The sequence below is a fragment of the Burkholderia sp. CpTa8-5 genome, assembly GCF_017815045.1.
GTDB classification, from domain to species: Bacteria; Pseudomonadota; Gammaproteobacteria; order Burkholderiales; family Burkholderiaceae; genus Burkholderia; species Burkholderia sola.
The window spans coordinates 57672-114743 of sequence record NZ_JAGIQD010000016.1; the positions used below are offsets into that span (position 1 = coordinate 57672).

Genomic DNA, 57072 nt, shown 5'->3' on the forward strand with positions numbered 1-57072 from the left:
CACGCTGTCGTACAAGCAGATCGTGACGGCCGACCCGCACGTGATGCACAGCCTGCGCAACGAATACCGCGCGCTGGGGCTGCGCGTGACGGTCAAGCATCACACGACCTATCTGGCCGAACTGGCCGACAGCGGCAAGATCGCGCCGAAGGCGGTCGAGGCGCTGCAGGAGAAGCGCACGACCTATCACGATCCGTGCTACCTCGGCCGCTACAACGGCGAGATCGAAGCACCGCGCAAGCTGTTGAAGACGATCGGCATCCAGGTCGTCGAGATGGAGCGCAACGGCATGCGCGGCCGCTGCTGCGGCGGTGGCGGCGGTGCGCCGCTGACCGACATCCCCGGCAAGCAGCGCATCCCGGACATCCGCATTGCCGACGCGCGCACGATCGGTGCGGACGTGGTCGCGGTTGCGTGCCCGAACTGCACGGCCATGCTCGAAGGCGTCGTGGGCCCGCGCCCCGACGTGCTCGACGTCGCCGAACTCGTCGCCGCCTCGCTGGAGTGAGTCGATGAATACGATCAAACGAATCGATCCGCGCCGGCCGTTCATCATCACGGCCGCCGGCCTGAAGCGCATCACGCTCGGCGAGGAAGGCAGCGCCGATGCGAACGCCGCGCAGTGGTCCGCCCACGGCCATGGCGCTGCGACCGCGAAGCCGCGCCGTGCGCTGCAGGACCCGAAGCACGTGATGCTGGTGGTCGCTCACAGCGAACGCGGCGCGCTCGACGACCATTCGCGTCAGGCGATCGCCGCCGCCGCGGTGCTCGCCGATGCGCAGACGGAAGTCGCGCTGCTCGCGTTCGGCGAATTGAAGGACGACGTGGCCGAACTCGGCGTCGACAAGCTGCTCGAGCTGACCGGCTTCGACCGCCGTGCGTTCGATCCCGAAAGCGAGCTGCAAGCATTGCAGGCGTGTGTTGCCGCGCTCGCCCCGAAACACGTGTTCGTGCCCGACAACGCGACGGGCGACGGCGATCTCGGCCGGCGTTACGCGGCGGCCGCCGGCGCGAGCGTCGCGACGCACGTCGTCGAAATCGACGCGAAGCACGTGGGGACGTATGCGCAGGCCGGGCGGGCGTTCGCGACCCGCGCGCTGCCCGACGTGATCCTGCTCGCGCAGAACGCGGTGGACGCGAAGCTGCCGTTCGTCGGCGCGGGCGAGCGCGTGGCGTCCGATTTCATCCGCCCGGCGCATGACGCCGCGCAGCCGTACCGCGATCTCGGTCTCGACGAAATCGACGCGGCCCAGGTCGCGCTCGAGGAAGCCGATTTCATCGTGTCGGCCGGCAACGGCGTGTCCGACATCGGCGCGTTCGAGCGGCTGGCCGGCGTATTCGGCGCGGCGATCGGCGCGAGCCGCGTCGCGGTCGACAACGGCCACTTCACGCGCGACAAGCAGGTCGGCGCGACCGGCAAGACGGTCGAGGCGAGCGTGTACATCGCGTTCGGCATCTCGGGCGCGGTGCAGCATTTGCAGGGGATCAAGGACTGCCGCCACGTGATCGCGGTGAACCTCGACGGCAGCGCGCCGATCGCGAAGCGCGCGAATCTGACGGTGGTCGGCGACGCGCAGGCGACGATCGCCGCGCTGATCGAACAGGTCCAGGCCGCGCGGGCCGCGCGCGGCGAATCGCCGGCCGCGGTCGGCACCCGTGAACCCGAAGGAGTCGCCGCATGAATGCCCCCCGCCCCTTGCAACGCATCGCGGTGCTCGTGTCCGTCGGCCGGCATCCGGTCAGCGGCATCGCGCGCTACAGCCGCAACGATGCGGCCGCGCTCGAAACCGGCCGCCAGCTCGCCGAGAAGCATCGCGCGACGCTCGACGTGATCCACGCGGGCGACCCCGCGAATGCGGCGCTGGCCGAGTATCTCGCGCTCGGCGCGCGGGAGGTCGAGGTGCTGGCCTGCCGCGACGGCGACGATGCCGTGCACGCGCTCGCCGCGCGTGTCGAAGGCTACGACCTCGTGCTGACCGGCACGCGCGCCGAGGGCGCGTACGACACCGGGATGCTGCCGTACCGCGTCGCCGCGGCGCTCGGCTATCCGCTCGTCGGCTCGGCCGTCGACGTGACGGTCGAAGGCGGCCGCGCGGCGGTCCGGCAATTTTTGCCGAAAGGGCTGCGACGGCGGGTCGACGCGGCGCTGCCCGCCGTCGTCGCCGTCCACCCGCTCGCCGGTGTCGAGCCGCGCTACGCGTATGCGCGGCTGCGCGCGGGCGCGATCCGTCCGGCGCTCGCGGCGAGCGGCGCGGACGCCGATGCGGCCGCGTGGACGGTCGGCCCGATCGAGCGTAAACCCGTAAAACTGGTCGCCGCCGAGAAGCGCTCCGGGCATGCTCGGATGCTGTCCGCGACGACGACCGAAAGCCGTGGCGGCAACGTCGTAAATGAAGGGAGTTCGGTCGAAAAAGCACAAGTGATCCTCGCGTATTTGCGCGAGCATCAGCTCATCGACTACTGATTTTGATGCCTGTCGGCAAGCAACCCAGGGATGCAAGGAATCCGGAGCAAACGATGAAAGTATCGGCAGACATTCGTGCACTGATCGAACGCCGCAAGGAAGGCCACAGCCTCGAAGCGCCGTTCTACACGAGCGAGGACATCTTCGCGCTCGACATGGAGGCGATTTTCCGCCAGCACTGGATCCAGGTGGCGATCGAACCGGACATTCCCGAGCCGGGCGATTACGTGACCGTGGAGCTGGGCAGCGATTCGATCCTGATCGTGCGCGACGACGACATGGCGATCCGCGCGTTCCACAACGTGTGCCGTCACCGCGGCGCGCGCCTGTGCAACGAAGACAAGGGCTCGGTCGGCAACATCGTGTGCCCGTACCACAGCTGGACGTACAACCTGACGGGCCAACTGATGTTCGCCGAGCACATGGGCGAGAAGTTCGACCGTTGCAAGCACAGCCTGAAGTCGGTGCACGTCGAGAACCTCGCGGGCCTGATCTTCATCTGCCTCGCCGACGAGCCGCCGGTCGATTTCGCGCAGATGCGCGCGGAGATGGAGCCGTACCTGCTGCCGCACGATCTGCCGAGCACGAAGATCGCCGCGCAGATCGACATCATCGAGGAAGGCAACTGGAAGCTCACGATGGAGAACAACCGCGAGTGCTATCACTGCGTCGCGAACCATCCGGAGCTGACGATCTCGCTGTACGAATACGGCTTCGGCTACCAGCGCTCCGACGCGAACGCCGAAGGCATGGACGCATTCGCTGAAACGTGCGTGCGGCGCGGCAAGGAGTGGGCCGAGATGGGCCTGCCGTCCGCCGAAATCGAAAAGCTGCTCGATGTGACGGGTTTCCGCACGCAGCGCCTGCCGCTCGACCGTCACGGCGAATCGCAGACGCTCGATGCGAAGATCGCGTCGAAGAAGCTGCTCGGCGGCTTCGACAAGGCCGACCTCGGCGGGCTGTCGTTCTGGACCCAGCCGAACTCGTGGCACCACTTCATGAGCGATCACATCGTGACGTTCTCGGTGATCCCGCTGTCGGCCGGCAAGACGCTCGTGCGTACGAAGTGGCTCGTGCACAAGGACGCGAAGGAAGGCATCGACTACGACGTGAAGAACCTGACGGCCGTGTGGAACGCGACCAACGACCAGGATCGCGCGCTCGTCGAATTCTCGCAGCGCGGCGCGACCAGCAGCGCGTACGAGCCGGGCCCGTATTCGCCGTACACGGAAGGGCTCGTCGAAAAATTCTCGGCCTGGTACATCGGCCGGCTCGCCGAAAAAACCGGCGCGTAGCACCCAGCAGCGTATAAGCGGAGCAAGACATGATGCGAGATGCGGCCAATTTCGAGCCGGCGGACAGCCGGGTGACGCACCCGGCCTTCTGGAACGCGCTGCCCGAGCGCTGGACGAGCGACGTCGAGGAAACGCTGGTGTGCTGCCACGTGCGGCAGGAAACCCATGACGTGAAGAGCTTCTTCTTCCGTTCACCGCAGGGCCGCACGTTCTCGTTCGAGCCCGGGCAGTTCATCACGCTCGAGCTCGACATCGACGGCGAGACGATCAACCGCTGCTACACGATTTCGTCGTCGCCGGCGCGGCCGCACACGATCTCGATCACGGTGAAGCGCGTGCCGGGCGGCAAGGTGTCGAACTGGCTGCACGACAACCTGCAGCCGGGCGCATCGGTGCGCGTGCTCGGCCCGGCCGGCGAATTCACGTGCGCGCGGCATCCGGCACGCAAGTACCTGTTCCTGTCGGCCGGCTCGGGCATCACGCCGCTGATGTCGATGAGCCGCGCGCATCATGATCTCGCGGAAGATCGCGACATCCTGTTCGTGCACAGCGCACGCACGCCGGACGACATCATCTTCGCGCGCGAGCTCGACCTGATCGCGTCGAACCACACGAATTTCCGCACGTCGTTCGTCGTCGAGCGCGTCGGCGCACGCACCAACTGGCCGGGCGTCACGGGCTTCCTGACGCTGCCGCTGCTGAAGCTGATTGCGCCGGATTTCATGGAACGCGAGATCTTCACGTGCGGCCCCGCGCCGTACATGAAGGCCGTGCGCGACCTGCTCGACGAAGCCGGTTTCGATCGCAAGCAGTATCACGAGGAAAGCTTCTCGTTCGAAACGCTCGCGCAGACCGCGAGCGATGAAGTGCTCGCCGAACTCGTGCCGCCGGCGGAAGGCGGCGACGCCGCGACGAAGCAGTACACGGTCAGCTTCGCGAAGAGCAACCGCGAGATTTCGTGCGGCTCGGAGCAGCACGTGCTCGACGCGGCGCGCCAGTCGGGCGTGCGGCTGCCCGCATCGTGCACGCAGGGCATGTGCGGCACCTGCAAGGTGAAGCTCGTGTCGGGGCAGGTCGAGATGAAACACAACGGCGGTATCCGCCAGCGCGAAATCGATCAGGGAATGGTGCTGCTGTGCTGCAGCAAGCCGCTGTCGGATCTCGTGATCGACAAGTAGTCGAAACGCGTCATCGGCTGTCCGGGCGCGTCGCGTCCGGACAAGCATCTGTCGGAAAACAACGATACCGCGGATTTGTGGTTGAAGAACCTAGAGAGACAACGCGCACGGTGCGCAGACCAAGGAGATCGACCATGAAATTGTTCGGAAAACTGTTTTGGACCGGCACCCTGTCGGCGATGGTGGCATTGAGCGCATCGGCGCTCGCCGATACGAAGCCGACGCTGAAAATCGGCTACGTCGAAGGCTGGGACGACAGCGTCGCGACGTCGAACGTCGCGGCCCGCGTGATCGAGAAGAAGCTCGGCTACGAGGTGAAGCTCGTGCCGGTCGCTGCCGGGATCATGTGGCAGGGCGTCGCGCGCGGCGACCTCGATGCGACGCTGTCCGCGTGGCTGCCGGTCACGCACGGTTCGTACTGGAGCGAATACAAGAGCAAGGTCGTCGACGTCGGCGCGAACTTCCCCGACGCGAAGATCGGCCTGATCGTCCCGGATTACGTGAAGGCGAAGAGCATCGACGACCTGAATGCGGAGAAGGCCAGCTTCGGCGGTCGCATCGTCGGCATCGATGCGGGTGCGGGCGTGATGCGCAAGACCGACGAAGCGATCAAGAACTACGGGCTGAGCTACACGCTGATGCCGAGCTCGGGCAGCGCGATGACGGCCGAGTTGTCGCGTTCGGTCGGCGCGAACAAGCCGGTGATCGTGACCGGCTGGGCGCCGCACTGGATGTTCGCGAAGTGGAAGCTGCGCTTCCTCGAGGATCCGAAGAAGGTGTTCGGCGGCGCCGAGCATGTCGACAGCGTCGTGAATCCGGGGCTCGAAACCAAGGCGAAGCCGGTCGTCGCGTTCCTGAAGAAATTCCAGTGGAAGCCCGGTGAAATCGACAGCGTGATGCTGGCGATCCAGAACGGCTCGAAGCCGGAAGCCGCTGCGGATGCGTGGATTGCAGCGCATGCCGACCGCGTGAATGCGTGGACGGAAGGCGCGCAGTAAGCATCGCGACATACGTCGTACGAGTCATTATAAAAACACGCCGGGAATGGCACGCAGGAATCCGAAATAATCAGGATGCAATGCGGCCATATCCCGGTTTTATTTTGCTGATTCTGCAAAAAAGCCCGTAAATTGTTACACTACGGCCCTTGTGCGGAATCATCTGCTTTGCATCGGACCAGAGTAAGCGCTGAAGCGCCAACTCTGATCGAGAGGAGGAATTGGATGAGTCAAGCAGGACTGCGTGCGAATCGCACCAGTGATGTCGAGGCAACGATCTCACATGATTCGACGGGCCACACGCTGCATCGTGGCCTGACCTGGAAAGACGCTTTTTGGGTGACGAGCGGCGTGCCGGCAGGCGTGCTGTTCACGATCGGCGGCGTATGCGCGACGATCGGCCAGCCCGCGTGGGCGATCTGGATCGCCGCGATCACGATGGGGCTGATTCAAAGCGCGACTTATGCGGAAATATCGGGGCTATTTCCCCATAAATCGGGCGGCGCGTCGGTGTACGGCGCGATTGGCTGGGTCCGTTACAGCAAGCTGATTGCCCCGGTTTCCGTGTGGTGCAACTGGCTCGCGTGGTCGCCGATGCTTGCGCTCGGCTGCGGCCTCGCGGCGAGCTATGCGCTCACGAGTCTCTTTCCCGCCAATGCGGCGGTGCTGCACTGGCAGCTCAAGGTGGCGGATCTCGGGTTCATCAAGCCCGGTCTCTCCCTGCGAATCAACGCGACGTTCATCATCGCGACGATTCTGCTTCTCATCACGTTCAAGCTTCAGCACAGCGGTGCGTCGAAGGCTGCACGTACGCAGCGCATTCTCGGCATTGCGTCGCTCACGCCGCTCTTGATCGTCGGCATCGTGCCGTTCGTCACCGGCGACGTGCCGATGTCGAACCTGCTGCCGCTCTTGCCGCTCGGTCACGACGCGCAGGGCAACCTCACGGCCGCGACGTTCGGCTCGTGGAACGGGCAGGGCGTGACGATGGCGCTCGGCGCAATGTTCATGGCCGGCTGGGCGTCGTACGGTTTCGAGACGGCCGTCTGCTACACGCGTGAATTCCGCGATCCGCGGCGCGATACGGCCAAGGCGATCTTCTGGTCGGGTGCGCTGTGTCTGGTCGTGATGACGCTCGTCCCGCTCGCGTTCCAGGGCGCGCTCGGCACGCAGGCGATGCTCGATCCGGCGATCGGCGACGGCACCGGCGTCGCGGCCGCGATGGCGAAGATCGTCGGCGGCGGCGCGTGGGTCGCGAATGCGGTCGTCGTGATGCTGATGCTGTCGATCCTGCTGATCGTGATGACGTCGATGATGGGCTCGTCGCGCACGCTGTACCAGGCATCGGTCGACGGCTGGCTGCCGAAGTACCTGTCGCACGTGAACGAGCACGGCTCGCCCACGCGCGCGATGTGGACCGACCTCGGCTTCAACCTCGTGTTGCTGATGATGTCGGACTACATGACGGTGCTGTCGATTTCGAACGTCTGCTACATGCTGTTCGTATTCCTGAATCTTCAGTCCGGCTGGATCCACCGGATGGATCGCGGCAACTGGGATCGGCCGTTCCGTTGTCCGACCTGGCTGCTCGTCGGCGGCGCGATTTGCGGGTACGCGAACCTCGTCTACGTCGGCGCGGGTGCGAACCTGCAAGGCGAAGGCACGCTGCGCAACGGGCTGATCGCGATGCTGCTGATCGTGCCGGTGTTCCTCTATCGCCACTACTGGCAGGATCGCGGCCGCTTCCCCGCGCAGATGCAGCGCGACATGGAGCTGGAAGTGCCGAAGCGCGCGCCGTGGCTGAGCCTGATGCCGTATGCGGCGCTGATCGGCGCGGGGTTGACGATCGGGTTGTCGTATTACTTCGCGTGGGTGAAGTGACGCGGTAATGCGTGCTGTCGGGGCACGCGTTGGCTTCGGAAACCGCACACGGGGCCATCGCGCGAAGCGCCGGCGCAGCACGACGACAAAAAAGGCCCGACCGGTTACACGCCGGTCGGGCCTTGTTCGTTGACGCCGCGTTCGAGCGCAGCTGCGATCCGCTTACGGAAATACCACCGTCCGGTCGCCATTCAAAAACACCCGCCGCTCGATGAACGCCTTCACCGCGCGCGCGAGCGTGAGGCTTTCGACGTCGCGCCCCACCGCGAGCAGTTGCTCCGGTCGCAGCGCATGATCGACGCGCTCGACGACCTGCTCGATGATCGGGCCTTCGTCGAGATCGTCGGTGACGAAGTGCGCGGTCGCGCCGATCAGCTTCACGCCGCGCGCATGGGCCTGGTGATACGGCTTCGCGCCCTTGAAGCCGGGCAGGAACGAGTGATGGATGTTGATCGCGCGGTTCGCGAGCTTCGCGCTCGTCTCCTGCGACAGCACCTGCATGTAGCGTGCGAGGATCACGAGCTCGGCGCCGCTCGATTCGAAGAAGTCGAGCCATTGCGCTTCCTGCTGCGCCTTGGTGTCGGCCGTGATCGGGAAGTGCCGGAACGGCAGCCCGTGCTGCACGGCGAGCGGCTCGAAGTCGGGGTGGTTCGACACGATGCCGACGATGTCCATCTTCAGCTCGCCCATCCGCCAGCGGAACAGCAGATCCGCGAGGCAGTGCTCGAGCTTCGACACCATGATCAGCACCTTCGGCCGCGCATTGACGTCGTGGATCGCCCATTGGATGTCGCCGTCGCGGCCGCCGAGTCCGGCCGCGATCGGCCCGAATTCCTGACGCAGCGCGTCGATCTGCAACGTCTCATCCGTCGGATGAAAGACGCAGCGCACGAAGAAGCGGTTGCTGAGATCGTCGTCGAACACGTTCAGCGCATCGACGTAGCAGCGATGGCGATCGAGAAAGCCGACGACGGCGGCGACCTGACCGGCCGCGCTCGGGCACGACAGTGTCAGGACGAATTGATCGGGGCGGTGCTCGGCGGTCATGAGACTCCTCGGATGGCGTGGGGCGCACGGCCGCGCGACGGCGCACGACAGCGCCGCGCCGCGCGGGTAGCGGGAGGCTCAAGTAAATCAGGACGATTCCGGGGCGGATAGAACCAACGCGCCGTGTGGCTGGTATCGGCGCGCCAGCGGGCGCGGGCCCGGGAGCGGGGAAGGGGGAACGGAAACGGGGCGGGCGCGCCGCGTCAGGCCGCCGCGCACGCGTCGAGCAGCCAGCGCCGGAACACGTGGGTCGCGTCCGGCTCGGGCCGCTGCGGCGGGCGCACCAGGAAGTAGCCGCGCGACGTGACGACGGGCGCGTCGACCAGCTTCACGAGCTGGCCGGACGCGACGAGTTCGTCGACGAGCGGCGCCCAGCCGAGCGCGACGCCTTCGCCGAGCAGTGCCGCATGGATCACGAGCGCATAGCTGTTGAAGGTCACGCCGCGCGCGGCGGCCGGCGGTTCGAGCCCGTGCGCGTCGAACCAGCCCGACCACGACAGCCAGCGCTCGGGGCGCGTCGGCTGCACGTGCAGCAGCGGCAGTGCGAGCAGATGGTCGGCCCGCACGACGTCCGGGTGCGCGTCGCGGAACGCGGGCGAGCAGACCGGCGTGACGGATTCCGGAAACAGCCGCGCGGCCGTGCACGACGGCCAGTGGCCGTCGCCGAACAGGATCGCGATGTCGCCATGGTCGCGCTGTGCGTCGTAATCCTGTGACGTGACGACGCGCACGTCGACGTCCGGCATCACGTGCTTCAGCCCGGCCAGGCGCGGCATCAGCCAGTAGGTCGCGAAACCGAAATCGGTGACGATCGTGAGCGCGCCGTGCTCGCGGCGCGCACGCAGCGTCGCGGTCGCGCCGCGCAGCGTGTCGAGGCTCAGCCGCACGGCTTCGTACAGGCACTGGCCGTCGGCCGTCAGCGTGACGCCGCGCGGGCTGCGTTCGAACAGCGGCACGCCGAGTTCGGCTTCGAGCTGGAACACCTGCTGGCTCACGGCCGGCTGCGTCGAGCCGAGCTCGCGCGCGGCGGCCGTGAAGCTCGCGAGCCGGGCGGCCGATTCGAACGCGCGCAGCGCCTGCATCGACGGTAACGGTTCGGATTTCGACATAAGTCCCTCTAATGGCCCCATAAGGGCCGGACGCCTACCCGCGCGAATTCGGGCGGGCGATAGTGCAGCGGACGGTGCGGCAGATGCGCTTCATGCGCCAGCGCGCCACGCATTCCGCGATTCTAGCCAGCGCGGCCCCCGCGCGCGGCGGTTTCTGCGGATCGCCTCCGTCATGCCGGACGTCTCGCTGCCAAAGCGGCGCGCCGTTCCATTCGAACACCGCTTTCCCCACGATCGCCGATGACGAACCCGACACCCAACATCCTGATCCTGATGGCCGACCAGCTCACGCCGTTCGCGCTGCCCGCGTACGGCAACCGCGTCGCCCGCACGCCGACGCTCGACCGGCTCGCCGCCGAAGGCGTGGTGTTCGACGCCGCGTACTGCGCGAGCCCGCTATGCGCGCCGTCGCGCTTCTCGCTGCTGACCGGCAAGCTGCCGTCGGGCATCGGCGCCTACGATAACGCCGCCGAATTGCCGGCGCAAACGCTGACGTTCGCGCATTACCTGCGCGCGGGCGGCTACCGGACGATGCTGTCCGGCAAGATGCATTTCTGCGGGCCCGATCAGTTGCACGGCTTCGAGGAGCGACTCACGACCGACATCTATCCGGCCGATTTCGGCTGGGTGCCGAACTGGGACAGCCCGACGGAGCGGCCGAGCTGGTATCACAACATGAGCTCGGTGCTTGATGCGGGCCCCTGCGTGCGCACGAATCAGCTCGACTTCGACGACGAAGTGACGTTCGCCGCGAAGCAGAAGCTGTACGACGTCGCGCGCGAACGCGCGGCCGGGCACGATGCGCGGCCGTTCTGCATGGTCGTGTCGTTGACCCATCCGCACGACCCGTATGCGATCACGCGCGAATACTGGGATCTGTACGGCGACGAAGAAATCGACATGCCGGCCGTGCGGCTCGATGCGGCCGAAAGCGATCCGCATTCGCAGCGGCTACGCTTCGTCTGCGAAAACGACCGCACGCCGCCGACCGACGCGCAGATCCGCGCCGCGCGTCGCGCGTATTACGGCGCGACGTCGTACGTGGACACGCAGTTCGGCAGCGTGCTGGCCGCGCTCGAGCAATGCGGGTTCGCCGACGATACGATCGTGATCGTCACGTCCGACCACGGCGACATGCTCGGCGAGCGCGGGCTCTGGTACAAGATGACGTTTTTCGAGGGCGGCTGCCGCGTGCCGCTGATCGTGCATGCGCCGGGCCGCTTCGATGCCGCGCGCGTGCGCGGGCCCGTGTCGCACGTCGACCTGCTGCCGACGCTCGTCGATCTGGCCGGCGCGGCGCCAGCCGGCGGCTGGCCGGACCCGGTCGATGGCGCGAGCCTCGTGCCGCACCTGCAGGGCACGCCCGCGCACGACGTCGCGCTCGGCGAATACCTCGCGGAAGGCGCGCTCGCGCCGGTGGTGATGATTCGGCGCGGCGACTGGAAATACGTGCATTGCCCGGCCGATCCCGACCAGCTCTACCACCTGTCGGACGACCCGCGCGAGCTGACGAACCTGGCCGGGCAGCCGGAAGCCGCCGACGTGCTCGCCGCATTCCGCGCGGAGGCCGCGCAGCGCTGGAACCTGCCCGAACTCGACCGGCAGGTGCGCGCGAGCCAGCGACGCCGGCGCTTCCATTACGCGGCGACGACGCAGGGCCGCATCCACGCGTGGGACTGGCAGCCGTTCACCGACGCGAGCCAGCGCTACATGCGCAATCACATCGAACTCGATACGCTCGAAGCGATGGCGCGTTTTCCGCGCGTCGGGCGTTGAACGTCCCGCAGCGATCATTGAAGAACGACGGAGGAAGCGAACCATGAAACGGCAACGCAATGCAGCATTCCGAAGGATCGGCGCGGTGTTCGCCGCCGCCGCGTGCGTGGCGGCGACGCAGCCTGCGTCCGCCGCCGATCCGCAGACCTGCGGCGACGTGAAGATGGCGGCGCCCGGCTGGACCGACATCGACGCGACGAACGCGATGGCGGGCGTCGTGCTGAAGGCGCTCGGCTACCGGCAGGACGTCGCGAACCTGTCGGTGCCGATCACGTACCAGGGGTTGAAGAAAGGGCAGGTCGACGTGTTCCTCGGCAACTGGATGCCCGCGCAGGCGCCGCTCGTGAAGCCGTTCGTCGACGAGAAATCGATCGACGTGCTGCACGCGAACCTGAGCGGCGCGAAGTTCACGCTCGCGGTGCCCGACTATGTGGCCGCGGCCGGCGTGCACACGTTCGCCGATCTCGCGCGCTACGCGGACCGCTTCGGCGGCAAGATCTACGGGATCGAGCCCGGCGCGCCCGCGAACCAGAACATCAAGCGGATGCTGTCCGACCACGCGCTGGGGTCCGCGAACTGGTCGCTCGTCGAATCGAGCGAGACGGGCATGCTCACGCAGGTCGAGCGCGCGGTGCGCGACAAGCGCTGGATCGTGTTTCTCGCGTGGGAACCGCATCTGATGAACACGAAGTTTCATCTGACGTATCTGTCGGGCGGCGATGCGTACTTTGGACCGAACTACGGCGGTGCGACGGTCAACACGGTCACGCGTGCCGGGTTCGCCGGCCAGTGCACGAACCTCGCGCGGCTGTTCCGGCAGATGACGTTCTCCGTCGACGTCGAGAACCGGATGATCGCCGACATGCTCGACCACAAGACGTCGCCCGCGCTCGCGGCGCAGCATGCGCTGAAGGCCGAGCCCGCGCTGCTCGCCGGCTGGCTCGACGGCGTGACGACGGCGACCGGCGCACCGGGCCTGCCGGCCGTGCGCGCGGCCCTCGACGGCCGCTGATTGCCTTCCTCCTGGCGGCCGGTTTTTGCCGTGCCGCCCGTCTACGTGTTTTCCCGACCCGTCGCATCGTGACCATTTAGTGTCGCCTTCAGACGGGTGACCGGAAATATGGGTTTGTATTTTTCGCCAATGGCTGCGTTATTGCGGAAAACGAAATAGCGGAGCCAGCAGACGTACCGAATTCGAATCAGCCGGCGTATTGCGGCACGCGCCAGGCCACGGTTCTTTCCATCGAACGGTTCAGGGAGGGTGGTCGACAATGAAGCAAAAGAAAGTCGCCGTAGCCGCCGCGCTTGCATGCGCGGCCTGTATTCCCGCCATCGGGCATGCGCAGAGCAGCGTGACGCTGTACGGGATTCTCGACGCGGGCATCACGTACGTGAACAACACGGGCGGCTCGCACGTGGTCAAGTTCGACGACGGCATCGCCTACGGAAACCGTTTCGGCCTCAAGGGCACCGAAGACCTGGGCGGCGGCCTGAAGGCCGTGTTCACCCTCGAGAGCGGCTTCCACCTCGGCAACGGGCAACTCGGCTTCGGCGGCGCGGAATTCGGCCGGCAGGCGTATGTCGGCCTGCAGAACGACTGGGGCACGCTGTCGTTCGGCAACCAGCTCGACATCACGAACGAACTCGTGTCGATCTACAACATCTCGGCGTGGGGCAGCGGCTATGCGATCCACCAGGGCGACTTCGACCGCTTCAACGGCGACCGTCTGCCGAATTCGGTGAAGTTCCTGTCGAACGACCTGAGCGGCTTCAAGTTCGGCGCGATGTATTCGTTCGGCAACGTCGCGGGCAACTTCCATCGCAACAGCGCCTGGAGCGCGGGCGCGAGCTTCACGAAGGGCGACTTCTCGATCGGCGCCGCGTACACGCGCCTGAACAACCCGAACGGCATCTACGCGTTCGACCCGTACGCGATGATCGGCACGCATACGTTCCTCGGCCAGCAGACCGTCACCGTCGATCCGGCGACCGGCGCCCGCACCGACCTGTTCTCGAACACCGCGATGGACGTCGACAGCCAGGGCACGTTCGGCATCGGCACCAGCTACACGATCGGCAAGCTGACGCTCGACGCGAACTACTCGTACACGACGATCAAGGGCTTCGGCCAGTCGTCGCACATGCAGGTGTACGAAGGCGGCGGCCTGTACCAGTTCACGCCGGCACTCAGCTTCATCGCGGGCTACCAGCACACGCGCTTCGAAGGCCATCACTGGAACCAGGGCACGGCCGGCCTGCACTACCTGCTGTCGAAGCGCACCGACATCTACATCTCCGGCGATTACCTGCGTGCGTCGCAGGGCGTCGATGCGGTGATCGGCTACAGCTTCACGCCGTCGACGACGCAGACGCAGGCCGACGTGCGGATCGGGATGCGGCATTCGTTCTAAGCGGCGTGGCAGGATGATGTGACGTCTTCAGCGAGGTCTCTCTTTGGCGCGAACCACGGTTCGCGCTTTTTTTTGTTCGACGGGGGGTAGCGGGCACGAGATCCGTCCGGTCAATGCCGGCTACCCGGTCACTGCCTCGGGATCGTCACCGGAATCGTCGGCACCCGCGCCCGCATGCGTGAAAACCGACATTCCGATTCGCATGATTGTTCACCCGAGAGCGCGTGCGTCGCTTACCACTGGTAGGCTGCGCCAGCACCGTACGTATTGCCGCCCGCACCGTTGATCGCCACCCCTCCCTTGACCTTCAGGTTGTTCGTGATTCGAGCGGTAAAACCAAGGGCCACTGCCTGATATCCCTGGTAGCCGGCCGTACCTATGCCGAACGAGAGCGTCTTCCCGGGATCAACTTCAGGAATCATCGTCAGCGCGGCGGCACTGGCAATTCCGGAATAGGCCATCCTTGCCACTTGATTCACGTTCGACTGCACGGCTCCCAATTGCGACATGTTGACCGCGTCCGTCGGGTTCATACCAGGCGCCAGATTCGTGATCCTGCGCTCGTTGCCTGGCGAGCCCACGGACACCGTGTTCGATTCGGTCGCGATTGAGCCCGCGCCGAGCGCGACCGAATTCGCCGCTGTTGCTATCGCTCCCGCGCCGAGCGCGACCGAATTGTTTCCCGAGGCGAGCGCGTTGGCGCCCGCTGCCGTGGCGGAACTGTCGGCGACCTGTGCTGCCGCGCCTGTCGCGACCGGCTCTGGCGACATGCCCTGAACTGCTTGCGCGGCAGAGACTGCCCTTGTGCCGGTCGAGAGCGAAGTCGAACTGGTAGACAGCGAAGTCGTCCCTGTCGATGTGGTGCTTTGCGCGGTACTGGTACTTGTCGAGGTCGATGTCGAGAGCGCGGTAGCAGGAGACGTACTCGTGTTTTGCGACCCGCCTTTGCCGAACCCCGGGGAGTTCAACTGCGTGGACAGGGAGGCCAATCCCGTCGACAGCGATGTCACCGCGGTATTCAACGTCGCCACCTTGCCGTTTGTCGTACTCAAGCCGGTCGAGAGAGACGCAACGCCGGTGAAGAGCTGAACCACGCTGGTCGATGTGGAAGTGCTCAACGTCGAAAGGTTGCTGTTGACCGTGCTCAGGCTGTTCAGCCAGGTGGCAATCGAGCCGGCATACGAAGTCGACAACGACGCCAGATTGCTGTTCGTCGTGTTCAGGCTCGTGGAGAGTGAAGTCACGCCGCTCGCCGCCGCGCTGATTCCTGTCGATACCGATGTCGACAGGCTTGATACGTTGTTGTTGGTCGTGTTCAGACTCGTCGATAGTGAATTGACCCTGCCGGTCGTCGTGTTCAAGCTCGTGGAAAGCGAGCCGACCGTGCTGTTCGTCGTATTCAGCCCTGTGGACAGCAAGCTAACGTTGCTGTTCGTCGTGTTCAGGTTTGTCGACAGTGAGCTGACGTTGCTGTTGATCGTATTCAAGCTGGTCGACAACGATCCCACGTCGGTCGATTCCCGCATCGACAGCGCCCCAAGGTTGCTGTTCGTGGTGGTCAGACCCGTCGACAGGGAGCTCACGCCGCTTTGTGCCGTGCTGATGCCGGCTGCGGCCGACGTCGACAGGCTCGTCACGTTGCTGTTGGTCGTGGCCAAGCCCGTCGACAGCGAGCTCACGCCGCTTTGCGCCGTGCTGATGCCGGCCGCGGCTGACGTCGACAGGCTCGTCACGTTGCTGTTGGTCGTGTTCAGGCTGGTCGACAGCGATCCGACGTCGGTCGATTCCTGCGTCGACAGCGCACCAACGGCGTTGTTCGTGGCGTTCAGGCCCGTCGACAACGAGCTGACGTTGCCGTTGGTCGTATTCAGGCTGGTCGACAGCGATCCGACGTCGGTCGATTCCTGGGTCGATAGCGCACCAACGGCGTTGTTCGTGGTGCTCAGCCCTGTCGACAACGAGCTGACATTGCCGTTGGTCGTATTCAGGCTGGTCGACAACGATCCGACGTCGGTCGATTCCTGCGTCGATAGCGCACCGACGGCGTTGTTCGTGGTGCTCAGCCCCGTCGACAACGAGCTGACATTGCCGTTGGTCGTATTCAGGCTGGTCGACAACGAGCCCACATCAGTCGATTCCTGGGTCGATAGCGCACCGACGGCGTTGTTCGTGGTGCTCAGCCCCGTCGACAACGAGCTGACATTGCCGTTGGTCGTATTCAGGCTGGTCGACAACGAGCCCACATCAGTCGATTCCTGGGTCGACAGCGCACCGACGGCGTTGTTCGTGGCGTTCAGGCCTGTCGACAACGAGCTGACGTTGCCGTTGGTCGTATTCAAGCTGGTCGACAACGAGCCCACATCAGTCGATTCCTGGGTCGACAGTGCACCGACGGCGTTGTTGGTCGTGGTCAGGCTCGTCGACAGGGAGGCCACGCCGCTTTGTGCCGTGCTGATGCCGGTCGCAGCCGAGGTCGACAGGCTCGTCACGTTGCCGTTGGTCGTATTCAGGCTGGTCGACAGCGATCCGACGTCGGTCGATTCCTGTGTCGACAGTGCACCGACGGCGTTGTTTGTGGCGTTCAGGCCCGTCGACAACGAGCTGACGTTGCCGTTGGTCGTGTTCACGCTGGTCGACAACGAGCCCACATCAGTCGACTCCTGGGTCGACAGTGCACCGAGGGCGCTATTGGTCGTGTTCAGACCTGTCGATAGCGAGCTCACGCCGCTTTGTGCCGTGCTGATGCCGGCCGCAGCCGAAGTCGACAGACTCGCCACGTTGCTGTTTGTGGTGCTCAGACCTGTCGACAGCGAGCTGACGTTGCCGTTGGTCGTATTCAAGCTGGTCGACAGCGATCCGACGTCGGTCGACTCTTGGGTCGATAGCGCACCGACGGCGTTGTTCGTGGCGTTCAGGCCCGTCGACAACGAGCTGACGTTGCCGTTGACCGTATTCAAGCCGGTCGACAGTGAACCCACGTCGGTCGATTCCTGCGTCGACAGCGCACCGACGGCGCTGTTCGTTGCGTTCAGCCCTGTCGATAATGAACTCACACCACTTTGTGCCGTGCTGATGCCCACCGCAGTGGAGGTCGACAGGCTCGCCACGTTGCTGTTCGTGGTGTTCAGGCCTGTCGACAACGAACTGACATTACCGTTGGTCGTATTCAGGCTGGTCGACAACGATCCGACGTCGGTCGATTCCTGCGTCGATAGCGCACCGACGGCGTTGTTCGTGGCGTTCAGGCCCGTCGACAGGGAGGTCACGCCGCTTTGCGCCGTGCTGATGCCGGCCGCAGCCGAAGTCGACAGACTCGCCACGTTGCTATCGGTCGTGTTCAGACCTGTCGATAGCGAACTCACGCCGCTTTGTGCCGTGCTGATGCCGGCCGCGACCGAGGTCGACAGACTCGTCACGTTGCTGTTGGCGGTGCTCAGACCCGTCGACAGCGAGTTCACGCCGCTCTGAGCCGTGCTGATCCCGGTCGAGGCCGAGGTCGACAGACTCGTCACGTTGCTGTTGGTGGTGCTTATCCCCGTCGACAACGAGCTCACACCGCTCTGAGCCGTGCTGATCCCCGTCGAGGTCGAAGTCGACAGGCTCGTCACCTTCCCGTTCGTCGTACTCAGGCCCGTCGACAGCGAGTTCACACCGCTTTGCGCCGTGCTGATCCCCGTCGAAGTCGAAGTCGACAGGCTCGTGACGTTACTGTTCGTCGTACTCAAGCTGGTAGAGAGCGAAAAGAGCTGCCCGCCGTTAACCGCATCCGTCGAACCGGACGCCACGTTCCCGCTCGACACATTGATGATCTTGCGCTGCAGCGAGTTGCTGCCCACGCTCACCACGTTGGCCGCGCCCCCGTCGGTGCTGCTGGAACCCAGCGCAACGGAGTTTGTCCCCGTAGCCGTCGCGCTGTAGCCGATCGCCGTGGTGTTGGTGATATTGAGCGGGCTGCCACTGGTTCCCGATCCAGCAGATGCACCCAACGCCACGTTCCCGTTACCGTTCACGTACTGACCGGCGCTCGCACCGACTGCCGTATTGTTGCTGCCCGTCACGGCATAGCTGGAGTTGGCTCCGCTTCCCGTGTTGTTGCTGCCCGTAACGCTGTAGCTCGAATTAGCGCCGTTACCCGTATTCGAGTCGCCCGTGACGTTGTAGCTCGAAAAGGCACCGTTACCCGTGTCGGAGTTGCCGGTCACGCCGGTCCCGCTCACATACCCGTAGAACGTGTTATTGGTCCCGCTTCCCGTATACGTCGCGGAGGTGCTCCCACAAGTGTCGTTGCTGGGACCATGGTTATAGCAGACACCGTCCGCCCATCCCAGTTGCGGAAGAGACATGCACGTGCCAGCCGCCAACGCGGCAGCAGCAACGGCCCGCACTCGCCGTATCGCACGGGACCGGCCCCCTGACTTCCCCTGTCCCGTCGCGCTCTCCGCAACGACAACCATTTGATTCAGTTGCTTGCTGAAAATGCACTTGTAGATCTTGTTCATGTTTTCCCCCAATTCTCATCAGCGCCAGTTCGCGGAGAGCGCTTGCAAACAGGTTCCCCAGTCCGCGCGCGCTACTTGCCTGTATGTCACGACATCGGGATACCAGGCGGTGTCCCCAAACCACCGCCAATCGGCATGCTTTTGCAAAAGCACATGTGTCTTCAGCCCAAGCGCACCCGCAAGGTTGGCGCTCGACGTACACACCGATACGATTTCATCCAGGCACTGCATTGCCGCTGCAGTCCGGCTGAAGTCGGTCAAAAAATGAGAAAGATCGGTAACAGGCAAATCAGGCACGCCGGCGAGAACCGCGCGATGTTCAGTGGGCATCAGCGAATAGAAGTGCACACTGCCAATGTCTTTCAGATATGCGTTCAGCAGCTCCGACGGCACACTGCGCGCAAGCCGGTTCGACGCGGTCGAGACGGGATTGGCCGACCACACGATGCCGATATGCCGGCAGCCATCGCCCGAGCGCGACTGCGCGATCAACTGCCGCGCAGTGCGCTGATCCTCCGGAGCGGGATTCAGATAAGCGATCGGCTCAGGTTTGTCCAACCACAAAGGCAAATCGCCGATCGAGATTCGCCAGATTCTTGAGGAGTCTTGAGCGAAAGCGCGAAGATCTGGCTCTTGCGTGACCATTCCCCCCAATACCGTTGCCGACGGAAAACTCTCGCGGAACAGCCGCACGAGCGCGGGCCGGCACACTACCACCACGCGCATGTCGGCCGACCGTGCCCGCTTCAGCAGCAGCGGCAGAAACGCGGCAAACAGGATCTCGTCACCGGCACCCTGTTCGCCGGAAACGATCAACGTCGAGCCCGATTCGAACTGGCCGCTCCATGCGGAATACGGCAAGCTCATGCCCTTGAGGCTGATTTCCCTTCCCGCATCGAAACGCTGCGCATAATGTGGCCAGGCGTCCCTGAACCGCCCCCTGCCAAGCAGAAAATGCGCGTATTCCCAATGCGTGACCGGATCGTTGTCTTCGGCGATTTGCGTCTCGAACAGGGCCTGGGCACGCTCATCCAGTCCCAGATAAGCGCAGCACACGGCCATTCGGTGTGCCGCCTTTTCGCGCAATCCGCCCTCGAGGTGAGCCAGCCGCTCAAAGCATTCGAGCGCCTTGTCGAAATGCTCCCGGAGCCGGAGAAGCTCGCCGTAATTCCATAACGCATTGGCGCAATCCGGATTGCTTTCCAAGCAGGCGCGATACTCATATATCGCGAGTTCTTGCTGCCCGGATTCGTGCAAGGCAACGGCCAGGTTGTAGCGAATCTGCGGATCATGAGGCGCGAGCGCGGCGGCCCGTGCGAACGCCTCGAGCGCCTCGCGTCGTCGGCCACCCTGGTTCAATGCCACACCCAGGAGCAGACGCAGGAAGCCGCAGCCCTGATCGACAGAGATGGCCTGCCTCGCGCACGCGGCACTTTGTTGAAAGTGCCCGTCATTCAAAAGTTGCAACGCTCGCTGCGACAGCGCCGCGGTGCTGGTTGGCCAGCCGGGCTCGGCCTCCGCTGTCGCACCGGAAGGAAGCGGCAATACGCCGGTGATGCGTGCCAGCCTCGAAGGTGGCGAATGCAAGTCTTTTCTGCATTTCATACGTCCCCCCGGAACACGTCGTGTATCGAGTTCTCATCGCGCTCGTGAGCGCGGCTCAATCAACGTGTAGGGAGGGGTGATACGAGAAAGGCAGCCGCATGGCAGCCGTAGCGTACTTAGACATGATTTCCCCGACCTGCATAATGGTTGTTCGTTACCGACACTGGGCTCTACGGCCGTGCGGCTTGGATGTGTGCGAAACACCTGAGCAAGGAGTGGACCAGCAGGCTGTGGCGCAATGACCAAGAGGCCGAGCGACCGATAGGTGATGTGAGGCAACGTTCAGACCTCAGCGTTGTTTCAGTTCTGAAACGCCAGACGGACGCGCCGATTCGCCAAGTCCCGCGCGCAGCAAGGAAGCACATGTGCGACGCAGCTTTGCGTCGACGGCAGGCATTCGATTCCTGCACGCCCCATTGCCGTGATTTATCTAAAGATGTTTCAATCGTGCAACTCGCGGCCGGGAGCGACGTCGTTTGGGGGGATATCCACGAATCGCTATTTTCCTGTGCGGCGCGCCGGCTTGATACGGGCCGGGACACACGCCCGGCGGGTTTTTCGTCGTTGACATATCATTCCCGTTTGGCCGCGTCCGCGCGTTCAGCCGACTGTCTCCGCGATCCGGGGGACCGACATCGCGTTGCGATGGGCAAGCCGTTGCGCAAGCACGCACATGCGGACGTTGTCGCTCCAAGAGTGGTTGCGTCCGCACCGCCTCCACCGAGATCCCGATGACCACCCCCGTGCCCGATTCCCGTCCTTTATCCCCGTTACCCGCCAATCTGTTCCGCCACGCACCGTTCCAGCGTTTCTGGGGCACGCGCGTGATGTCTTCCCTGGCTTTCCAGATCCTGTCGGTTGCGATCGGCTGGTATGTGTACGCGCTCACGCACAGCGCGTTCGCGCTCGGTCTCGTCGGCCTCGCGCAGTTCGTGCCGATGTTCGCGCTGACGCTCGTCGTCGGGCAGGTGGCCGACCGCTACGACCGCCGGCGCATCGCGACGATCTGCCAGAGCGTCGAGGCGCTGGCCGCCGGCGTGTTCCTGATCGGCGCGGTGCAAGGGTGGCTGGCCGCGCCGGCCGTGTATGCGCTCGCGGCGATCGTCGGCACGGCGCGCGCGTTCGAGTCGCCGTCGGTGTCGTCTTTGTTGCCGGCCGTCGTGCCGCGCACCGACCTGCCGCGCGCGACCGCGCTGTCGACGTCCGCGAACCAGGCCGCGCAGATTCTCGGGCCCGCGTTCGGCGGGTTGCTCTACGGTGTCGGCGCGCCCGTCGCGTTCGGCACGAGCGTCGCGGCCTTCGCGATCGCGGCGATGCTGAGCGGCACGATTCCGCTGCGCACCGCACCGCCGGCCCGCGAGCCGGTCACGCTGCGCTCGGTGTTTTCGGGCATCGCGTTCATCCGGCGCGAGCCGGCGATCCTCGGCGCGCTGTCGCTCGACCTGTTCGCGGTGCTGTTCGGCGGCGCGACCGCGCTGCTGCCGATCTACGCGCGCGACATCCTGCAGGTCGGCCCGTGGGGGCTCGGCGCATTGCGCGCGGCGCCGGCGGTCGGCGCGCTCGCGGGCACGCTGTGGCTCACGCGTTTCCCGTTGACGGGGCGGCCGGGCCGCGCGATGTTCGGCGGCGTGATCGCGTTCGGCATCGCGACGATCGTGTTCGGATTGTCGCGGCACTTCGCGTTGTCGCTCGTGGCGCTGGCCGCGCTCGGCGCATCGGACGTGATCAGCGTCGTCGTGCGACTGTCGCTCGTGCAACTGCGCACGCCGGACGACATGCTCGGCCGCGTGAGCGCGGTCAACTCGCTGTTCATCGGCACGTCGAACCAGCTCGGCGAATTCGAATCGGGCGTGACGGCTGCGTGGTGGGGCGCGCCGGCCGCGATCGTCGTCGGCGGCGCGGCGACGATCGCCGTCGCGCTCGCATGGATGCGGCTCTTTCCGCAGCTCACGAGCATGAAGTCGCTCGAACGCGACGCATGACGCGCATCACGCGTCATGCATCCTGCGTCACGCGCACGGCCGTGCCGTAGCAGATGACTTCGGTCACGCCCGCGCCGATCTCGGTCGAGTCGTAGCGCATCGCGACGATCGCGTTCGCGCCGAGCTTGCGGGCGTCGGCGAGCATCTTGTCGAACGCCTGCTCGCGCGCCTTCTCGCACAGCGACGTATAGAGCGTGATGTTGCCGCCGAAGATCGTCTGCAGCGACGCGCCGAACGAGCCGACGATCGAGCGCGAGCGCACGACGATGCCTTGGGCGACGCCGAGCGAGCGGACGGTCGTATGGCCGGGCAGGTCGAAGGCGGTCGTGACGCGGGCGGGCGACAGGTCGTCGATGGAGCGGATGGGTTCGGTCATGGTGGGCAAGCGTGTGGCGAGTGGTCGAACGACGATTCTAGCCGGACCGAGACAACGCATTCGAACGGGCGCCCCCAGAAGCAGACGGGCGCCCGTGTCGTTGCCGAACGCGAGAGCCGCTCGGCAACGCACGCTCAGCGCTTGATCGTCGCGCCGGCAATGCCGCCGAGATCGACCGCATAGGCGAGCGCGAGCTTGCCGAACTTCAGCGCATGGTTCGCCTGTCGATCCGAGTTTTCCAGCGTGTCGTTCACCGTGTGGATGTATGGGCTGTCGTTCTGGTCGGCTTCGAACGGGAACGATGCCGGGTACCCCTGCGCATTCCACGACGCATGATCCGAGCACGCATAGCCGCACTGCGACGTGCCGATCGCGAGCTCCGGCAGGTAGGTCGCCGCCAGGTTCTTCACATAGGTGTTCTGCGCGGCGTTCGTGTAGTCGGTGATCAGGTAGATGTCCTTCGGATCGCCCTTGTAGTTCGTCATGTCGAGCTGTAGCACGCCGACCACGTTCGCATTCTGCGTGCGGAACTGCTTCGCGATCGCCTTCGAGCCGAGCAGGCCGGCTTCCTCGGCCGCATACCCGACGAACTTGATGGTCCGTTTCGGCCTGTAGTTGTTCGCGAGCAGCACGCGCAGCGCCTCGGTCAGGCTGGCGATGCCCGACGCGTCGTCGTCGGCGCCGGGCGAGCGCGAGTTCTCCGTCGTGCGGCCGACGGTCGAATCGAGGTGGCCGCCGAGCACGACCGTGCCCGCGGCCGGATCGCTGCCGCGGATCGTCAGGATCACGGATTTCTGCGGAAAGCCCGTGTGCGCGAACTGTTCGACGGTGATGTCGGCGCGTGAGCCCGCCAGCTGCTTCCACTGCAGCGCGAGCCAGTCGGACGCGGCGACGCCGTGCGACGTCGTGTAGTAGCGGTTCGTGAAGCCGGACAGCGACGTGATCGTGCCGACGATGTTGCTCGCTTGCAGTTGCTGGACCCACGTGCCGATCTGCGGCACGTTGGACACCGTGTACGCGGGGGCGGCGGCCTGTTTCGCGAGCGTCGCCGGCAACGGCTGCAGCGCCTGCCGCGCGTCGTCGAACGAATCGTGCACGACGTAGCCGGGCCCGTGGCCGCGCGTGTGGTGGACGGCGTGGGCCAGCTCGCCGAGCCGGGCATCGTCGATCTCGACGACGTGAACGGTTTCGCGGCGCGCGGCGCCGTCGGCCGCCTTGCCGGCGTCGACGGTCGTGCTGTACTGCGCGGTTGCGGTCGCATCGATGCGTTGAAGCTGGCGGAACGCGGTGTCGCCGAGCGTGATCCAGACGGGTGTCGCGTGCGCGGCGGCGCTCAGCAGCATGCCGCCCAGCGCGGCGCTCAGGCGGGTCGGTGTCAGAGTAGGCATGTTCGATCTCGTGAGGATGGCGATGTCGATGAAGGGAGCGCGCCGCAGGTCGTGCGATGCGCTCCCGCCTGCGGCGGTATTACGACTTCTGCGGAACGGTCACGCCGTACGTGCAGCTCTTGTTGTACGCGTTGCCGATCGCGGTGAGCTGCGCGCTGCTGTAGCCGAGCGCGGAGGCAGCCGTCAGCACGGCCTGCGCGGCGGCCTTCTGGTTGGTCGAGCTGTTGGTCATCGACAGCCCCTTCAGGAACGCCTTGTCCATCGCCTGCGCGCCGATCGCGTCGCGCGCGACGAGGTTGCACGACGCCCAGTACTGGCCGGCCGTGTGGATCTCCGCGCCGCGCGCCTGCGCATAGGTGCGCCCGACGTTCCAGTTGGTCACGCGGCCGCCCCAGAACTCGTTGTGACCGTCCCAGTTGTAGACCCAGTGATACTGCGCATCCGACGGGCTCCACTGGTTGAAGTCGCGGCTGTACGCGGCGGCGAGATAGTCGCCGGTGCCTTCCGACAAGCCTTCCTGTTGCGACAGGCCGCCGTTGGTGACCCAGTCGTGGATGCCGTGGCCGAGTTCGTGGATCACGACGTCCGCGTCTTCCGCGTCGTCGACGCCGCCTTGCCCGAACGTCAGCCGGCCGCTGCTCGACGAATACGACGAGTTGTCGTCGCCCGATTCGCCGTGCGGGTCGTACTGCACGCCGCCCGTGTACTGGTACGGCAGCGCCTTGATGCCGAGCGTCTGGTTCACGTAGCGCAGGAACGTGTCGATGTGGTAGTACACGTTCACGGCCTCGAAATACAGGTTGCCGCGCGTGAACTCGAACGCGGGCGTGGACTGCGACGGGCAGGCCTTGTCGAGCGGCGCATCGAAATCGATGCACGACGCGTACGGGCCCGTCAGCGTGTAGCGCGTGCCCGACTGCGCGAGATCCTTCAGCGTCACGCGCACGCGCGCGGCCGCGAGCTGCGTCGAATCGGCGTCGTTGCTGTCCTTGTAGCCGGTGCTGCCGTAGCTGCTTTTCGTCGGCGACAGCGGATCGGGGCGGAACACGAAGCCGGTGCCGTCGGTCGCGTAGAACGCCTTGTCCTCCGCGCGCAGCACTTCGCCGCTTGCCGAGTCGATCAGCAGTTCCCAGTCGCCTTTCGGGCCGTCCTGCGGACGGCCGCGCACCTTCCACGCGGTGTGCGTGCCGGCCTTGTCGACGAACGCGACGAGCTGCGCGTCGAGATGCGTGAAGCCGCTCACGCCGAGATACGCGCGGGCGCGGTCGAGCGCCTGCTGCTGGTCGACGGCCTGCGACTTGCGCGTCGTCGCGACCACGCCGTTGATCGTGTTGCTCGCGACGTACAGGATGCGGCCGTCCTTCGCGACGGTCACCGCGATGTCGCTGCCGTACACGGGCAGCCCGGCGGCCTGCTGCTGCAGGCGCACGACGGTGAAGTCGGCGTCGTTGCGCTCCGACGTGACGACGAGGCTCGCGAGCGCGGCCGCGTCGAGCCCGAGCTGCGCCGCCTGCGACGCGACGAAGTCGCGCGCGGTGGCGGCGGGCGTCGCGGCAGCTTTCTTGACGCGATAGGCCGGGTTGTACAGCGTGACGGCGACGCCGTCCGCGCGGAATTGCCCGGCGGCCGTGTCGGCCTTCGCGGCCGGCGGCGTGACGCCGCGCGTCAGGCTTTCGCGCAGGCTCGCGGCCTGCGGATTCGACACTTTCGTATCGGCCTGGGTGCCGCCGACGATGCCGAAACCGAGCACGAGACCCAGGGCGAGCGGCAATGCTTTGCGTGATGTCTGCATACGTGATCCTCATCTCAACGGTTGGACACGCCCGCGCGCTCGTGGCGAGCAGGCACGACACGGCCCGCGCGCCGGTTCGATGGAACCGGTGCGGCGAAGCGGTGTGGGAATGTCGACTGACTAAGGAGCGCTAAATGTCAGGTCGAAAAGAAGCGGGCAGGCGAAGCGGAGGAGAAGCGAACGGCAGGCAGGTGCGGCGACGGCGAATCGAGCATCGTCATGTCATACCCCTCGGATCGATCGTGATATCGGTGGGCAGCCTGCGTGGCGCGACGCGCGCGAGATGCAGCAGGCGTATCGTTAGGCTGCCTATCTAACTTTTTTTGGTATGTTACAGAATATTTTCAACGACATTCCAGATTATTTTCGACGACCGCTTCGGTTCGTCGACCAGTTGCCGACATTGTTCAGCGAACGGACGGAAACGCCGCCGGAACGCGCAATACCGCGCCGGATTGTGATCAAAAGCCGAGACGATCAGCGCGTCGCACGCCGGTCGCTGCGCGGGCTCATTCCGAATCGTGCGCGATAGGTGCGCGAGAAATGCGACGGCGATTCGAAGCCGCACGCGACGCACACCGACGTGATGCTCATGTCGGTCTGCTGCAGCAGTTCGCGTGCGCGATCGAGGCGCAGGTTCAGGTAGAAGTGCGTCGGCGTGTCGTTCAGCGTCGCGCTGAACAGCCGTTCGAGCTGGCGCCGCGTGATCGACACCTCTTGCGCGAGCGCGTCGGAGCCGAGCGGGTTCTCCATGTGCCGCTGCATCGTGCCGATCACCTGGATCAGCTTGCGGTTGTGCACGCCGTAGCGCGCGGCGATCTCGAGCCGCTGGCTGTCCGAGCGCTGCCGGATGCGGCTGACGACGAACTGCTCGGAGATTGCGGCCGCGAGATCGGCGCCATGCCGGCGGCCGATCAGGTCGAGCATCATGTCGATCGACGCGGTGCCGCCCGCGCACGTGATGCGCCGGTCGTCGATCTCGAACAGCTCCTGCGTCGCGTTCAGGCCGGGATAGCGCTCGCGGAACGCGGCCAGCGCTTCCCAGTGCAGCGTGAGCGATTGCGACGCGTCGAACAGCCCGGCCTCCGCGAGCACGAAGCTGCCCGTATCGATGCCGCCGAGCGTGGCGCCGTGCCGGTGCTGGCGGCGCAGCCAGTCGCCGAGCGTGCGCGTGTAGCACACGAGCGGATCGAAGCCGGCGACGACGAACACCGTATCGACCTGCGGGACGTCCGCGCACGCGGCTTCGGCGGCGACCGGAATGCCGTTGCTCGCGGCGACGGGCGCGCCGTCCGCGCTGATCACGTGCCAGCGATACAGCTCGGTGCGAAAGCGGTTCGCGACGCGCAGCGGCTCGACCGCGGACATGAAGCCGAGCGCGGAGAAGCCGGGCAGCAGCAGGAAGTGGAAATCCTCGGGCATCGGGGCGTCGGGTGGAAGCAGGGGGGCGCCGCGCGCCGCGCGGGCTGGCGCGCAGTGCGCCGAACGTTCAAGCCGGGATTATCGCGGTTTTTGCCGGCGCTCAGCGCGTTTTTGCACCACGCACCGTCCGGCGCGCCGTCGTCGACGGCAATTCGCCGAATTGCGCCTTGTACGCGTTCGCGAAATGCCCGAGATGCATGAAGCCCCAGCGTGCGGCCGCTTCGCTGATCGGCAGGTCGGATTGCCGCGTGTCGAGCAGCAGGCGTCGGACCTGCGCGAGGCGCAGCGCGCGCGTGTAGTTGAGCGGGCTCGTCTGGACGACCGACTGAAAGCTGTTCTGCATCGTGCGCCGGCTCACGCGTAGTTGCGTGCACAGGCTCAGGATGTCGACGGGCGCTTCCGGGTGCTCGATCACGTAGTCGTGCACGCGGCGCACGATGTCGGCGTGACAGGCATGCGTGAGCCGGTTCGACGGCTCGGGCATCCGGTACGTGAGGAGATCGACGAGCACGTTGCCGACGTCGGCGCGCAGCGCGTGCTGCGCGGGTGCCGCGTCGAACGCATCGGGCGCCGACAGCACGCGTTCGAGCAGCGTCGCGAGCTGCATGCTCGCGCGGTCGCGCGCGGCGACCGGCACCTCGACGACGCCGCGCCGCAGCGCGCGTGCGTCCAGCCGCACGTCGGCCGCATCCTCGATCTGCTGCATCAATTCGGGTTCGACGACCACGCCGATCAGCGACATGTCGTCGGGTGAATGGAGTTCGAACGGCGTGCCGCCGCGCGCCATCACGATCGTGCCGCGCTCGAGGCGCGCATCGCCGAACGCGAAGGTGCCCGAGCCGGTGAGCGGCATGCCGAACACCGTATGGCCGTGCGGCAAACATCCGCGCTGGATGATGCGCACGTTCGCCGCTTCCTGGAACAGTTGCGCGCCGTCGAACACCGCGTTTTTGACCGCGCTGCGATACGCGCCGGACCCGATCTGGTCGTAACGCTGATTCCAGCCGCGCAGCGCCTCGGCATGCCGGTCTGCGTCGTCGAACCTCTGATGAAACGCGAGCACGGCCCCTCCGGCGATCGTTCGAACCGCGCAAGATTAAACCGACCGAATAGTCGGCGCAATACGGGGCAGCGCTATTCCGTGTGCATGTTTCAGAGGGTCGGAAGGGGCGGTACAGCGAGGCTTTCACGCGCATTTCCAATATCCCGAATCGGCACGTACGCGTTGCCGGTCCGGGTGCTGACGGGATTTATTGTCGAACTACAGTCGCCCCACATAACGTGAATTCCCCACTGGAGGCGGCATGAGGACAAGGCGACGAACCGCGGCGCTCGCGGCGACGCTGGCGTTGGCGGCGGCATCGGCCGGCAGCGCGAACGCGACGGAAAAACCCGAAGAGCTGGTCGTGCAGAAGATGCCGCCGTGGCATCCGCACGAGGTCTATGTCGTCGACATCTCGATGCCGTCGATGACCGACGGGCGCATCCACGTGTACGACGCGGATGCGAAGAAGCTGCTCGGCCAGATCGACGGCGGCTTCGCCCCCGGCTTCGCGATCTCGCCCGACCGCAAGACGAGCTTCGTCGCGACGACCTATTTCTCGCGCGGCTCGCACGGCACGCGCACCGACGTCGTCGAGATGATCGACAACACGACGCTCGATCACGCGGGCGAGATCGTGATTCCGGCGAAGCACGGGCAGCATGTGCCGTCGCCGTACAACACCGCGTTCAGCGCCGACGGCAAGCGGCTGTACGTCGCGAACATCACGCCGGCCGCGTCGGTGACGGTGATCGACGCCGTCTCGAAGCAGGTGCTGTCGGAGATCGACATGGCTGCGTGCGTGCTCGCGTATCCGTCGGGCAACGACCGCTTCACCGCGCTGTGCGAAAGCGGCAAGGCGCTGACCGTCACGCTCGATGCGAACGGCAAGGAAACGAAGCGCACGATGTCGGACGCGTTCATCGACGTCGACAAGGATCCGGCGTTCGTGAACGCGTCGCGGTACAACGGCGGCTATCTGTTCACCACGTACGGCGGCACTGTGCGCAGCGCCGATTTCAGCGGCGACAAGCCGGCGTTCGGCGCGCCGTGGCCACTGCTGACGGACGCCGAGCGCGCCGAAGGCTGGCGTCCGGGCGGCCTGCAGCAGACGGCCGTGCACGCGAAGCAGCACCGTTACTACGTGCTGATGCACAAGGGCGCCGACGGTTCGCACAAGGATCCCGGTACGCAGGTGTGGGTGGTCGACCTGAAGACGAAGCAGCGCGTCGCGCGCTGGGATCTCGCGCAACTGAAGGTCGAGCCGCTCGTGTCGATCCAGATCAGCGAGGACGACAAGCCGCTGTTCTACGGGCTGACGGCGACCTCCGATCTCGTCGTGATGGACGCGCGTACCGGCACGCTGCGGCACGTCGACAAGCAGATCGGCAATACGTCGTCGCTGCTCGTCAACCCGTGAGGCCGCGATGACCGTCGATCCCGTACTCGCCACCAGCGCGCAGGCCGGCGCGGCCGCCGTCGTGCTGCTCGGCGCCTTCGCGAAGATGCGCCGCCCCGCCGCGTTTCGCCACGCGCTCGCCGGCTACCGGCTGCTGTCCGATGCGCTGACCGCGCCCGTCGCGTTCGCGATTCCGCTCGCGGAAGTCGTCGCCGCCGTGGCGCTGCTGTTTCCCGACACGCGCGCGGCCGGCGCGACCGGCCTGATCGCGTTGCTCCTGGCGTTCGCGGCCGGCCTCGCGATCAACCTGCTGCGCGGCCACACCGACATCGACTGCGGCTGTTCCGGCTTCACCGCCGCCCGTGCGGACGCGCCGCGCGGCATCGGCTGGCTCCATGTCGGCCGCGTGCTGCTGCTCGTCGCGCTGGCCGCGACCGCGTTCGTCGAGCCGGGCACGCGCGCCGTCGTGTGGTTCGACTACCTGACGCTGTTCTTCTCCGTGCTGCTTATCGTCTGCGCGCTGCTCACCGTCGACGTGCTGCTCGCCAACGTCCCGCGCCTTTCTCATCTGAGGAATTCATGATGCAAACCGCTCTTACCGTTTCCACCGCCCTGTTGTGGGTGGCCGTCCTCGCGCTCGGCGCGATCTGCCTCGCGCTGGTGCGCCAGATCGGCATCCTGTACGAACGCATCATGCCGGCCGGCGCGCTGATGATCGACAAGGGGCCGGCGGTCGGCACGATCGCGCCGACGTTCGAACTGACCGACATTCGCGGCTCGCACGTGAAAGTCGGCGGCATCGATGCAGCGGGCAAGGCGACGCTGCTGTTCTTCCTGTCGCCGACGTGTCCGGTCTGCAAGAAGCTGCTGCCGCTGCTGCCGTCGCTGCAGGCCAGCGAGGCGACGCCGGTGAACATCGTGCTCGCGAGCGACGGCGATGCCGACGAACATGCGCGCTTCGCGCGAAAGCACGACCTCGGGCGCTTCCCGTACGTGCTGTCGCAGGAGCTCGGCCTTGCGTACCAGATCGGCAAGCTGCCGTATGCGGTGCTGCTCGACGAAACGGGCGCCGTGCGTGCGAAGGGGCTCGTCAACACGCGCGAGCACCTCGAGAGCCTGTTCGAGGCGAAGGAGCGCGGCGTCGCGTCGCTGCAGCAGTTCGTGCACGGCGATCACAGCCACGATGCGCACGACGCGCACGCGCAGCACGCATGACCGGCCGGACCTTTTTCAACGTCATTGGAGAACGACGACATGGGCGTGTTTGATTCATGGTTCGAGCGGTCGGCGCGCGGCGTCGCGCAGCACAGTTCGCGGCGCAGCGCGATGGCGAAGCTCGGCAAGGTGCTGGTGGGGTCGGCGCTGCTGCCGCTGCTGCCCGTCGATCGCACCGCGTATGCGGCCGATGCGGTATCCGGGGCATCGGCGGCGCCGGGTGCATCCGGCGCCGCCGCGGCGGGCGCGAGCGACGACCCGACGAGCTGCGACTACTGGAAATACTGCGCGATCGACGGCTGGCTTTGCAGCTGCTGCGGCGGCACGTCGAGCAGTTGCCCGCCGGGCACGACGCCGTCGCCGATCACGTGGATCGGCACCTGCCGCAATCCGCACGACGGTTCGGACTACATCGTGTCGTACAACGACTGCTGCGGCAAGACCTCGTGCGGCAAGTGCTTCTGCAACCGCAACGAGCGCGAGAAGCCGCTGTACAAGCTGTCGCTGAACAACGACATCAACTGGTGCATGGCGAACGGTAATTCGAATTACCACTGTTCGGTTTCGGTTCTGCTAGGGGCGGCTAAGCAATGAAAGTGAAGCAGGCAGGAAGGATCGTCGTTGCATGCATGACGGCCGTGGGGACCTTCGCATTACCCGGCGCGGCCGGCGCACAGGAAGCCGTGCATCACCCGGCCGGAAAAAGCCTGTTCGACGCACAGTGCGCGGTGTGTCACCAGGCGGGCGGAAAAGGGCAGGACGGGCTGGCGCCGCCGCTGACCGAGTACCCGGGCAAGTACGCGGCGGCGGAAGCCGGCCGGGCGCAGCTGATCGCGACGCTGCTGCACGGCATGTTCGGCGAGATCGAGGTGCACGACAAGCGCTACAACTTCAAGATGCCGTCGTTCGCGAGCGCGAGCGACGACGACATCGCGCACGTGCTGAACTACGTCGTGTTCGACCTCAACGCGCAACACGGCGACGCGAAGCCGTTCACCGCGGCCGATATCCGCGCGGCGCGCGCGAAGCAGATGGACGGCACGGCCGTGCACGCGCAGCGCGCGGTGGTGATCAAGGGGCTCGGCCTGTGAACGGCGTGCGCGCGTCCGTGCACGGCACGCGGTGCGCGTCGCCGTCATCGCGGTTCGGCGGCCTGCCGCGTCGCCTGTCGTGCTGGCTGCTGCTGTCGGGCGCCGCGGCCTGCGCGTTCGTCGTGTCCGCACCCGCACAGGCCGACGGCGCGGCCGATGCCGCGCTCGCACGGCAGCACTGGGTGCTCAACTGCATGGGTTGCCACACGGCGACGGGCGGCGGCATTCCCGGCAAGGTGCCGCCGCTCGCGAATTCGCTCGGCTATTTCACGCATTTGCCGGCCGGGCGCGAGTACGTGATGCGCGTGCCCGGTGCGTCTAACTCGGCGCTGTCGGATCGGGAGCTGGCCGACGTGCTGAACTGGGTGCTCACGACGATGAACCGCGACGCGCTGCCGCGCGACTTCAAGCCGTATACGGCTGCCGAAGTCGCCGCGCACCGCCGCCCCGCGCTGTCCGACGTCGCGACCGTGCGCACCGGGCTCGTCCGCGCGTTGCAGGCGCGCGGGATCGACGGCGTCACGGAGCGCTACTGACCGACTCACTCAACGAATCAGGGAAACAGGAACATGGAGACGAACGAAACCTTTGCGCTGCTCGGCGCGACGCGTGCATTTCTCGCGAAGCCGAAGAAGATGCTGATCGGCGCCGAATGGAGCGACGCCGCGTCGGGCCGCCAGCTCGATGTCGTGAACCCGGCCGACGGCGCCGTGATCGCGCACGTGCCCGAAGCCGACGAGCGCGACGTGCAGCAGGCGGTCGCCGCCGCGCGCCGTGCATTCGATGCTGGCCCGTGGCGCACCGCGAAGACCACCGACCGCGAGCGCCTGATGCTCGTGCTCGCCGACCTGATCGAAGCGAACGCGCGCGAGCTGGCCGAGATCGAATCGCTCGACAACGGCAAGCCGGTGACGGTCGCGCAGGGGCTCGACGTCGCGATGGCCGCGCAGTGCTTCCGCTACATGGCCGGCTGGGCGACGAAGATCGAAGGCAGCGTGATCGACGCCGGCATGCCGTACCTGCCGGACAGCGAGATCTTCGCTTATACGCGCAAGGAACCCGTCGGCGTGGTCGGTGCGATCATCCCGTGGAATTTTCCGTTGCTGATGGCCGCGTGGAAAATCGCGCCGGCGCTCGCGACGGGCTGTACCGTCGTGCTGAAGCCTGCCGAAGACACGCCGCTGAGCGCCTTGCGGCTGGGCGAGCTGATCCAGGCGGCCGGCTTCCCGGACGGCGTCGTCAATATCGTCACCGGCTACGGTCACACGGCCGGCGCGGCGTTGTCGCGCGATCCGCGCATCGACAAGATCGCGTTTACCGGGTCGACGCAGACGGGCAAGACGATCGGCCATGCGGCGCTCGACAACATGACGCGGATGTCGCTGGAACTCGGCGGCAAGTCGCCGGTGATCGTGCTACCCGACGTCGACCTCGACAGGGCCGCGCAGGGCGTCGCGAACGCGATCTTCTTCAACCAGGGGCAGGTGTGCACGGCCGGTTCGCGCGCGTACATTCACGCGAAGGTGTTCGACGGCGTGATCGAGCGCGTCGCGAAGCTCGCCGCGAGTCTGAAGATCGGCCCCGGGATGGACCCGGCGACGCAGATCGGCCCGCTCGTGTCGGCGAAGCAGCGCGAGCGCGTGTGCGGTTACATCGACTCGGGGTTCGGCGAGGGCGCGCGCGCGGCGGCGGGCGGCCGCGCGGTCGACGGCCCCGGCTTCTTCGTCGAACCGACGGTGCTGGTCGATACGACGCAGGCGATGCGCGTGGTGCGCGAGGAAATTTTCGGGCCGGTGCTCGTCGCGATGCCGTTCGACGACGTCGATACGGCCGTGCAGCTCGCGAACGATACGCCGTACGGCCTCGGCGCGAGCATCTGGTCGAACGATCTGGCGTCTATCCACAAGCTGGTCCCGCGTATTGCCGCGGGCACCGTGTGGGTCAACTGCCATTCGCTGCTCGATAACGCATTGCCGTTCGGCGGGATGAAGCAGTCGGGCTTCGGCCGCGAACTCGGCCGCGCGGTGATCGACCAGTACACGGAGAGCAAGTCGGTGATGATGAACTACGCGTGAGCGTCGCGGCGCGTGCGTGCGCGGCCGGCGTATCGGCCACGCACGCGCCGCCGTCACGCGCGGATCAGCACGACCCCGACGATGAGGCACGCCGCGCCGGCAATGCGGATCGCGCTTGCCGAATGCTGCGGGATGCCGAGCACGCCGAAATGGTCGAACGCGAGCGCGCCGGTCATCTGCCCGACGACGATCAGCGCGAGCGTCGTCGCCGCGCCCAATCGCGGCACCATCAGGATCGCGACGCCGACGAATACCGCGCCGAAGAATCCGCCCGTCCAGCTGAACCACGACCCCGCACCGGACAACGCGCTGCTCACGCGCGGGTGAGGCGACAGCAGCGCGACCGCCAGCATCGCGGCGAGGCCGACGACGTAGCTGACCGACCCGGCCCACCACGGTGAACCGATCTGCGTGCGCAGGTTCGCGTTGAGCACCTGCTGCAACGCAACGCTGATGCCGGCCGCCACGACCAGCAAATAAGAGAGGACGGTAGTCACGAAGATGAACGCTCCGAAAGCGTGGCCGCCACGGTGGTGCGGGCACGGAAGGCTTTCATTCTGCGCAGCGCGCCGGTATAACACAAATATCGAATCTGGCGCTCATCCATCTCGTTTCGGCATGCCATCACTCCGGCAAATCCAGTATTTCCTGACCGTGGCGGACCTCGGCGGCTTCACGCCGGCCGCGGGTGCGCTCCATGTCGCGCAGTCGGCGCTCAGCCGGCAGATCGGCCAGCTCGAGGACGAACTCGGGTTCCTGCTGTTCGACCGCGAACCGAGAGGCGTGCGGCTCACGCCGGCCGGCGCGCTCTACCGCGAACGCGTGGCGTCGATCCCGGCCACGCTGATGGCGGCCGCCGACGAAGGCGCGCAGTTCTCGCGCGGGGAGGCCGGCGTGCTGCGGCTGCTGCATTCCAGTACCGTGCCCGTCAGCAGCCTGATGCCGGATCTCGACCGCTTCATGCGCGATTGTCCGGGCGCGCACATCGATCTCGACCGCGCGTCGTCCGAGGATCAAGTGACGGACATCGCGAACGGCCAGGCCGATGTCGGGATCGTCCGGTTGCCGGTGCTGCGGCGCGATGCACGCGTGCGTTTCGTCGAGCTGGCGGCCGAACGCCTGTGCGTGGCGGTGGCGGCCGATCATCCGCTCGCGCACCGCAAGCGCGTCGCGATCGCGCGGTTGCGGCGCGAGCCGTTCGTCTCGGCCGTGTATCGGGAGCGGGGCGGCCTCGCGCGCGTCGTGATCGATCTGTGCCTGAAGCGCGGCTTCGTGCCGTCGGCCGCGCGGATCGTGTCGCCGAAGACGTCGATGCTGAATCTCGTCGCGGCCGGCCACGGCGTGGCGATCGTGCCGGCGCGGATGGCGAGCATCGGGATCGACGGCGTCGTGTTCGTGCCGATTCCGGACGAGGATGCGAGATCGGTGTGCGCGCTGGTGTTGCCGATCGAGTCGACGGTGCTCGCGGACGCGTTCGTGCGGGTGGTGACGGCGGGCTGAACGCGCCGCATCGCCACCGGGCCCGACGTCGATATTCAGACGCGGTACCCCGCATCGTGCATCAACCGGCGCGACGCGTCACCGCGCGGGCCTTCCGCATCGAATTGCGCACGAAGTTTCGCATCGGCGCTGCGCATCACGCGGCGGCGCATGGGCACGACGAGGGCGACGAGGGCGACGACGAAGAAAGCGGCAAGCATCATGGTGTTCCTTGGCGGAAAGACCGGAGACGGACATCGCGACGGCCGGCCGTGTCCGTCCGCATCCGTTCGAGCGACGCGCAACGGCCGGACGATACGAGTCGGCACGGCAACGGGCAGGCCGCGCGCGATCGCTCGGCGACTGCCAGCATAGGGCCGGCCCACGGCCTCCGGCGACCTGTCGGAAATCCGTCAGCAAGGCCATGGCGGAATCGAAAGGTGCGCGCCGCATCCGGGCAATCTCGGCGCTCCCCGGAGAAACCCGAAACCCCCGTCCGTCAAGCCTCAGACGAAACATAGTGGTTTCCACTCATAGTCGCAAACAGGCAAGAACAGGTCGCCGACGGTCTTCTCGCGGCGAATATGGCTCGTTACTTTTACTCCCACGATGCAGGCCGGCGCACACTCCGCGCACCGGCTGCCGCGAGACCAACCGGGAGGAACCGAACCATGAAGTCGACGAAGATCGCCGCGCTTGCCGCGGCCGTGCTGGCGACCGGCGCGTTCACGCAAGCCGCGCTGGCCGAAACGGATGCCGCGACCTGCCGCACCGTGCGCTTCGCGGATATCGGCTGGACCGACATCACGTCCACGACCGCGCTCGCGTCGACGGTGTTCGAGGCGCTCGGCTACAAGCCGACCACGACGATCGCATCGGTGCCGATTTCGTTCGCCGGCCTGAAGAGCAAGCAGCTCGACGTGTCGCTCGGCTACTGGTGGCCCGTGCAGCAGAAGCAGCTGCAACCGTTCCTCGACAGCAAGTCGATCAACGTGGTCGAGCCGCCGAACCTGTCCGGTGCGAAGGCGACGCTCGCGGTGCCGAGCTACGCGTACCAGGCCGGCCTGAAGACCTTCGACGACATCGCGAAACACCGTGCGGAGCTTGACGGCAAGATCTACGGGATCGAGCCGGGCAGCAGCGCGAACGCGACGATCCAGAAAATGATCGACACGAACCAGTACGGGCTGGGCGGCTTCAAGCTCGTCGAATCGAGCGAGGCCGGGATGCTGGTGACGGTCGAGCGCGCGGCCCGCGAGAAGAAGTGGGTCGTGTTCCTCGGCTGGGAGCCGCATCCGATGAACATCCAGCTCAGCATGAACTACCTGTCCGGCGGCGACGCGGCGTTTGGCCCGAACTACGGCGAAGCGCGCGTGTACACGCTCACCGCGCCCGACTTCATCGCGCGCTGCCCGAACGCGGGCAAGCTCGTGACGAACCTGCGCTTCTCGACGCAGCTCGAGAACCAGCTGATGCAGACGGTGATGAACAAGACCAAGCCGGCCGATGCCGCGAAGGCGTACCTGAAGAAGAACCCGCAGGTGCTCGATCCGTGGCTCGCGGGCGTCAAGACGTTCGACGGCAAGGACGGCCTGCCTGCGGTGAAGGCGTATCTCGGGCTGTAACGGCCCGCGCCCCTATGCCATTAGCAATGCGACACAACCCGAATCAAGCGAGGCACCCATCATGAATCACGAAGTCATCATCACCTGCGCGGTCACCGGTGCGGGCGATACGGTCGGCAAGCATCCGGCGATTCCGGTCACGCCGAAGGAGATCGCGGCCGCCGCGATCGAAGCCGCGAAGGCCGGCGCGACGGTCGCCCACTGCCACGTGCGCGATCCGCAGACGGGGCGCGGCAGCCGCGACCCGAACCTGTATCGCGAAGTGGTCGACCGCATCCGCTCGGCCGACGTCGACGTGATCATCAACCTCACGGCCGGCATGGGCGGCGATCTCGAGATCGGCCCGGGCGAGGACCCGATGCGCTTCGGCAAGGGCACGGATCTCGTCGGCGGCCTCACGCGCCTCGCGCACGTCGAGGAGCTGTTGCCCGAGATCTGCACGCTCGACTGCGGCACGCTGAATTTCGGCGACGGCGACTACATCTACGTGTCGACGCCCGCGCAGTTGCGCGCCGGCGCGAAACGCATCCAGGAACTCGGCGTTAAGCCGGAGCTGGAGATCTTCGATACGGGCCATCTGTGGTTCGCGAAGCAGTTGCTGAAGGAAGGGCTGCTCGACGGTCCGCCGCTGTTCCAGCTGTGCCTCGGCATTCCGTGGGGCGCGCCGGCCGACACGGGCACGATGAAGGCGATGGTCGACAACCTGCCGCCGGGCGCGCACTGGGCCGGCTTCGGGATCGGCCGCATGCAGATGCCAATGGTCGCGCAGGCGATGCTGCTCGGCGGCCACGTGCGGGTCGGTCTCGAGGACAACATCTGGCTCGACCGCGGCGTGCATGCGACCAACGGCACGCTCGTCGAGCGCGCCCGCGAGATCGTCGAACGGCTCGGCGGCCGCGTGCTGACGCCGGCCGAAGGCCGCCGCAAGCTCGGCCTGCCGGCGCGCGGCGAACGTCCGCTCGAACGTCGCGCGCTCGCCGAATTCGCGTGAGTTTTTCGCCGACTGACTGACATGACAGGGTGGCCTGCGCGCACGCGAGACCCCCCACCGATTTCCCCTGATTCTAAGGATGCGTTGACATGGCATTGAAGACCGACATCAACACGTTTGCCGCGATCGGCACCGGCGTGATCGGCAGCGGATGGATTGCCCGCGCGCTCGCACACGGTCTCGACGTGGTTGTGTGGGACCCGGCGCCGGGCGCCGAAGCGCGGTTGCGCGCGAGCGTCGCGAACGCGTGGCCCGCGCTCGAACGCGTCGGCCTCGCGCCGGGCGCCGATCCCGCGCGGCTGCGGTTCGTGTCGACGATCGAAGCATGCGTCGCCGATGCCGATTTCATCCAGGAAAGCGCGCCCGAGCGCGAGGCGCTAAAGCTCGAGCTGCACGAGCAGATCAGCCGCGCGGCGAAGCCCGACGCGATCATCGCGTCGTCGACGTCGGGCCTGCTGCCGACCGATTTCTACGCGCGGGCGACGCATCCGGAGCGCTGCGTGGTCGGCCACCCGTTCAACCCCGTCTACCTGCTGCCGCTCGTCGAGGTGCTCGGCGGCGCGCGCACGTCGCCGGAAGCGGTCGAAGGCGCGATGGAGGTCTATCGCACCCTCGGCATGCGGCCGCTGCACGTGCGCAAGGAAGTGCCGGGCTTCATCGCGGACCGTCTGCTCGAAGCGTTGTGGCGCGAGGCGCTGCATCTGGTCAACGAAGGCGTCGCGACGACCGGCGAGATCGACGATGCGATCCGCTTCGGCGCGGGCATCCGCTGGTCGTTCATGGGTACGTTCCTGACCTACACGCTGGCCGGCGGCGATGCGGGCATGCGACACTTCATGCAGCAATTCGGCCCTGCGCTCGAACTGCCGTGGACGAAGCTGGTCGCGCCGACGCTGACCGACGCACTGATCGACCGCGTCGTCGAAGGCACGACCGAACAGCAGGGCACGCGCAGCATCAAGGAGCTCGAACGCTATCGCGACGAGTGCATCACCGAGGTGCTGAAATCGATCGCCGCGGTGAAGGCGCGGCACGGGATGCGATTCGACGAATAAAGGACAGGCGATGACGGGCGATACCCCGCTGACGATTTACCGCGACGTGGTGCGGCCCGAATGGGTCGACTACAACGGCCACCTGCGCGATGCGTTCTACCTGCTGATCTTCAGCTTCGCGACCGATGCGTTGCTGGATCGCATCGGCCTCGACGACGCCGCGCGTCGCGAACGAGGGCGCTCGGTCTACACGCTCGAAGCGCACGTGAACTACCTGCGCGAGATCAAGGAGGGTACGCCGGTGCGCGTCGATGCGCGTGTGCTCGCGCACGACGCGAAGCGCATGCACCTGTATCTCGAACTGTTCGCCGACGGGCATGACGACGCGGTATCGGCGAGCGAGCAGATGCTGTTGCACGTCGATACGCGCGACGGTGCGAAATCGGCACCGTTCGACGACGACGTGGCCGCGCGCGTGGCCGAACTGCATGCGTTGCAGCGCGAGTGCGCGGCGCCGGCTTATGCGGGCCGCGTGATCGGGCTGCCGCCGCGCCGCTAGCGGCGCGCTTCATTTCACGATCTTCTACCTTCGGTCTTCGACCGCGGAGCGTACACGATGCTCGAACCGGAAATCGCGGCGTTCGTCGCGGCCGTCGACGCGTGGTATCCGGCCGATGCGGCGGCGCGTTCGCCCGACGAGCAGCGCCGCCTGTACGACCGCTTCGCGGCCGAATGGACGCCGGCCGCGCTGCCCGCCGGCATCGTGCAGCAGGACGCCGTGTGGCGCGCGCCGGACGGCCGCGCGATCGCGCTGCGGCGCTATACGTCCGCGCACGGCACGCCGCGCGGCACGGTGCTGTTTTTTCATGGCGGCGGTTTCGTCGTCGGCTCGCTCGGCAGCCATGCGCTGATCACCGCGCAACTGGCGGCCGATACGGGCCTCGACGTGATCGCCGTCGACTATCGCCTCGCGCCCGAACACCGCGCGCCGGCCGCGCTCGAGGATTGCGTGGCAGTCACGCGTGCCGCGCGCGATGCACGCTGGTCGTTCGGGCCGTGCGTGCATCCGTTGACGCTCGCGGGCGACAGCGCGGGCGGGATGCTCGCGGCGGCGGTGGCGACCGCGCTGCGCGATGCGGGCGAAGGCAGCGTGGACGGCATCGCGCTCGTTTATCCGATGCTCGGTTTCGAACCGCAGTCGCCCGCGCGCGAAACAGAAGCGCACGCGCCGATGCTGACGCTCGACGACGTGCATCGCTATCGCGCGCTGTACTGGGGCGGTGACTTGGCCGACGTGCTGCGAAACGGCAACCCGTTGCTGCGCGCGTCGGTGCCGCTCGAAGCCGGGCGGTTCGACGGCTTGCCGCCGGTGCTCGCGATCGGCGCGGAGCACGATCCGCTGCGCGACGATGCGCGCGTGTACGTCGAACGGGTTCGCGCGGCGGGCGGCGTCGCGAACTACTGGATGGGAGAGGGGCTGGTGCACGGCTGCTGGCGCGCGCTCGGGACGAGCCCGCAGGCCGCACGGATGCACCGGATGGTCGGCAGGTTCTTGCTCGCACCACACGCGTAGCGGGCGTTTTCCGGGAGGCAACGATGCAGGCGGCAGCGCAACACCGTATCGAGGACTGGCGGACATTTTCGGCCGACGCGGCGATCGCGGCGGCGACGATTGGCGACGGCAAGGTGGACGTCGAATGGAGCGACGCGCGACGATCGCCGTTCCATTTCGACTGGTTGCGCGACAATTGCGCGTGTTCCGCGTGCGTGCATGCGATCACGCGCGAACAGGTCTTCGAGATCGCCGATGCGCGCGAGGATCTGTCCGCGCTTACCGTGCACGTCGAAACCGACGGCGCGCTGCATGTCGAATGGAACGACGGACACCGCAGCGCGTGGTCGCCGGGCTGGTTGCGTGCGCATGCATATGACGACGCGTCGCGCGCGGAGCGCGTGGCCGCGCACGGGCGGCACATATGGACCGGCGACGATGCGACGGCGATCGGCGTGTTCGCGTGGCGCGACGTGATGGAGGACGATCACGCGTTGCTCGCATGGCTCGGCGCATTGCAGCGCACGGGGCTGACGCTCGTCGAAGGCGTGCCGGCGGAGCGGGGCCGCGTCGACGAGGTCGCGCGCCGCGTCGGCCTGATCCGCGAAAGCAATTTCGGCGTGCTGTTCGACGTCGAATCGAAGCCGCGCCCGGACAGCAATGCGTATACGTCGCTGAATCTTCCGCCGCACACCGACCTGCCGACGCGCGAATTGCAGCCGGGCGTGCAATTCCTGCATTGCCTCGCGAACGACGCGACGGGCGGCGACAGCATCTTCCTCGACGGCTTCGCGCTCGCGGACGCGCTGCGGCGCGAACATCCGGACGATTTCGAGCAGCTCGCATCGACGCCGTTCGAGTTCTGGAACAAGAGCGCGAACAGCGACTACCGCTGTTCGGCGCCGGTGATCGGGCGCGATGCGCGCGGCAACGTGACGGAAGTGCGCGTCGCGAACTTCCTGCGCGGGCCGCTCGATGCGCCGGCCGGCTCGGTCGCGGCCGTCTATCGCGCGTACCGGCGGTTCCTCGCGTTGGCGCGCGAGCCGCGCTTTCGCGTGCAGCGCCGGCTGCGGGCCGGCGACATGTGGGCGTTCGACAACCGGCGCGTGCTGCATGCGCGCACCGAGTTCGATCCGTCGACGGGCCGCCGGCATTTGCAGGGCTGTTACGTCGATCGCGACGAATTGCTGTCGCGGTGGCGCGTGTTGTCGCGGGCGGTGCCGGCCGACGCTGCGCGCTGATCGACACACACGGCGTCTTCACGCACGACCTCTTGGGGAAAAAGCACCCGGACGCCAGGCGTCCGGGCGAAGCCACCCGCTGCCGGGCGGCGGAGGTATGCGTTTCACAAAACGGACGAGCCCCGCGAAGGGGCTCGTCCGGACTGCGTGACTTCATCGCGCGACGCGCGGCGCCCGCCGGGGGCGCATCGGCTTACTGGCCGAAGAAGATCGAGTCGCGTGCGTTCGACGAAGCGGCTGCCGGCGCGCCCGAATGGACGAGCGGAGCCGGTTGTGCGCCGTAGCCGCTGGTGTCGGCGCCATGAACGCGCGCTTCGGCGCTCTGGATGTCGTTCGGGTAGTACGGGCTCGACACGCCCGGCTTGTAGCCGGCTTGTTCGAGCTGGACCAGTTCGTTGCGCACTTGAGCGCGCGTCACGGTGCTTTGAGCGAATGCGCCGAACGAAGCGGACAGGGCGGCAGCGGCAACGACTGCGGAAACGAGCGATTTCATGGTGACCTCCGGTGTTTTATTGGGTTCGCTCCCGACACCATGTCTTGAGCGAGTGATCCAATCTTAGTCACCGGCGGGTTCAGGGTAAACGCTGATTTTGATGATAAATTGTTTCCTGGCCGGTAACAGTGCGGCGGCGCATCAGTCTTTCAACGGGCTTTCTTTTCGGTCAGCGTAATAAGTATGAGGAATATTGCGATCGCCGGCGCACGACTCAGCGCGCTTCGGCCGCCGTATCGAGCGGCCGACCCGGCGAGCGGCCGGCGGGTGCCCCGGCGCTGAGGAAGCGCACGCCGGTCGCGGCTTCCGATGCTTCCCACAGCAGCGCCGCCGCCGCCACGCTGCGCGCCGCGCGCGGCACGCTCGCCGGCGCCGGCAGCCCGCGCGATTCGAACCAGCCGGACGGGCCGATGTACGCGCCGCCGGCCAGATCGGGCGACGTGGCCGCATGAATCGCCGGCAGCGCGCCCTGGTCGGCCGGTTGCGCGAGATAACGGTTCGCGGCGCGCATCAACGCGGCGCGGGCGGGCGAGCGGTCCATCGCCGGGCCCGCGAACTGCAGGTTGGTCGCCGCATAGCCGGGATGCGCGGCGACGCTGATGCCCGCGAATGCCGCGCGCGCGAAGCGGCGCTGCAACTCGATCGCGAACACGAGGTTCGCGAGCTTGCTGTCGCAATAGGCGAGATAACGGTTGTAGTGCTGCGCGGCGCGCAGGTCGTCCACGCGAATCCGGCCACCGCGGTTGAAGCCGCTCGACATCGTGACGACGCGCGCCCGGTGCGCGGCGCGCAGCGCCGGCAGCAGATGGCCGGTCAGCGCGAAATGGCCGAGGTGGTTGGTGCCGAACTGCATCTCGAAGCCGTCGCGCGTGTGCCGCAGCGGCAGGAACATCACGCCGGCGTTGTTGCAGAGGATGTCGACGCGGCCGTGGCGTTCGCCGACGTCGGCCGCGAAGCGTGCAATCGATGCGAGATCGGCGAGGTCGAGCGGATCGACTTCGACGCGTGCATGAGGATGAAGCCGGCGGATCGCGTTGGCGGCCTGCGCGCCGCGTGCGCCGTCGCGGCAGCCCATCACGACCGTCGCGCCTTTCGCGGCCAGCGTTTCCGCGAGATGCCAGCCGAGGCCGCTGTTGGCGCCGGTCACGACCGCGACCTTGCCGCCTTGCGCCGGGACGTGGCGCGCGCTCCATGCATGCATGTCTGCCTCCATCGGCGCGGCCGGTCGGCCGCGGCACTTAATCGTTACATTGATTGGTGTAACGATAGTGCGGGCGGACGGAGCAGACAAGCGGAGGAATTAGACCGGCGCTTCTAGGGGTTCGGGGCTCAGGGCGTGGCGCCGCGAGCCCGGCGCAGGACCGGCGGGTGTTACCTGCCGCCGGCCAGCGCGAGCACCTCGGCGGCGGAGATCATGGCGGCGGCGTTCGCGGGGGCCGGGCGCTCGGCCGGGCGGAACACTTCGTCGCCGCGGTGGATGACCTGGCGCGACAGCGCGCAGGTGCCGGTGCGTTGCGCGAAGCGGCGGCGCCAGCGTTGTTCGCCGTAATGACAGCGGCCGGGTTCGACCCAGCGGACGACGAGCAGCGTATCGGAACGTTCGAGGATTTCGACGTGGACGTCGGCGGGATCGAGCGCAGGCAGGGATTGGGAGGCCTTCATTTTGCCGTTTCCTAAAGCCCGTGCGGGTTCGGCCATGGCAGTGGGTGTCACTACCCAAGGGGGAATCCGTAGGGGTTTCCATGAGTGGTGCGCTAAATGTAAGCGTCTGTGACCGGAAAAAACATCCTGTCCGGCTCGAATTACCTTTTGCCGATTTAGAAACAATCGACGCTTATTTTCTTGGAAAACCAAAGACAAAAAGCCCCGGACAAGAAGCCCGGGGCGGAAAATCGGCCCGCACACCGTGTCTGCTCGCCCAGTCACGGGATACATCGCCGGGGGACGGAGGTGCCCGCTCGGGATCCGGAGCGGGCGGGGGGCGATGTACCGGAAGCGCGGTCCGGCAACGCCATGATGGCGTGCGGCACCCGTTGGCACCCTGACGCGAACATGACTTTTTTGTCAGTTTCGCCCGTGCGCGGTACGGACGCGCCTGAAGAATCGGCTGGAACGCCGGTATTGGGTTTGAACGGAGAGTGGGGCAACACTTCAACGCCGGTCGCGCGCCGCATTCTCGTGCGCCGCACGGATTGACCCGCCCCGGGTAAATCCTGAATCCCAATTTCGTGACAAACGCGCGATCCGTTCCTATGATTGGTTGGACCTTTAGTCCTTTGTGCCAATCGGCCGACTGGCGGCCGGCTTTTTCGGAGAGAAGCTCATGAGATTGCAGGGCAAACGCGCGCTGGTGACGGCGGCCGGGCAGGGCATCGGCCGCGCGACCGCGCTGCGGTTCGCGAGCGAGGGCGCCGACGTCCTGGCGACCGACATCAACGAAGCCGCGCTGGTGCGGCTCGAAGCCGATGCCGAGCGCGCGGGCGGCCGGCTGGCCACGCGGCGGCTCGACGTGACCGACGCGAACGAGGTGGCCGCGCTCGCCGCGAGCGAACGCGCGTTCGACGTGCTGTTCAACTGCGCGGGCTACGTGCATCACGGCTCGATCCTCGAGTGCGACGAAGACGCGTGGGCGTTCTCGCTGAACCTGAACGTCACGTCGATGTACCGGCTGATCCGCGCGCTGCTGCCCGCGATGCTCGAAGCCGGCGGCGCGTCGATCGTCAACATGGCGTCGGCCGCGTCGAGCGTGAAGGGCGTGCCGAACCGCTTCGTGTACGGCACGACCAAGGCGGCCGTGATCGGACTGACCAAGTCGGTGGCCGCCGATTTCGTCGAGCGCGGTATCCGCTGCAATGCGATCTGCCCGGGCACGATCGAATCGCCGTCGCTGGCGCAGCGGATCGCCGACCAGGCGCGCACGCGCCACGTGTCCGCCGACGAGGTGCGCCAGGCGTTCGTCGCGCGCCAGCCGATCGGCCGCATCGGCAGCGCGGACGAAGTGGCCGCGCTCGCGCTCTATCTGGCGTCCGACGAAGCGTCGTTCACCACCGGCACGATTCACCTGATCGATGGCGGCTGGTCAAACTGACCGCGTCTAGCCGACCGCGTCTAGCCGACCGCGTCTAGCCGACCGCGTCGAACTGACCGCGCCTTCCTATTTACCTTCCGATTCCATTCAGACGACGCTATGAAACTGCTGAGATTTGGCGACAAACACCATGAAAAGCCGGGCCTGCTCGATGCGCACGGCCAGATTCGCGACCTGTCCGGCGTGATCGACGACATCGCCGGCGACGCGCTGACCCCCGCATCGCTCGTGCGGCTGCGCGACATTCCGCCGTCGTCGCTGCCGCTTGTCGAAGGCACGCCGCGGCTCGGCGCGTGCGTCGGCCGCGTCGGCAAGTTCATCTGCATCGGGCTCAATTATTCGGATCACGCGGCCGAATCCGGGATGGAGGTGCCGAAGGAGCCCGTCGTGTTCGGCAAGTGGACGAGCGCGATCTCGGGCCCGAACGACGACGTCGAAATTCCGCGCGGCTCGGAAAAGACCGACTGGGAAGTCGAGCTCGGCGTGGTGATCGGCCAGGGCGGTCGCTATATCGACGAAGCCGATGCGCTGTCGCACGTCGCCGGCTACTGCGTGGTGAACGACGTGTCGGAGCGCGAATACCAGCTCGAACGCGGCGGTACGTGGGACAAGGGCAAGGGCAACGACACGTTCGGCCCGATCGGCCCGTGGCTCGTGACGGCCGACGAAGTGCCCGATCCGCACGCGCTGCGACTGTGGCTGGAAGTGGACGGCCACCGCTACCAGAACGGCACGACCGCGACGATGGTGTTCCGCGTGCCGCACCTGATCAGCTACCTGAGCCGCTTCATGAGCCTGCAGCCGGGCGACGTGATCTCGACCGGCACGCCGCCGGGCGTCGGCCTCGGGCAGAAACCGCCCGTCTACCTGCGCGCCGGACAGGTGATCACGCTCGGCATCGACGGGCTCGGCGAGCAGCGCCAGCGCACCGTGCAGGCCTGATTTCCTTCAACGGACGGTTCGTCATGCCTATCATTCGATCGATGCGCGTCCTCGACGTGCGCTTTCCGACCTCGCGCCAGCTCGACGGTTCCGACGCGATGAATCCGGACCCCGATTATTCGGCGGCCTACGTCATCCTCGAAACCGATCGCGACGGGCTCGCAGGTCACGGGCTCACGTTCACCATCGGGCGCGGCAACGAAATCTGCTGCGCGGCGATCGACGCGATGCGCCACCTCGTCGTCGGCCTCGACCTCGACTGGATCCGCGAGGACATGGGCCGCTTCTGGCGGCACGTCACGTCGGACAGCCAGTTGCGCTGGATCGGCCCCGACAAGGGCGCGATCCACCTGGCGACGGGCGCCGTCGTCAATGCGGTGTGGGATTTGTGGGCGAAGGCCGTCGGCAAGCCACTGTGGCGGCTCGTTGCCGACATGAGCCCGGAGGAGCTGGTGCGGGCGATCGACTTCCGCTACCTGACCGACTGCCTGAGCCCGGACGAAGCGCTCGACCTGCTGCGCCGGCAGGCGCCCGGCAAGGCCGCGCGGATCGCCGCGCTGGAGCGTGACGGCTACCCGTGCTACACGACGTCGGCCGGCTGGCTCGGCTACAGCGACGACAAGCTGCGCCGGCTGTGCCGCGAGGCGGTGGAAGCAGGTTTCGAGTACGTGAAGCTGAAAGTCGGCGCGAACCTCGCCGACGACATCCGCCGCGTGACGATCGCGCGCGAGGTGATCGGCCCCGACCGCAAGCTGATGATCGACGCAAACCAGGTGTGGGAAGTCGACGAGGCGATCGACTGGGTGCGCGCGCTCGCGTTCGCGCGGCCGTGGTTCATCGAGGAGCCGACGAGCCCCGACGACGTCGAAGGGCATCGCAAGATCCGCGAGGCGATCGCGCCGGTGCAGGTCGCGACCGGCGAGATGTGCCAGAACCGCGTGCTGTTCAAGCAGTTCATCGCGCGCGGCGCGATCGACGTCGTGCAGATCGATGCGTGCCGGCTCGGCGGCGTGAACGAGATTCTCGCGGTGATGCTGATGGCCGCGAAGTACGGGCTGCCGGTGTGCCCGCATGCGGGCGGCGTCGGGCTGTGCGAATACGTGCAGCACCTGTCGATGATCGACTACGTGTGCATTTCCGGCACGAAGGAAGGGCGCGTGACCGAGTACGTCGATCACCTGCACGAGCATTTCGTCGAACCGTGCGTGGTGCGCGGCGCGGCGTACATGCCGCCGACGGCGCCCGGCTTCTCGATCGAGATGAAGCCCGAATCGCTTGAGCAGTACCGGTTCCGCGGCTGACGCACGGCAACGCACGACGGCGCGCCATTTGCGTGGTGCGCGCCGTGCGCACCGTGCGCGGCGACAACATGAACGACGGAGACGCGAAGTGGATTTGAATCTGCAAGACAAGGTCGTGATCGTGACCGGCGGCGCGTCGGGCATCGGCGCCGCGATCTCGATGCGGCTGGCCGGCGAAGGCGCGATTCCCGTGGTGTTCGCGCGCCACGCGCCCGACGATGCGTTCTGGCGTGCACTTGCACAGAAACAGCCGCGCGCGGCGTGCGTCACTGTCGAACTGCAGGACGACGCGCAGTGCCGCGACGCGGTCGCGCAGACCGTCGCGCGCTTCGGCCGCATCGACGGCCTCGTCAACAACGCGGGCATCAACGACAGCATCGGGCTCGACGCGGGGCGCGACGCGTTCGTTGCGTCGCTCGAACGCAACCTGATCCATTACTACGTAATGGCGCATTACTGCGTGCCGCACCTGAAGGCGACGCGCGGCGCGATCGTCAACATCTCGTCGAAGACGGCCGTGACCGGGCAGGGCAACACGAGCGGCTATTGCGCGTCGAAGGGTGCGCAGCTCGCGCTGACGCGCGAATGGGCGGTCGCATTGCGTAACGACGGCGTGCGCGTGAACGCGGTGATTCCCGCGGAGGTAATGACGCCGCTCTACCAGAACTGGATCGCGGGCTTCGACGATCCGCAGGCGAAAGTCGCGGAAATCGCCGGCAAGGTGCCGCTCGGCCAGCGCTTCACGACGGCCGACGAGATCGCCGATACGACGGTGTTCCTGCTGTCGGATCGCGCATCGCACACGACGGGCCAGTGGCTGTTCGTCGACGGCGGCTATACGCATCTCGATCGTGCGATCAGCTGAGGGCCGCGTTCCATGCAACCCGACCTGAATCCGAACACCGCGCCGCCGTTGATCGCGCTGACCGGCATCGGCAAGCGCTTTCCGGGCGTGCAGGCGCTCGACGATTGCCGTTTCGACCTGCGTGCGGGCGAAGTGCATGCGCTGATGGGCGAGAACGGCGCCGGCAAGTCGACGCTGATGAAGATTCTCGCGGGCGTCTACCCGCGCGACGCGGGCGAGATCCGGATGGACGGCCGCCCGGTGGAGATCGCCGACCCGCGTGCCGCGCAGGCGCTCGGCATCGGCATCATCCATCAGGAGCTGAACCTGATGAACCACCTGAGCGTCGCGCAGAACATCTTCATCGGTCGCGAGCCGCGCGGCCGCTTCGGCGTGTTCGTCGACGAAGACCGGCTGAATCGGGACGCTGCCGCGATCTTCCAGCGGATGCGGCTCGATCTCGACCCGCGCACGCTCGTGGGCCGGCTGACGGTCGCGAAGCAGCAGATGGTCGAGATCGCGAAGGCGCTGTCGTTCGACTCGCGCGTGCTGATCATGGACGAGCCGACCGCCGCGCTGAACAACGCGGAGATCGCCGAGCTGTTCCGCATCATCGGCGACCTGCGCGCGCACGGCGTCGGCATCGTCTACATCTCGCACAAGATGGACGAGCTGCGCCAGATCGCCGATCGCGTGACCGTGATGCGCGACGGCAAGTACGTCGCGACCGTGCCGATGGCGGGCACGTCGATGGACACGATCATCGCGATGATGGTCGGCCGCCAGCTCGATGCGGACACCCGCACGCCGCCCGATACGTCCGCGAACCAAATTGCGCTCGAAGTGCGCGGGCTGTCGCGCGGCCGCGCGATCCGCGACGTCGGCTTCACGCTGCGGCGCGGCGAGATCCTCGGCTTCGCCGGGCTGATGGGCGCGGGCCGCACCGAGGTCGCGCGCGCGGTGTTCGGCGCGGATCCGGTCGATGCGGGCGAGATCCGCGTGCACGGCCGGGCCGTGACGATCCGCACGCCGGCCGACGCAGTGAAATACGGGATCGGCTACCTGTCCGAGGATCGCAAGCACTTCGGGCTCGCGGTCGGGATGGACGTGCAGAACAACATCGCGCTGTCGAGCATGCGCCGCTTCGTGCGCCGCGGCCTGTTCCTCGACGCGCGCGCGATGCGCGACGCCGCGCAGTCGTACGTGCGCCAGCTCGCGATCCGCACGCCGTCGGTCGCGCAGCCCGCGCGGCTCTTGTCGGGCGGCAACCAGCAGAAGATCGTGATCGCGAAGTGGCTGCTGCGCGACTGCGACATCCTGTTCTTCGACGAGCCGACGCGCGGCATCGACGTCGGCGCGAAAAGCGAGATCTACAAGCTGCTCGATGCGCTCGCCGCCGAGGGCAAGGCGATCGTGATGATCTCGTCGGAATTGCCCGAGGTGCTGCGCATGAGCCACCGGATTCTCGTGATGTGCGAAGGCCGCGTGACCGGCGAGTTGCGCGCGGCCGACGCCACGCAGGAAAAGATCATGCAGCTCGCGACGCAGCGCGAGTCGACCGTGTTGTCCTGATTGTCCCGATTCAGACGCCTAACGATCATGTCCAACGATACGCATCCCGTTCCGCCCCTTGCCACCGGCGACACGCCGGCGGCCGCATCGAGCCTGAAAGCGCGCTTCTTCAACCCGGCCGCGCGGCAGAAGCTGCTCGCGTTCGCGAGCCTCGTGCTGCTGATCGCGTTCTTCAGCTTCGCGTCGTCGAACTTCCTCGACGTCGACAACCTCGTGTCGATCCTGCAGGCGACTGCCGTGAACGGCGTGCTGGCCGTCGCCTGCACGTACGTGATCATCACGTCCGGCATCGATCTGTCGGTCGGCACGCTGATGACGTTCTGCGCGGTGATGGCCGGCGTCGTGCTGACGAAATGGGGGATGCCGCTGCCGCTCGGCATCCTGGCCGCGTTGTGCTTCGGTGCGCTGTCCGGCTGCGTGTCGGGCTTCGTGATCGCGAAGATGAAGGTGCCGCCGTTCATCGCGACGCTCGGCATGATGATGCTGCTCAAGGGGCTGTCGCTCGTGATCTCGGGCACGCGGCCGATCTACTTCAACGACACGCCGGGCTTCACGTCGATCGCGCAGGATTCGCTGATCGGCAACCTGATTCCCGCGCTGCCGATTCCGAACGCGGTGCTGATCCTGTTCCTCGTGGCGATCGGTGCGTCGATCGTGCTGAACCGGACGATCTTCGGCCGCTACACGTTCGCGCTCGGCAGCAACGAGGAGGCGCTCAGGCTATCCGGCGTGAACGTCGATGCGTGGAAGATCGCGGTCTACACGTTCAGCGGCGCGGTGTGCGGGATCGCCGGGCTGCTGATCGCGTCGCGGCTGAACTCGGCGCAACCGGCGCTCGGGCAGGGCTACGAGCTCGATGCGATCGCGGCCGTCGTGATCGGCGGCACGTCGCTGTCGGGCGGCGCGGGCAGCATCGTCGGCACCATCATCGGCGCGTTCATCATGAGCGTGCTGACCAACGGCCTGCGCATCATGTCGGTCGCGCAGGAATGGCAGACGGTCGTGACGGGCGTGATCATCATCCTCGCCGTCTACGTGGACATCCTGCGCCGGCGCCGCCGTTGACACACGCAGGCATGCGCTTCACCGCCGGTTTCGGCCGGCATTTCATTCGATACGAAAAAAGGAGACGCGAAGTGATCAGGAGCAAGGTGTTGAACGCGATCGTCGGGCTGACGTTCGCCGTCGGCGTCACGGCCGGCGCGCACGCGCAGGAAACCTACATCCCGCTGATCTCGAAGGGCTTCCAGCATCAGTTCTGGCAGGCCGTGAAATCGGGCGCGACGCAGGCCGCGAAGGACTACAAGGTGAAGGTGACGTTCGAAGGGCCCGAAACCGAGGCGATGGTCGACAAGCAGATCGACATGCTGTCGGCCGCGATCGCGAAGAAGCCGGCCGCGCTCGGCTTCGCGGCGCTCGACAGCAAGGCCGCGCTGCCGCTGCTGAAGAAGGCGCAGGCCGAGAAGATCCCGGTGATCGCGTTCGACTCGGGCGTGGACAGCGACATTCCGGTGACGACGGCCGCGACCAACAACAAGGCGGCTGCCGCGCTCGCCGCCGACAAGCTCGCCGCGCTGATCGGCGACGAAGGGCAGGTGGCCGTGGTCGCGCACGACCAGACGAGCCGCACCGGCATCGACCGCCGCGACGGCTTCCTCGACCGGATGAAATCGGCGCACCCGAAGGTGCAGGTCGTGACCGTGCAGTACGGCGAAGGCGATCAGCTGAAGTCGACCGAAGTGACGAAGTCGATCCTGCAGGCGTATCCGAAGCTCAAGGGGCTGTTCGGCACCAACGAGGGATCGGCGATCGGCGTGGTCAACGGCGTGCGCGAGATGAAGCGCAAGGTCGTGATCGTCGGCTACGATTCCGGCAAGCAGCAGAAGGACGCGATCCGCAGCGGGCTGATGGCCGGCGCGATCACGCAGAACCCGATCGGCATCGGCTACAAGACGGTTGAGGCGGCCGTGAAGGCGATCAAGGGCGAGAAGCTGCCGAAGGTGATCGATACCGGGTTCTACTGGTACGACAAGACCAATATCGACGATCCGAAGATCGCGGCGGTGTTGTACGACTGAACGTGGCGGACGTGCGGCGGCGGCGATGACCGTCGCCGCCGCGATGATCGAACACGAGGGCATCATGGGCGCAGTGCGTATCGATTCGCATCAGCACTTCTGGCGTTATCGCGCGGCCGACTATCCGTGGATCGGCCCCGGGATGGGCGTGCTCGCGCGCGACTACCTGCCCGACGCACTGTGGCCGCAGATGCATGCGCAGGCGCTCGGCGCGTCGATCGCGGTGCAGGCGCGCGCCGGGCGCGACGAGACGGGGTTCCTGCTCGATCTGGCGCGCGACGACGCACGCATCGCGGCCGTGGTCGGCTGGGAGGATCTCGGTGCGCCGGCGCTGGCCGACCACGTTGCCGAGTGGCGCAGCCCGAAGCTGCGCGGTTTCCGTCATCAGGTGCAGGACGAAGCCGACGTCGGCGCGTTCGTCGCGGATCCCGGCTTCAATCGCGGTGTCGCATGGCTGCAGGCGAACGGCTATGTGTACGACGTGCTCGTGTACGAGCGCCAGTTGCCCGACGTGCGTGCGTTCTGCGCGCGGCACGATGCGCACTGGCTCGTGCTCGATCACGTCGGCAAGCCCGCGCTCGCCGAGTTCGCACGCGACGACACGGCGCTCGCGCGCTGGCGCGCGTCGCTGCGTGAACTCGGCGCGCTGCCGCACGTCGCGTGCAAGCTGTCGGGGCTCGTGACCGAAGCCGACTGGCGGCGCGGCCTGCGCGCGCAGGACATCCGGCATATCGAGCAGTGTCTCGACGCGGCGCTCGACGCGTTCGGCCCGCAGCGGCTGATGTTCGGGTCGGACTGGCCCGTGTGCCTGCTCGCGGCGTCGTATGACGAGGTCGCGTCGCTCGTCGAACGCTGGGCCGAAGCGCGGCTGTCGGCGGCCGAACGCGCCGCGTTGTGGGGCGGCACGGCCGCGCGCTGCTACGCGGTGCCGGGCGATGTGAAGCGCGGCATATAAAATAGGCGCGAACGGTCCATGCGATGCTCGGGCCGTCCGGAACGAAACCGATTACCAGCGTCAACGTATGTCCATCCAGCCGATTCAGAACCGCCGCCTCTACCAGCAGATCGCCGACAAGCTCAGTGCGATGATCGAGTCCGGCGATTTCCCGCCGGGCAGCTATCTGCCGCCCGAGCGCGAACTTGCCGAACGGTTCGGCGTGTCGCGCACGTCGGTGCGCGAGGCGCTGATCGCGCTCGAAGTGAACGGGCTCGTCAGCGTGCGCGTCGGCGACGGCGTGAAGGTGCGCCATCCCGAAACGGCCGCCGCGCCCGAACCCGTGACGGCACCCGACGCGACGGTCGCGCCGTTCTCGATCGTCGAGATCGATCCGGAGCTCGGCATCGCGCTCGACCTCGACACCGAAATCCCGCCGTTCGCGCTGCTGCAGGCGCGGCGGCTGATCGAGCCGGAGGCCGCGTCGCTGGCCGCGAAGCATGGCTCGGATGCGCAGATCGAAGGGATTCACGAAGCATTTCTGCGCAATCAGGACGATAACCGCAGCGGCTCGCTCACGCACCCGGGCGACCGGCTGTTCCATATCCGCATCGCGGAGGCGAGCGACAACGCCGCGTATGCGCTGATGATCAAGCAGCTGCTCGCGCACAAGTACGACCTGATGTTCCAGCGGCTGCAGTCGCTGTACATGCCGAACGACATGCCGCACCGGTCGGAGCGCGAGCATCGCGCGATCCTCGATGCGATCCGCGCGCGCGACCCCGACGCCGCGCGCCGTGCGATGGCCGAGCATCTCGACGAAGTGATCCGCATTTTCGGCCGCGCGCTCGATTGAGCGTGTGAATCGATTTCCTGTATGGTCGGCAGCGGTGTCCGCGATGCGCACCCACCCCGGTGCCGACGCGGCCTCGTACGGGGTGATGACCCGGCCGTCGCCATAGAACGAACGCCGCGATGCGTGCCGGCCCACCGGCATGCCGCTCGTGCGCGGAATGGAGTGTGACGAATGCGCGTGAACGATTGCCACAATTTCCACGATTTCCGCGAGCTGGCGCGACGGCGATTGCCGGGACCGATCTTCAATTACATCGACGGTGCGGCCGACGATGAAACCACGTATCGGCGCAACACGAGCGCGTTCGAAAGCTGCGATCTGGTGCCGAACGTGTTGCGTGGCGTGCGCGATGTCGATCTGTCGGTGACGGTCATGGGGCAAAGGCTCGGCATGCCGGTTTACTGTTCGCCGACCGCGCTGCAACGCCTGTTTCATCACGACGGCGAGCGCGCCGTCGCCGCCGCGGCCGCGAAAATCGACACGATGTTCGGCGTGTCGTCGCTCGGCACCGTGAGTCTCGAAGAGGCCCGTGCGATCAGCGCGGGCCCGCAGGTGTACCAGTTCTATTTCCACAAGGACCGCGGTCTCAACCGCGAGATGATGAACCGCTCGCGGGAAGCCGGCGTGAACGTGATGATGCTGACGGTGGACAGCATCACCGGCGGCAATCGCGAGCGCGACAAGCGCACCGGTTTCTCGATTCCGTTCCGGCTGACGCTCGCGGGAATGACCGAGTTCGCGTTGAAGCCGGCCTGGGCGATCAACTACCTGACTCACGAGCGATTCCGTTTGCCGCAACTCGACCGGCATGTCGACATGGGCGGCGGCGCGATGTCGATCAGCCGCTACTTCACGGACATGCTGGATCCGTCGATGACATGGGACGACGTCGCCGCGATGGTGCGGGAGTGGAACGGGCAGTTTTGCCTGAAAGGCGTGATGTCGGTCGACGACGCGCGCCGGGCGGTGGACATCGGTTGCACCGGCATCGTGTTGTCGAATCACGGCGGGCGGCAACTGGACGGTTCGCGCGCCGCGTTCGACCAGCTTGCCGAGGTGGTGGACGCGGTGGGCGACCGGATCGACGTGATGATGGACGGCGGCGTGCAACGGGGTTCGCACGTGCTCAAGGCGCTGGCGCTCGGTGCGAAGGCGGTCGGCCTGGGGCGTTATTACCTGTTTCCGCTCGCCGCCGCCGGGCAGCCCGGCGTCGAACGTGCGCTGCAACTGATGCGCACGGAGATCGAACGGGACATGCGGCTAATGGGCTGCGCGTCCGTTGCGCAGCTCGGGCGGAATCAGCTGCGCTTTCGCTGACGACGGGTTTCGGCGCCAGCCGAGCCTTCGTGCCGGCGCCGGTATCGCGCGCTCAGAAGCGATCCGCGCGATACGGCGCCGGATCGGTGAACGGCGCTTCGCCGGTCATCATCTCGGCCAGCAGGCGGCCGGTGACGGGGCCGAGCGTCAGCCCGTGATGGTTGTGTCCGAACGCGAACCACAGCCCGCGATGCGCGGGCGCGGGGCCGATCACCGGGCGCATGTCGGGCGTGCACGGGCGGAAGCCGAGCCACGGATGCGGGTCGAGCCGCTCGCCGAACCCGAACACCGGCCGCGCGACGCGTTCCGCGCGTTCGAGCTGCACACCCGTTGGCGGAAGGCCGCGGCGCGCGATCTCGACGCCGGTCGTCAGCCGCAGCCCGCGCCGCATCGGCGCGATCACGTAGCCGTATTCGCGATCGACGATCGGCGCCGACGGCACGCCGCGCGCGGACGGCGCGTAGTGCATGTGATAGCCGCGTTTCTCGCGCAGCGGGATCTTGTAGCCGAACTTGCCGAACACCGTGTCGGACCACGGGCCGAGCGCGACCACGACGGCCGGCGCGGCCGCCGGGCCGTCGTCGGTCCGGACCTGCCAGCCGGGCGACAGCGCGTCGAGGCTCGCGGCGTCGCCGGTCAGCAGCGTGCCGCCGCCCTGCACGAACAGGTGCGCATACGCTTTGACGAGCGCGGCCGGATCGACGACGCTTTTGGGGTCGAGCCAGTGCAGCGCGCCGCAGAAGCCCGGGGCGAGGCTCGGTTCGTGCGCGCGCAGCGCGGCCGCGTCGAGCGGCGTGATGCCGAGCCCGTGGCGGCGCGCGGTGAGGCTGGCGTCGGCCACGCCCCGTTCGAAGGCGGCCGGCGTGCGGAACGCTTCGAGCCAGCCGCTCGCGCGGATCAGTTCGCCGGCGCCGGCCCGCGCGATCAGCGCATCGTGTTCGACGATGCAGCGTTCGATCAGCGGCAGCATGTCGCGCGACGCCGCCGCGTGACGCAGCGGCGCCGATTCCCACCAGAACCGTGCGAGCCACGGCGCGAACGCGGGCAGCGACGCGCTGTGCCAGTAGAGGTCGGTCGAGCGGTTCAGCGCATAGCGCATCAGTGTGAACGGGCTGCGCGGGAACGGGTACGGTTCGACCGACGAGCGCTCGATCAGCCCGGCATTGCCGAAGCTCGTGCCTTCGCCGGGCGCGCCGCGATCGACGAGGGCAACCTTGCGGCCGCGATCCTGCAGGTGCAGCGCGGCGGAAACGCCGACGATGCCGGCGCCGAGAACGATGACGTCGAAATCCATCGATGGTGAGTGACGGTTGGCGGGGCGCGTGGCCGCGGTACGGTGTGCGCGCCCGGGTTGGGAATCGTTCGAACCGCAAGCATACTCGCGCCGGCGTGGGGGGCCAAGAGGGGGCACGCGGTCGATACGTGGCGGCTGGCCCGTGCGCGACGATCAATCCGCCGATCAATTCGCCGACGCCGACGCCGACGCCGAGATCGAATCGACATCGGTCGACGCGTCCGTCCGTCTCATCGGGCAGCCACACGGAATCCGCCTGCTTTCCGATGCTTTCGCGGGTGTTTCCCACTGCTTGGTCATCCGAATTTTTACCTAAGATGGAAGGAATCGTGCGCGTGATACGGTGCCTGCACGCGCATGGCAGGCAGGAGGCAGGGCCGGGAACGACTGCGGCAGATGTTTCCATCATGGATGCAAGTGTGTGC

General features: G+C 66.8%; 55 protein-coding genes and 1 pseudogene (2 of these 56 running past the window's edge). 40 read left to right on the top strand and 16 right to left on the bottom strand.

Annotated elements, in window-relative coordinates:
- From J8I35_RS22940 to J8I35_RS22970, 7 genes are all read left to right on the top strand, one after another.
- On the top strand, positions 1–508 hold the 3' end of the coding sequence (locus tag J8I35_RS22940) for a (Fe-S)-binding protein (protein ID WP_050012297.1). The gene continues 1418 nt to the left of window position 1, outside the view; only the last 508 of its 1926 coding nucleotides appear in the window; its start codon lies off the left edge, out of view; its stop codon occupies positions 506–508.
- A 4-nt stretch (positions 509–512) separates the two neighbouring features.
- Positions 513–1682 (top strand): electron transfer flavoprotein subunit alpha/FixB family protein, encoded by a 1170-nt coding sequence (locus J8I35_RS22945; protein WP_089489635.1) that lies wholly within the window; start codon positions 513–515, stop codon positions 1680–1682.
- Positions 1679–2464 (top strand): electron transfer flavoprotein subunit beta/FixA family protein, encoded by a 786-nt coding sequence (locus J8I35_RS22950; RefSeq protein ID WP_124555534.1) that lies wholly within the window; start codon positions 1679–1681, stop codon positions 2462–2464. The genes J8I35_RS22945 and J8I35_RS22950 overlap by 4 nt, the downstream gene beginning before the upstream one ends.
- A 53-nt stretch (positions 2465–2517) precedes the next feature.
- The gene (locus J8I35_RS22955; RefSeq protein WP_050012300.1) at positions 2518–3759 is read left to right on the top strand and encodes an aromatic ring-hydroxylating dioxygenase subunit alpha; all 1242 of its coding nucleotides are present in this window, start codon (positions 2518–2520) and stop codon (positions 3757–3759) included.
- 29 nt (positions 3760–3788) lie between these two features.
- Entirely contained in the window at positions 3789–4937 is a 1149-nt protein-coding gene (locus J8I35_RS22960) for a hybrid-cluster NAD(P)-dependent oxidoreductase (protein ID WP_050012301.1), read from the top strand.
- Positions 4938–5071: 134 nt separating this feature from the next.
- Complete coding sequence (locus J8I35_RS22965; protein WP_050012302.1) at positions 5072–5935, top strand: glycine betaine ABC transporter substrate-binding protein; 864 nt, start codon at positions 5072–5074, stop codon at positions 5933–5935.
- Between the two features lie 225 nt (positions 5936–6160).
- A complete protein-coding gene (locus J8I35_RS22970; RefSeq protein ID WP_209926986.1) occupies positions 6161–7816 on the top strand; it encodes an APC family permease in 1656 nt (551 codons plus the stop codon).
- Between the two features lie 162 nt (positions 7817–7978).
- On the opposite strand, the gene purU is transcribed toward J8I35_RS22970, so the two are convergent.
- Both purU and J8I35_RS22980 read right to left on the bottom strand, forming a co-directional pair.
- The gene (gene purU, locus J8I35_RS22975) at positions 7979–8863 is read right to left on the bottom strand and encodes a formyltetrahydrofolate deformylase (protein ID WP_050012304.1); all 885 of its coding nucleotides are present in this window, start codon (positions 8861–8863) and stop codon (positions 7979–7981) included.
- A gap of 203 nt (positions 8864–9066) precedes the next feature.
- Entirely contained in the window at positions 9067–9972 is a 906-nt protein-coding gene (locus J8I35_RS22980) for a LysR family transcriptional regulator (protein ID WP_124555535.1), read from the bottom strand.
- Between the two features lie 240 nt (positions 9973–10212).
- Between J8I35_RS22980 and betC the strand changes: the two genes are divergently transcribed.
- From betC to J8I35_RS22995, 3 genes are all read left to right on the top strand, one after another.
- Positions 10213–11748 (top strand): choline-sulfatase, encoded by a 1536-nt coding sequence (betC, locus tag J8I35_RS22985; RefSeq protein ID WP_209926988.1) that lies wholly within the window; start codon positions 10213–10215, stop codon positions 11746–11748.
- A gap of 43 nt (positions 11749–11791) precedes the next feature.
- Entirely contained in the window at positions 11792–12760 is a 969-nt protein-coding gene (gene choX, locus J8I35_RS22990; protein ID WP_209926990.1) for a choline ABC transporter substrate-binding protein, read from the top strand.
- A 259-nt stretch (positions 12761–13019) separates the two neighbouring features.
- The gene (locus J8I35_RS22995; RefSeq protein ID WP_050012308.1) at positions 13020–14159 is read left to right on the top strand and encodes a porin; all 1140 of its coding nucleotides are present in this window, start codon (positions 13020–13022) and stop codon (positions 14157–14159) included.
- A gap of 233 nt (positions 14160–14392) precedes the next feature.
- On the opposite strand, the gene J8I35_RS34650 is transcribed toward J8I35_RS22995, so the two are convergent.
- The gene (locus J8I35_RS34650) at positions 14393–14929 is read right to left on the bottom strand and encodes a YadA C-terminal domain-containing protein (protein ID WP_245170375.1); all 537 of its coding nucleotides are present in this window, start codon (positions 14927–14929) and stop codon (positions 14393–14395) included.
- A 34-nt stretch (positions 14930–14963) separates the two neighbouring features.
- On the opposite strand from J8I35_RS34650, the gene J8I35_RS34655 reads away from it, so the two are divergent.
- From J8I35_RS34655 to J8I35_RS34990, 3 genes are all read left to right on the top strand, one after another.
- Positions 14964–15248, top strand: coding sequence for a hypothetical protein (locus tag J8I35_RS34655; RefSeq protein WP_245170384.1), 285 nt, complete (start codon positions 14964–14966; stop codon positions 15246–15248).
- A gap of 15 nt (positions 15249–15263) precedes the next feature.
- Positions 15264–17627, top strand: coding sequence for a hypothetical protein (locus J8I35_RS34660; protein WP_245170385.1), 2364 nt, complete (start codon positions 15264–15266; stop codon positions 17625–17627).
- A gap of 99 nt (positions 17628–17726) precedes the next feature.
- Positions 17727–18077: a hypothetical protein gene (locus J8I35_RS34990; protein ID WP_348522278.1), complete on the top strand. Its 351-nt coding sequence runs from the start codon at positions 17727–17729 to the stop codon at positions 18075–18077.
- Between the two features lie 449 nt (positions 18078–18526).
- On the opposite strand, the pseudogene J8I35_RS34995 reads toward J8I35_RS34990, so the two are convergent.
- Positions 18527–18658 (bottom strand): annotated as a pseudogene (locus J8I35_RS34995) (ESPR domain-containing protein); the annotation flags it as partial.
- Between the two features lie 18 nt (positions 18659–18676).
- The gene (locus J8I35_RS23005; RefSeq protein ID WP_209926994.1) at positions 18677–20245 is read right to left on the bottom strand and encodes a tetratricopeptide repeat protein; all 1569 of its coding nucleotides are present in this window, start codon (positions 20243–20245) and stop codon (positions 18677–18679) included.
- A 749-nt stretch (positions 20246–20994) separates the two neighbouring features.
- Between J8I35_RS23005 and J8I35_RS23010 the strand changes: the two genes are divergently transcribed.
- Complete coding sequence (locus J8I35_RS23010) at positions 20995–22245, top strand: MFS transporter (protein WP_209926996.1); 1251 nt, start codon at positions 20995–20997, stop codon at positions 22243–22245.
- Between the two features lie 13 nt (positions 22246–22258).
- Here J8I35_RS23010 and J8I35_RS23015 read toward each other — a convergent pair whose 3' ends face one another.
- The 5 genes from J8I35_RS23015 to J8I35_RS23035 form a co-directional block, all read right to left on the bottom strand.
- Positions 22259–22621: a YbjQ family protein gene (locus J8I35_RS23015; RefSeq protein WP_050012310.1), complete on the bottom strand. Its 363-nt coding sequence runs from the start codon at positions 22619–22621 to the stop codon at positions 22259–22261.
- Between the two features lie 134 nt (positions 22622–22755).
- Entirely contained in the window at positions 22756–24009 is a 1254-nt protein-coding gene (locus J8I35_RS23020; RefSeq protein WP_124594763.1) for a M20/M25/M40 family metallo-hydrolase, read from the bottom strand.
- A gap of 79 nt (positions 24010–24088) precedes the next feature.
- Positions 24089–25801 (bottom strand): M36 family metallopeptidase, encoded by a 1713-nt coding sequence (locus tag J8I35_RS23025; RefSeq protein WP_209926998.1) that lies wholly within the window; start codon positions 25799–25801, stop codon positions 24089–24091.
- Between the two features lie 477 nt (positions 25802–26278).
- Positions 26279–27223 (bottom strand): GlxA family transcriptional regulator, encoded by a 945-nt coding sequence (locus tag J8I35_RS23030; RefSeq protein ID WP_050012313.1) that lies wholly within the window; start codon positions 27221–27223, stop codon positions 26279–26281.
- A gap of 100 nt (positions 27224–27323) precedes the next feature.
- Positions 27324–28286, bottom strand: a complete 963-nt coding sequence (locus J8I35_RS23035; protein ID WP_124555543.1) for a helix-turn-helix domain-containing protein — start codon at positions 28284–28286, stop codon at positions 27324–27326.
- Positions 28287–28527: 241 nt separating this feature from the next.
- Here J8I35_RS23035 and J8I35_RS23040 point away from each other — a divergent pair, with 241 nt between their 5' ends.
- The 7 genes from J8I35_RS23040 to J8I35_RS23070 are packed head-to-tail and all read left to right on the top strand — an operon-like array spanning position 28528 to position 34045.
- A complete protein-coding gene (locus J8I35_RS23040; RefSeq protein WP_209927000.1) occupies positions 28528–29685 on the top strand; it encodes an amine dehydrogenase large subunit in 1158 nt (385 codons plus the stop codon).
- A 7-nt stretch (positions 29686–29692) separates the two neighbouring features.
- Positions 29693–30247 carry a MauE/DoxX family redox-associated membrane protein gene (locus tag J8I35_RS23045; RefSeq protein WP_050012316.1) on the top strand — a complete coding sequence of 185 codons (555 nt, stop codon included), beginning with the start codon at positions 29693–29695 and terminating at the stop codon, positions 30245–30247.
- Positions 30244–30879 (top strand): methylamine dehydrogenase accessory protein MauD, encoded by a 636-nt coding sequence (gene mauD / locus J8I35_RS23050; protein ID WP_124555546.1) that lies wholly within the window; start codon positions 30244–30246, stop codon positions 30877–30879. The genes J8I35_RS23045 and mauD overlap by 4 nt, the downstream gene beginning before the upstream one ends.
- A 39-nt stretch (positions 30880–30918) precedes the next feature.
- Positions 30919–31473 (top strand): methylamine dehydrogenase light chain, encoded by a 555-nt coding sequence (locus J8I35_RS23055; protein ID WP_209927001.1) that lies wholly within the window; start codon positions 30919–30921, stop codon positions 31471–31473.
- Positions 31470–31970 carry a cytochrome c gene (locus tag J8I35_RS23060; RefSeq protein ID WP_209927002.1) on the top strand — a complete coding sequence of 167 codons (501 nt, stop codon included), beginning with the start codon at positions 31470–31472 and terminating at the stop codon, positions 31968–31970. Before J8I35_RS23055 ends, J8I35_RS23060 begins: the two co-directional genes overlap by 4 nt.
- Positions 31967–32506 (top strand): cytochrome c, encoded by a 540-nt coding sequence (locus J8I35_RS23065; RefSeq protein WP_209927003.1) that lies wholly within the window; start codon positions 31967–31969, stop codon positions 32504–32506. The genes J8I35_RS23060 and J8I35_RS23065 overlap by 4 nt, the downstream gene beginning before the upstream one ends.
- 33 nt (positions 32507–32539) lie before the next feature.
- Positions 32540–34045, top strand: a complete 1506-nt coding sequence (locus J8I35_RS23070) for an aldehyde dehydrogenase family protein (RefSeq protein ID WP_209927004.1) — start codon at positions 32540–32542, stop codon at positions 34043–34045.
- 53 nt (positions 34046–34098) lie between these two features.
- On the opposite strand, the gene J8I35_RS23075 is transcribed toward J8I35_RS23070, so the two are convergent.
- On the bottom strand, positions 34099–34542 hold the full coding sequence (locus J8I35_RS23075) for a DMT family transporter (protein WP_209927008.1): 444 nt from the start codon (positions 34540–34542) through the stop codon (positions 34099–34101).
- A 121-nt stretch (positions 34543–34663) separates the two neighbouring features.
- On the opposite strand from J8I35_RS23075, the gene J8I35_RS23080 reads away from it, so the two are divergent.
- Entirely contained in the window at positions 34664–35545 is an 882-nt protein-coding gene (locus tag J8I35_RS23080) for a LysR family transcriptional regulator (RefSeq protein ID WP_209927012.1), read from the top strand.
- Positions 35546–35580: 35 nt separating this feature from the next.
- On the opposite strand, the gene J8I35_RS23085 is transcribed toward J8I35_RS23080, so the two are convergent.
- The gene (locus J8I35_RS23085) at positions 35581–35748 is read right to left on the bottom strand and encodes a hypothetical protein (RefSeq protein ID WP_160300498.1); all 168 of its coding nucleotides are present in this window, start codon (positions 35746–35748) and stop codon (positions 35581–35583) included.
- Positions 35749–36195: 447 nt separating this feature from the next.
- On the opposite strand from J8I35_RS23085, the gene J8I35_RS23090 reads away from it, so the two are divergent.
- The 6 genes from J8I35_RS23090 (at position 36196) to J8I35_RS23115 (ending at position 41928) form a co-directional block, all read left to right on the top strand.
- Positions 36196–37149, top strand: a complete 954-nt coding sequence (locus tag J8I35_RS23090; protein ID WP_209927018.1) for a choline ABC transporter substrate-binding protein — start codon at positions 36196–36198, stop codon at positions 37147–37149.
- A gap of 61 nt (positions 37150–37210) precedes the next feature.
- Positions 37211–38140 (top strand): 3-keto-5-aminohexanoate cleavage protein, encoded by a 930-nt coding sequence (locus J8I35_RS23095; RefSeq protein ID WP_209927020.1) that lies wholly within the window; start codon positions 37211–37213, stop codon positions 38138–38140.
- Between the two features lie 89 nt (positions 38141–38229).
- On the top strand, positions 38230–39195 hold the full coding sequence (locus tag J8I35_RS23100) for an L-carnitine dehydrogenase (RefSeq protein WP_209927025.1): 966 nt from the start codon (positions 38230–38232) through the stop codon (positions 39193–39195).
- Between the two features lie 10 nt (positions 39196–39205).
- Positions 39206–39694, top strand: a complete 489-nt coding sequence (locus J8I35_RS23105) for a thioesterase family protein (RefSeq protein ID WP_050012326.1) — start codon at positions 39206–39208, stop codon at positions 39692–39694.
- Between the two features lie 57 nt (positions 39695–39751).
- On the top strand, positions 39752–40708 hold the full coding sequence (locus J8I35_RS23110) for an alpha/beta hydrolase (RefSeq protein ID WP_209927032.1): 957 nt from the start codon (positions 39752–39754) through the stop codon (positions 40706–40708).
- Between the two features lie 23 nt (positions 40709–40731).
- Complete coding sequence (locus tag J8I35_RS23115; protein WP_209927038.1) at positions 40732–41928, top strand: TauD/TfdA family dioxygenase; 1197 nt, start codon at positions 40732–40734, stop codon at positions 41926–41928.
- Positions 41929–42121: 193 nt separating this feature from the next.
- Here J8I35_RS23115 and J8I35_RS23120 read toward each other — a convergent pair whose 3' ends face one another.
- The 3 genes from J8I35_RS23120 to J8I35_RS23130 all read right to left on the bottom strand — a co-directional run bounded on the left by J8I35_RS23120 (position 42122) and on the right by J8I35_RS23130 (position 44083).
- Positions 42122–42421 carry a DUF4148 domain-containing protein gene (locus tag J8I35_RS23120; RefSeq protein WP_050012329.1) on the bottom strand — a complete coding sequence of 100 codons (300 nt, stop codon included), beginning with the start codon at positions 42419–42421 and terminating at the stop codon, positions 42122–42124.
- Between the two features lie 214 nt (positions 42422–42635).
- On the bottom strand, positions 42636–43622 hold the full coding sequence (locus J8I35_RS23125) for an oxidoreductase (protein ID WP_209927043.1): 987 nt from the start codon (positions 43620–43622) through the stop codon (positions 42636–42638).
- Positions 43623–43792: 170 nt separating this feature from the next.
- Complete coding sequence (locus tag J8I35_RS23130; RefSeq protein ID WP_048243381.1) at positions 43793–44083, bottom strand: DUF3331 domain-containing protein; 291 nt, start codon at positions 44081–44083, stop codon at positions 43793–43795.
- 661 nt (positions 44084–44744) lie between these two features.
- Here J8I35_RS23130 and J8I35_RS23135 point away from each other — a divergent pair.
- The 10 genes from J8I35_RS23135 to J8I35_RS23180 all read left to right on the top strand — a co-directional run bounded on the left by J8I35_RS23135 (position 44745) and on the right by J8I35_RS23180 (position 55353).
- Positions 44745–45509 (top strand): SDR family oxidoreductase, encoded by a 765-nt coding sequence (locus J8I35_RS23135; protein ID WP_050012331.1) that lies wholly within the window; start codon positions 44745–44747, stop codon positions 45507–45509.
- A gap of 99 nt (positions 45510–45608) precedes the next feature.
- The gene (locus J8I35_RS23140) at positions 45609–46451 is read left to right on the top strand and encodes an ureidoglycolate lyase (RefSeq protein WP_209927049.1); all 843 of its coding nucleotides are present in this window, start codon (positions 45609–45611) and stop codon (positions 46449–46451) included.
- 23 nt (positions 46452–46474) lie between these two features.
- The gene (locus J8I35_RS23145) at positions 46475–47752 is read left to right on the top strand and encodes an L-fuconate dehydratase (protein WP_050012333.1); all 1278 of its coding nucleotides are present in this window, start codon (positions 46475–46477) and stop codon (positions 47750–47752) included.
- An 88-nt stretch (positions 47753–47840) separates the two neighbouring features.
- The gene (locus J8I35_RS23150; protein ID WP_124594777.1) at positions 47841–48617 is read left to right on the top strand and encodes an SDR family oxidoreductase; all 777 of its coding nucleotides are present in this window, start codon (positions 47841–47843) and stop codon (positions 48615–48617) included.
- Between the two features lie 12 nt (positions 48618–48629).
- Positions 48630–50168 carry a sugar ABC transporter ATP-binding protein gene (locus J8I35_RS23155; RefSeq protein WP_209927051.1) on the top strand — a complete coding sequence of 513 codons (1539 nt, stop codon included), beginning with the start codon at positions 48630–48632 and terminating at the stop codon, positions 50166–50168.
- 27 nt (positions 50169–50195) lie between these two features.
- The gene (locus J8I35_RS23160) at positions 50196–51233 is read left to right on the top strand and encodes an ABC transporter permease (RefSeq protein ID WP_050012336.1); all 1038 of its coding nucleotides are present in this window, start codon (positions 50196–50198) and stop codon (positions 51231–51233) included.
- 71 nt (positions 51234–51304) lie between these two features.
- Positions 51305–52246: an ABC transporter substrate-binding protein gene (locus tag J8I35_RS23165; protein ID WP_050012448.1), complete on the top strand. Its 942-nt coding sequence runs from the start codon at positions 51305–51307 to the stop codon at positions 52244–52246.
- A gap of 64 nt (positions 52247–52310) precedes the next feature.
- Positions 52311–53201, top strand: coding sequence for an amidohydrolase family protein (locus tag J8I35_RS23170; RefSeq protein WP_209927121.1), 891 nt, complete (start codon positions 52311–52313; stop codon positions 53199–53201).
- A gap of 67 nt (positions 53202–53268) precedes the next feature.
- Positions 53269–54036, top strand: coding sequence for a FadR/GntR family transcriptional regulator (locus tag J8I35_RS23175; RefSeq protein ID WP_050012337.1), 768 nt, complete (start codon positions 53269–53271; stop codon positions 54034–54036).
- A 171-nt stretch (positions 54037–54207) separates the two neighbouring features.
- Positions 54208–55353, top strand: coding sequence for an alpha-hydroxy acid oxidase (locus tag J8I35_RS23180; protein ID WP_209927054.1), 1146 nt, complete (start codon positions 54208–54210; stop codon positions 55351–55353).
- A gap of 52 nt (positions 55354–55405) precedes the next feature.
- Here the strand turns inward: J8I35_RS23180 and J8I35_RS23185 are convergent, their stop codons facing one another.
- On the bottom strand, positions 55406–56647 hold the full coding sequence (locus tag J8I35_RS23185; RefSeq protein ID WP_209927057.1) for an FAD-binding oxidoreductase: 1242 nt from the start codon (positions 56645–56647) through the stop codon (positions 55406–55408).
- A gap of 142 nt (positions 56648–56789) precedes the next feature.
- Between J8I35_RS23185 and J8I35_RS23190 the strand changes: the two genes are divergently transcribed.
- Complete coding sequence (locus tag J8I35_RS23190; protein WP_209927060.1) at positions 56790–56963, top strand: hypothetical protein; 174 nt, start codon at positions 56790–56792, stop codon at positions 56961–56963.
- Positions 56964–57054: 91 nt separating this feature from the next.
- Positions 57055–57072, top strand: partial view of a YfiR family protein gene (locus J8I35_RS23195; RefSeq protein ID WP_089489623.1) — the start only. Its footprint extends 690 nt past the window's final position; 18 of the gene's 708 nt are visible here — the first part of the coding sequence; it begins with the start codon at positions 57055–57057; its stop codon lies beyond the right edge, outside the window.

Coding starts and splice junctions, on each gene's coding strand:
- J8I35_RS22945 (WP_089489635.1), top strand. CDS start 513: ATGAATACGATCAAACGAATCGATCCGCGCCGGCCGTTCATCATCACG.
- J8I35_RS22950 (WP_124555534.1), top strand. CDS start 1,679: ATGAATGCCCCCCGCCCCTTGCAACGCATCGCGGTGCTCGTGTCCGTC.
- J8I35_RS22955 (WP_050012300.1), top strand. CDS start 2,518: ATGAAAGTATCGGCAGACATTCGTGCACTGATCGAACGCCGCAAGGAA.
- J8I35_RS22960 (WP_050012301.1), top strand. CDS start 3,789: ATGATGCGAGATGCGGCCAATTTCGAGCCGGCGGACAGCCGGGTGACG.
- J8I35_RS22965 (WP_050012302.1), top strand. CDS start 5,072: ATGAAATTGTTCGGAAAACTGTTTTGGACCGGCACCCTGTCGGCGATG.
- J8I35_RS22970 (WP_209926986.1), top strand. CDS start 6,161: ATGAGTCAAGCAGGACTGCGTGCGAATCGCACCAGTGATGTCGAGGCA.
- purU (WP_050012304.1), bottom strand. CDS start 8,863: ATGACCGCCGAGCACCGCCCCGATCAATTCGTCCTGACACTGTCGTGC.
- J8I35_RS22980 (WP_124555535.1), bottom strand. CDS start 9,972: ATGTCGAAATCCGAACCGTTACCGTCGATGCAGGCGCTGCGCGCGTTC.
- betC (WP_209926988.1), top strand. CDS start 10,213: ATGACGAACCCGACACCCAACATCCTGATCCTGATGGCCGACCAGCTC.
- choX (WP_209926990.1), top strand. CDS start 11,792: ATGAAACGGCAACGCAATGCAGCATTCCGAAGGATCGGCGCGGTGTTC.
- J8I35_RS22995 (WP_050012308.1), top strand. CDS start 13,020: ATGAAGCAAAAGAAAGTCGCCGTAGCCGCCGCGCTTGCATGCGCGGCC.
- J8I35_RS34650 (WP_245170375.1), bottom strand. CDS start 14,929: ATGTCGCCAGAGCCGGTCGCGACAGGCGCGGCAGCACAGGTCGCCGAC.
- J8I35_RS23010 (WP_209926996.1), top strand. CDS start 20,995: ATGACCACCCCCGTGCCCGATTCCCGTCCTTTATCCCCGTTACCCGCC.
- J8I35_RS23015 (WP_050012310.1), bottom strand. CDS start 22,621: ATGACCGAACCCATCCGCTCCATCGACGACCTGTCGCCCGCCCGCGTC.
- J8I35_RS23020 (WP_124594763.1), bottom strand. CDS start 24,009: ATGCCTACTCTGACACCGACCCGCCTGAGCGCCGCGCTGGGCGGCATG.
- J8I35_RS23025 (WP_209926998.1), bottom strand. CDS start 25,801: ATGCAGACATCACGCAAAGCATTGCCGCTCGCCCTGGGTCTCGTGCTC.
- J8I35_RS23030 (WP_050012313.1), bottom strand. CDS start 27,223: ATGCCCGAGGATTTCCACTTCCTGCTGCTGCCCGGCTTCTCCGCGCTC.
- J8I35_RS23040 (WP_209927000.1), top strand. CDS start 28,528: ATGAGGACAAGGCGACGAACCGCGGCGCTCGCGGCGACGCTGGCGTTG.
- J8I35_RS23045 (WP_050012316.1), top strand. CDS start 29,693: ATGACCGTCGATCCCGTACTCGCCACCAGCGCGCAGGCCGGCGCGGCC.
- mauD (WP_124555546.1), top strand. CDS start 30,244: ATGATGCAAACCGCTCTTACCGTTTCCACCGCCCTGTTGTGGGTGGCC.
- J8I35_RS23055 (WP_209927001.1), top strand. CDS start 30,919: ATGGGCGTGTTTGATTCATGGTTCGAGCGGTCGGCGCGCGGCGTCGCG.
- J8I35_RS23060 (WP_209927002.1), top strand. CDS start 31,470: ATGAAAGTGAAGCAGGCAGGAAGGATCGTCGTTGCATGCATGACGGCC.
- J8I35_RS23070 (WP_209927004.1), top strand. CDS start 32,540: ATGGAGACGAACGAAACCTTTGCGCTGCTCGGCGCGACGCGTGCATTT.
- J8I35_RS23080 (WP_209927012.1), top strand. CDS start 34,664: ATGCCATCACTCCGGCAAATCCAGTATTTCCTGACCGTGGCGGACCTC.
- J8I35_RS23085 (WP_160300498.1), bottom strand. CDS start 35,748: ATGATGCTTGCCGCTTTCTTCGTCGTCGCCCTCGTCGCCCTCGTCGTG.
- J8I35_RS23090 (WP_209927018.1), top strand. CDS start 36,196: ATGAAGTCGACGAAGATCGCCGCGCTTGCCGCGGCCGTGCTGGCGACC.
- J8I35_RS23095 (WP_209927020.1), top strand. CDS start 37,211: ATGAATCACGAAGTCATCATCACCTGCGCGGTCACCGGTGCGGGCGAT.
- J8I35_RS23100 (WP_209927025.1), top strand. CDS start 38,230: ATGGCATTGAAGACCGACATCAACACGTTTGCCGCGATCGGCACCGGC.
- J8I35_RS23105 (WP_050012326.1), top strand. CDS start 39,206: ATGACGGGCGATACCCCGCTGACGATTTACCGCGACGTGGTGCGGCCC.
- J8I35_RS23110 (WP_209927032.1), top strand. CDS start 39,752: ATGCTCGAACCGGAAATCGCGGCGTTCGTCGCGGCCGTCGACGCGTGG.
- J8I35_RS23115 (WP_209927038.1), top strand. CDS start 40,732: ATGCAGGCGGCAGCGCAACACCGTATCGAGGACTGGCGGACATTTTCG.
- J8I35_RS23120 (WP_050012329.1), bottom strand. CDS start 42,421: ATGAAATCGCTCGTTTCCGCAGTCGTTGCCGCTGCCGCCCTGTCCGCT.
- J8I35_RS23125 (WP_209927043.1), bottom strand. CDS start 43,622: ATGCATGCATGGAGCGCGCGCCACGTCCCGGCGCAAGGCGGCAAGGTC.
- J8I35_RS23130 (WP_048243381.1), bottom strand. CDS start 44,083: ATGAAGGCCTCCCAATCCCTGCCTGCGCTCGATCCCGCCGACGTCCAC.
- J8I35_RS23135 (WP_050012331.1), top strand. CDS start 44,745: ATGAGATTGCAGGGCAAACGCGCGCTGGTGACGGCGGCCGGGCAGGGC.
- J8I35_RS23140 (WP_209927049.1), top strand. CDS start 45,609: ATGAAACTGCTGAGATTTGGCGACAAACACCATGAAAAGCCGGGCCTG.
- J8I35_RS23145 (WP_050012333.1), top strand. CDS start 46,475: ATGCCTATCATTCGATCGATGCGCGTCCTCGACGTGCGCTTTCCGACC.
- J8I35_RS23155 (WP_209927051.1), top strand. CDS start 48,630: ATGCAACCCGACCTGAATCCGAACACCGCGCCGCCGTTGATCGCGCTG.
- J8I35_RS23160 (WP_050012336.1), top strand. CDS start 50,196: ATGTCCAACGATACGCATCCCGTTCCGCCCCTTGCCACCGGCGACACG.
- J8I35_RS23170 (WP_209927121.1), top strand. CDS start 52,311: ATGGGCGCAGTGCGTATCGATTCGCATCAGCACTTCTGGCGTTATCGC.
- J8I35_RS23175 (WP_050012337.1), top strand. CDS start 53,269: ATGTCCATCCAGCCGATTCAGAACCGCCGCCTCTACCAGCAGATCGCC.
- J8I35_RS23180 (WP_209927054.1), top strand. CDS start 54,208: ATGCGCGTGAACGATTGCCACAATTTCCACGATTTCCGCGAGCTGGCG.
- J8I35_RS23185 (WP_209927057.1), bottom strand. CDS start 56,647: ATGGATTTCGACGTCATCGTTCTCGGCGCCGGCATCGTCGGCGTTTCC.